At 63.8% G+C, this 57,671-nt stretch carries 39 protein-coding genes (1 of these 39 running past the window's edge); 10 read left to right on the top strand and 29 right to left on the bottom strand.

Features of this window, described 5'->3' with window-relative positions; genetic code table 11:
- Positions 1-406 precede the first annotated feature (406 nt).
- The 3 genes from AACH06_RS14685 (at position 407) to AACH06_RS14695 (ending at position 16,180) form a co-directional block, all read left to right on the top strand.
- Positions 407-5,965: a beta strand repeat-containing protein gene (locus AACH06_RS14685; RefSeq protein WP_341426486.1), complete on the top strand. Its 5,559-nt coding sequence runs from the start codon at positions 407-409 to the stop codon at positions 5,963-5,965.
- Positions 5,962-10,491, top strand: a complete 4,530-nt coding sequence (locus AACH06_RS14690; protein WP_341426487.1) for a beta strand repeat-containing protein — start codon at positions 5,962-5,964, stop codon at positions 10,489-10,491. Before AACH06_RS14685 ends, AACH06_RS14690 begins: the two co-directional genes overlap by 4 nt.
- Positions 10,492-10,732: 241 nt before the next feature.
- Positions 10,733-16,180, top strand: a complete 5,448-nt coding sequence (locus AACH06_RS14695) for a beta strand repeat-containing protein (protein WP_341426488.1) — start codon at positions 10,733-10,735, stop codon at positions 16,178-16,180.
- A gap of 33 nt (positions 16,181-16,213) precedes the next feature.
- Here the strand turns inward: AACH06_RS14695 and AACH06_RS14700 are convergent, their stop codons facing one another.
- Both AACH06_RS14700 and AACH06_RS14705 read right to left on the bottom strand, forming a co-directional pair.
- Positions 16,214-17,551 carry an HlyD family type I secretion periplasmic adaptor subunit gene (locus tag AACH06_RS14700; protein WP_341426489.1) on the bottom strand — a complete coding sequence of 446 codons (1,338 nt, stop codon included), beginning with the start codon at positions 17,549-17,551 and terminating at the stop codon, positions 16,214-16,216.
- The gene (locus AACH06_RS14705; RefSeq protein ID WP_341426490.1) at positions 17,548-19,305 is read right to left on the bottom strand and encodes a type I secretion system permease/ATPase; all 1,758 of its coding nucleotides are present in this window, start codon (positions 19,303-19,305) and stop codon (positions 17,548-17,550) included. The genes AACH06_RS14700 and AACH06_RS14705 overlap by 4 nt, the downstream gene beginning before the upstream one ends.
- Before the next feature lie 271 nt (positions 19,306-19,576).
- Here AACH06_RS14705 and AACH06_RS14710 point away from each other — a divergent pair, with 271 nt between their 5' ends.
- Genes AACH06_RS14710 through AACH06_RS14720 form a run of 3 tightly spaced genes read left to right on the top strand, consistent with a single transcriptional unit; the run spans position 19,577 to position 21,734 of the window.
- On the top strand, positions 19,577-20,161 hold the full coding sequence (locus tag AACH06_RS14710) for a cysteine hydrolase family protein (RefSeq protein WP_341426491.1): 585 nt from the start codon (positions 19,577-19,579) through the stop codon (positions 20,159-20,161).
- The gene (locus AACH06_RS14715) at positions 20,158-20,763 is read left to right on the top strand and encodes a DJ-1/PfpI family protein (protein WP_341426492.1); all 606 of its coding nucleotides are present in this window, start codon (positions 20,158-20,160) and stop codon (positions 20,761-20,763) included. Before AACH06_RS14710 ends, AACH06_RS14715 begins: the two co-directional genes overlap by 4 nt.
- The gene (locus tag AACH06_RS14720) at positions 20,760-21,734 is read left to right on the top strand and encodes a GlxA family transcriptional regulator (protein ID WP_341426493.1); all 975 of its coding nucleotides are present in this window, start codon (positions 20,760-20,762) and stop codon (positions 21,732-21,734) included. The genes AACH06_RS14715 and AACH06_RS14720 overlap by 4 nt, the downstream gene beginning before the upstream one ends.
- 3 nt (positions 21,735-21,737) lie before the next feature.
- Here AACH06_RS14720 and AACH06_RS14725 read toward each other — a convergent pair whose 3' ends face one another.
- Genes AACH06_RS14725 through tal form a run of 3 tightly spaced genes read right to left on the bottom strand, consistent with a single transcriptional unit; the run spans position 21,738 to position 24,950 of the window.
- Complete coding sequence (locus AACH06_RS14725) at positions 21,738-22,403, bottom strand: HAD family hydrolase (RefSeq protein WP_341426494.1); 666 nt, start codon at positions 22,401-22,403, stop codon at positions 21,738-21,740.
- The gene (gene pgi / locus AACH06_RS14730; protein WP_341426495.1) at positions 22,400-24,001 is read right to left on the bottom strand and encodes a glucose-6-phosphate isomerase; all 1,602 of its coding nucleotides are present in this window, start codon (positions 23,999-24,001) and stop codon (positions 22,400-22,402) included. The genes AACH06_RS14725 and pgi overlap by 4 nt, the downstream gene beginning before the upstream one ends.
- Positions 23,994-24,950 carry a transaldolase gene (gene tal / locus AACH06_RS14735; RefSeq protein ID WP_341426496.1) on the bottom strand — a complete coding sequence of 319 codons (957 nt, stop codon included), beginning with the start codon at positions 24,948-24,950 and terminating at the stop codon, positions 23,994-23,996. Before tal ends, pgi begins: the two co-directional genes overlap by 8 nt.
- A gap of 233 nt (positions 24,951-25,183) precedes the next feature.
- Here tal and zwf point away from each other — a divergent pair, with 233 nt between their 5' ends.
- Positions 25,184-26,629, top strand: coding sequence for a glucose-6-phosphate dehydrogenase (zwf, locus tag AACH06_RS14740; protein ID WP_341426497.1), 1,446 nt, complete (start codon positions 25,184-25,186; stop codon positions 26,627-26,629).
- A 39-nt stretch (positions 26,630-26,668) separates the two neighbouring features.
- On the top strand, positions 26,669-27,541 hold the full coding sequence (locus AACH06_RS14745; RefSeq protein ID WP_341426706.1) for a MurR/RpiR family transcriptional regulator: 873 nt from the start codon (positions 26,669-26,671) through the stop codon (positions 27,539-27,541).
- Between the two features lie 75 nt (positions 27,542-27,616).
- On the opposite strand, the gene AACH06_RS14750 is transcribed toward AACH06_RS14745, so the two are convergent.
- The 18 genes from AACH06_RS14750 to AACH06_RS14835 all read right to left on the bottom strand — a co-directional run bounded on the left by AACH06_RS14750 (position 27,617) and on the right by AACH06_RS14835 (position 48,674).
- A complete protein-coding gene (locus AACH06_RS14750; protein WP_341426499.1) occupies positions 27,617-27,907 on the bottom strand; it encodes an STAS domain-containing protein in 291 nt (96 codons plus the stop codon).
- Between the two features lie 5 nt (positions 27,908-27,912).
- The gene (locus AACH06_RS14755) at positions 27,913-28,542 is read right to left on the bottom strand and encodes an MlaC/ttg2D family ABC transporter substrate-binding protein (RefSeq protein WP_341426500.1); all 630 of its coding nucleotides are present in this window, start codon (positions 28,540-28,542) and stop codon (positions 27,913-27,915) included.
- Between the two features lie 142 nt (positions 28,543-28,684).
- Positions 28,685-29,485, bottom strand: a complete 801-nt coding sequence (locus AACH06_RS14760; RefSeq protein ID WP_341426501.1) for an MlaA family lipoprotein — start codon at positions 29,483-29,485, stop codon at positions 28,685-28,687.
- Between the two features lie 80 nt (positions 29,486-29,565).
- Positions 29,566-30,048, bottom strand: a complete 483-nt coding sequence (gene mlaD, locus AACH06_RS14765; protein ID WP_341426502.1) for an outer membrane lipid asymmetry maintenance protein MlaD — start codon at positions 30,046-30,048, stop codon at positions 29,566-29,568.
- 11 nt (positions 30,049-30,059) lie between these two features.
- Complete coding sequence (mlaE, locus tag AACH06_RS14770) at positions 30,060-30,839, bottom strand: lipid asymmetry maintenance ABC transporter permease subunit MlaE (RefSeq protein ID WP_341426503.1); 780 nt, start codon at positions 30,837-30,839, stop codon at positions 30,060-30,062.
- Entirely contained in the window at positions 30,836-31,657 is an 822-nt protein-coding gene (locus AACH06_RS14775) for an ABC transporter ATP-binding protein (protein WP_341426707.1), read from the bottom strand. The genes mlaE and AACH06_RS14775 overlap by 4 nt, the downstream gene beginning before the upstream one ends.
- 129 nt (positions 31,658-31,786) lie before the next feature.
- Complete coding sequence (locus AACH06_RS14780) at positions 31,787-33,253, bottom strand: glutamate synthase subunit beta (protein ID WP_341426504.1); 1,467 nt, start codon at positions 33,251-33,253, stop codon at positions 31,787-31,789.
- A 30-nt stretch (positions 33,254-33,283) separates the two neighbouring features.
- Positions 33,284-38,089 carry a glutamate synthase-related protein gene (locus AACH06_RS14785; protein ID WP_341426505.1) on the bottom strand — a complete coding sequence of 1,602 codons (4,806 nt, stop codon included), beginning with the start codon at positions 38,087-38,089 and terminating at the stop codon, positions 33,284-33,286.
- A 134-nt stretch (positions 38,090-38,223) separates the two neighbouring features.
- Positions 38,224-38,916, bottom strand: a complete 693-nt coding sequence (locus tag AACH06_RS14790) for a transposase (RefSeq protein WP_341426506.1) — start codon at positions 38,914-38,916, stop codon at positions 38,224-38,226.
- Positions 38,917-39,008: 92 nt separating this feature from the next.
- Positions 39,009-40,178, bottom strand: a complete 1,170-nt coding sequence (locus AACH06_RS14795; RefSeq protein WP_423222035.1) for a deoxyguanosinetriphosphate triphosphohydrolase — start codon at positions 40,176-40,178, stop codon at positions 39,009-39,011.
- Between the two features lie 26 nt (positions 40,179-40,204).
- Complete coding sequence (gene aroB / locus AACH06_RS14800) at positions 40,205-41,326, bottom strand: 3-dehydroquinate synthase (RefSeq protein ID WP_341426508.1); 1,122 nt, start codon at positions 41,324-41,326, stop codon at positions 40,205-40,207.
- Positions 41,327-41,407: 81 nt separating this feature from the next.
- Complete coding sequence (locus AACH06_RS14805) at positions 41,408-41,938, bottom strand: shikimate kinase (RefSeq protein WP_341426509.1); 531 nt, start codon at positions 41,936-41,938, stop codon at positions 41,408-41,410.
- A 12-nt stretch (positions 41,939-41,950) separates the two neighbouring features.
- Positions 41,951-43,483, bottom strand: a complete 1,533-nt coding sequence (locus AACH06_RS14810) for an Ig-like domain-containing protein (RefSeq protein WP_341426510.1) — start codon at positions 43,481-43,483, stop codon at positions 41,951-41,953.
- A 50-nt stretch (positions 43,484-43,533) separates the two neighbouring features.
- A complete protein-coding gene (locus AACH06_RS14815; RefSeq protein ID WP_341426511.1) occupies positions 43,534-45,753 on the bottom strand; it encodes a type IV pilus secretin PilQ in 2,220 nt (739 codons plus the stop codon).
- Positions 45,750-46,280 (bottom strand): pilus assembly protein PilP, encoded by a 531-nt coding sequence (locus AACH06_RS14820; RefSeq protein ID WP_341426512.1) that lies wholly within the window; start codon positions 46,278-46,280, stop codon positions 45,750-45,752. The genes AACH06_RS14815 and AACH06_RS14820 overlap by 4 nt, the downstream gene beginning before the upstream one ends.
- On the bottom strand, positions 46,277-46,978 hold the full coding sequence (locus AACH06_RS14825) for a type IV pilus inner membrane component PilO (protein WP_341426513.1): 702 nt from the start codon (positions 46,976-46,978) through the stop codon (positions 46,277-46,279). The genes AACH06_RS14820 and AACH06_RS14825 overlap by 4 nt, the downstream gene beginning before the upstream one ends.
- 8 nt (positions 46,979-46,986) lie before the next feature.
- Complete coding sequence (locus tag AACH06_RS14830) at positions 46,987-47,640, bottom strand: PilN domain-containing protein (RefSeq protein WP_341426514.1); 654 nt, start codon at positions 47,638-47,640, stop codon at positions 46,987-46,989.
- A complete protein-coding gene (locus AACH06_RS14835; protein ID WP_341426515.1) occupies positions 47,637-48,674 on the bottom strand; it encodes a pilus assembly protein PilM in 1,038 nt (345 codons plus the stop codon). The genes AACH06_RS14830 and AACH06_RS14835 overlap by 4 nt, the downstream gene beginning before the upstream one ends.
- Positions 48,675-49,013: 339 nt before the next feature.
- On the opposite strand from AACH06_RS14835, the gene AACH06_RS14840 reads away from it, so the two are divergent.
- On the top strand, positions 49,014-51,380 hold the full coding sequence (locus tag AACH06_RS14840; protein ID WP_423222036.1) for a penicillin-binding protein 1A: 2,367 nt from the start codon (positions 49,014-49,016) through the stop codon (positions 51,378-51,380).
- 109 nt (positions 51,381-51,489) lie between these two features.
- On the opposite strand, the gene cyaY is transcribed toward AACH06_RS14840, so the two are convergent.
- Positions 51,490-51,852: an iron donor protein CyaY gene (gene cyaY / locus AACH06_RS14845; protein WP_341426516.1), complete on the bottom strand. Its 363-nt coding sequence runs from the start codon at positions 51,850-51,852 to the stop codon at positions 51,490-51,492.
- A gap of 260 nt (positions 51,853-52,112) precedes the next feature.
- On the opposite strand from cyaY, the gene lysA reads away from it, so the two are divergent.
- The gene (gene lysA, locus AACH06_RS14850) at positions 52,113-53,381 is read left to right on the top strand and encodes a diaminopimelate decarboxylase (RefSeq protein WP_341426517.1); all 1,269 of its coding nucleotides are present in this window, start codon (positions 52,113-52,115) and stop codon (positions 53,379-53,381) included.
- Between the two features lie 20 nt (positions 53,382-53,401).
- On the opposite strand, the gene AACH06_RS14855 is transcribed toward lysA, so the two are convergent.
- The 5 genes from AACH06_RS14855 to AACH06_RS14875 all read right to left on the bottom strand — a co-directional run.
- Positions 53,402-54,424 (bottom strand): ABC transporter ATP-binding protein, encoded by a 1,023-nt coding sequence (locus AACH06_RS14855; RefSeq protein ID WP_423222040.1) that lies wholly within the window; start codon positions 54,422-54,424, stop codon positions 53,402-53,404.
- Positions 54,391-55,371, bottom strand: coding sequence for an ABC transporter ATP-binding protein (locus AACH06_RS14860; RefSeq protein ID WP_341426519.1), 981 nt, complete (start codon positions 55,369-55,371; stop codon positions 54,391-54,393). Before AACH06_RS14860 ends, AACH06_RS14855 begins: the two co-directional genes overlap by 34 nt.
- Complete coding sequence (locus AACH06_RS14865; protein ID WP_341426520.1) at positions 55,368-56,312, bottom strand: ABC transporter permease; 945 nt, start codon at positions 56,310-56,312, stop codon at positions 55,368-55,370. Before AACH06_RS14865 ends, AACH06_RS14860 begins: the two co-directional genes overlap by 4 nt.
- 14 nt (positions 56,313-56,326) lie before the next feature.
- Positions 56,327-57,307, bottom strand: a complete 981-nt coding sequence (locus tag AACH06_RS14870) for an ABC transporter permease (protein WP_341426521.1) — start codon at positions 57,305-57,307, stop codon at positions 56,327-56,329.
- A 252-nt stretch (positions 57,308-57,559) separates the two neighbouring features.
- Positions 57,560-57,671 carry the final stretch of a porin gene (locus tag AACH06_RS14875; protein ID WP_341426522.1) on the bottom strand. The gene runs 833 nt beyond the window's last position, so only the last 112 of its 945 coding nucleotides appear in the window; the start codon falls outside the window, past its right edge — the gene reads right to left on this strand; the stop codon is at positions 57,560-57,562.

The following is a 57,671-nucleotide window of genomic DNA, read 5'->3' on the forward strand; positions in this document are numbered from 1 at the left end:
CTACCTGTTCAAGTCGGGCAACGCCGATTCGATCGTTAGCGCCAACGAACTGACGTTGATGACCACGCTCGACAACACCGCCTCCACCAGCCTGCCTGACTACATTTTCGGCGCCTGATACCTCGGGCGGCCGACCTCCGAAGGGCAATTCGGCTCCACCTGGAAGGGCGTCACGATCTGGCGAAGCCATAACGCCAAATGCTTGGCAGCGGCTGAATGAATCACGTAGCCAAGGTACCCCGCCCATTGCTAGACTGGCGGGTGATTGGCGCCGCCCCTTCGTGGCGAGCTGCCGGCACATGAGGGAGCGGATCGAGCAGTCAGCGAACACTCGCAGCAGTTCACCACCTGCCTTGAGCGAGCCGCGCCGCCCGGGGGCATCGCCGATGTCCAACTTGGCGCAGCGATGACCATCTACCTCTATTCCGCCATTGCCGACGGCAACAGCATTTCCTTCGACCCAGACGTCGACGTCCTCAGCATCGATACCGGCAGCTTCTCGGCGGCCGACTTCACGCTGACCGTGCTGCCCGACGGTGCAGGCGTCCAATGGTCGAATGGCAGCAAGACGTTCACGCTGGCCAGCGTGAACCTTGCAGAGCTGAACCAGGACAACGTGCAGTTCAGCGACGGCTCCTTGCTGGTCAACAGTTGCAGCGCCAACGGATTCGCGACGGACCTGAGCGGGAGTAGCCACGACGACCTGTTGCTCGGGTTCCACGCGGCCCAGGGCATAGACCGTATCTCCGAAACCGTCACTGGCAGTGCGGGTGATCGACAATCACTGTCGCCCGACGTGTCGTCCACCGGTCGCTATGTCGTCTTCTCGAGCGACAGCACAACCATTGCCGGAGGTGACAGCAACAGCATCTACGACATCTTCCTCAAGGACCTGCAGACTGGCTCGCTCTACCGAGTCTCCACCACGTCGACCGGCAAGCCGGCGGGGCCTGGCGACTGGGGAACAGGCAGCCTCGCTCCCTCGGTTTCGTCCAACGGGCGCTACGTGGCCTTTGAAAGCTCGGCGACCGATCTGGTGACCGCAGACACCAACCAGACCAACGACATTTTCCTCAAAGACAGGCAGACCGGAACGCTCACGCGTGTCTCGACATCGAGCTCAGGAACGCAGTCATCCGGTGGAGGCTCCTATGGTGCCAGCCTCTCTGCCGACGGTCACGTGGTCGCCTTCGAGAGCGACGCCTTGAACCTGGTCAGCGGCGATGCCAACGATGCCCGGGACATCTTCGTCAAGAACGCCCAGACCGGCGCGGTCACCCTCGCATCCAGCACCAGCGCTGGCGTTCAGGGAAATGGCTGGAGCACCGCCGCGGTCCTGTCGGGGGACGGCCAATTCGTCCTGTTTAAGAGCTGGTCGACGAACCTCGTCGAAAACGACACGAACGGGAAGCCTGACTGGTTCGTCAAGAACGTGACCACGGACGATATCGTCTGTGTCAACGAGGGGTTCTCGCTGCCCGACTATTCGACCGCGGTCATGTCAGAGGATGGCCACCACGTGGTGTTCCGCAGCGACGACACGGTGCTGAACGACGGCCAGGACGGCATCGGCGGTGTTTACTTGAAGAACCTGCAGACTGGCGAATTGAGCCGCGTCATCGCAGCAGGCGGCTACAACGAAGTCACGGCCGTCTCGGATGGTGGCCGCTTCGTCGTCTTCACAACCTCGCAATCACTGGTGGAGACAGACACTAACGGGTACTTGGACGTGTATGTCGAGGACATGCTGACCGGCAGGGTGGCTCGCGTGTCGGTCGGGGCGCACGGTGAGCAGGCGATGGAGAACAGCTTCGGCGCCAGCATCTCGGCCGATGGCACGACGATCTCGTTCTGCAGCGATGACTCCGACCTGGTGGGACAGCCCGATTCGTCGTGGACGCAGGTCTTCGCTGTCGACAACCCCCTGGCAGGATGGACGCTGCGCGGTCGCGGGGGCGACGACGTCTATCGCGTCGATCGCCAGGACCTCATCATCGAAGCGGCAGACGAAGGAACCGACAGCGTGCAGTCGTCGGTCAGCTTCGTGCTCTCGGACAACGTCGAGCGCCTGCTGCTGACCGGCAGTGCAGCGATCGATGGCCAGGGGAACAGCCAAGACAACCAGATCACCGGAAACACGGCAACCAACAAGATCTCCGGCGGAGCCGGCAACGACACCCTGGACGGCGGCGCAGGCATTGACACGGCGAGCTACCAGGAAGCCACGTCGGCCGTCACGGTCAGCCTGGCCGTGACAACGGCGCAGGTCACCGGGGGTGCCGGCACCGACCGACTCGTCAGCTTCGAGAACCTCACCGGCAGCGCCCATGCCGACCGGCTCACCGGCTCGGCGACGGCCAACGTGCTCGACGGAAAGGCCGGCGCCGACACCCTGACCGGAGGCGCCGGCAACGACACGTACGTCTTGGACAACCTGGGCGACTTGGTGGTCGAGTGGGTGGGTGGTGGCATCGACACCATCGAGTCTTTGGTCAGCTTCACGCTGGCCGGCCAGGTCGAGCAACTCGTGTTGCTGGGAACGGCGGACATCGACGGCATCGGCAACACCCTGGCCAACACGATCACCGGCAACAACTCGAACAATATCCTCGATGGCGGAGCGGGCGCGGACACCCTGATCGGTGGCTGGGGAGAGGACACCTACGTGGTGGACAACGCCGGCGACGTTCTTGTGGAGACGCACAACGACAATTTCAGCGACACGGTCGAATCATCGGTTTCCTGGACGCTGGAAGAGAGCTTCGAGAAACTGACCCTGACCGGCTCGGCCGCCATCAACGGCACCGGCAATTCGGCATCGAACGTCATCACGGGCAATGACGCCGCCAACGTCCTCAGCGGTGGCAGCAACGTCTTTGCGGACAACGACCAGCTGATCGGCAGAGGCGGCAACGACACCTACTACGTCGATTTTTTCCTCGACTCCACCGTCGAGGTCGCCGACGGCGGCGTCGACACCGTGGTGGCCGTCGGGACGGGTTGGGTCCTGCAGGCCGAGACCGAGAACCTGATCCTGCAGGGCGCCGATGCCCTCAATGGCACCGGCAACGCCAAGGACAACATGCTGACCGGCAACTCGGGGGACAACGTCCTCAATGGGGCCGCCGGTGCGGACACGATGGTGGGCGGCGCAGGCTACGACATCTACGTCGTGGACAACGCCAGCGACGTGACGACTGAGACTGCAGACGGCAGCGTTTCGGACGACGTCGAGGCATCGGTATCCTGGACCTTGTCGAACTACATCGAGAACCTGCGCTTGACCGGCTCGGCGGCCATCAATGGCACCGGCAACGTCCTGGACAACTTCATCTCGGGGAACGCCGCGGCGAATGTCCTCAACGGTGCAGGTGGCGCCGACGTGATGCTGGGCGGCGCAGGTAACGACACCTATGTCGCCGACAACACCGACGACCGTGCCGTCGAGGAGGTCAATGCGGGCGTCGATCTCGTTCAATCGTCAGCCAGCTACACCTTGCCTGCCCACGTCGAGAACCTGATCTTGACAGGTGCCTCGGCTGTCTCGGGCACGGGCAACACGCAGGCGAACTCGATCATCGGCAATGCAGCGTCGAATCTGCTCGATGGCGGCGCAGGTGTGGACACCCTCACCGGCGCGGGCGGCAACGACATCTATGTCGTCGACAACACGGGCGACAAGACCATTGAGCTGGCTGGCGGCGGCACGGACCGGGTCCAGGCCTCCATCAGCGTCACGCTTCAAGCCGAGATCGAGAACCTCACCCTGACCGGAGCATCGGCCATCAACGGTACCGGCAACGCGCTGAACAACGTCCTCGCCGGCAACGTCGCCGCCAACGTGCTCACGGGCGGTGCCGGCAACGACACCTACGTCGTCGACAATTTCGGCGACAAAACCATTGAGCTCGATGGTGGCGGCACCGACCTCGTGCAATCGTCGATCAGCCACACGCTGCAGGCCGAGGTCGAGAAGCTCACACTGACCGGCTCCGCGGCCATCAATGGCACCGGCAATGCGATGGATAACACCATCGCCGGCAACTCGGCCCCCAACGTGCTTAGCGGAGGTGCCGGCGCCGACTCGATGACCGGCGGCAGCGGCAACGACACCTACGTCGTCGACAATGCCGGCGACCAGACCATCGAGCTCGCCGCCGGCGGCGTCGACCTCGTGCAGACCACCATTACCTGGACGCTGGCGGCCAACATAGAAAGCCTCACGCTCACTGGTTCGGCGGCCCTCCACGGCACCGGCAATGCGCTGGCCAATGCCATCCACGGCAACTCCGGCGACAACGTCCTCGATGGAGCCGCAGGTGCCGACACGCTCATGGGAGGCGAAGGCAACGACACCTACGTCGTCGACAACACCAGCGATGATGTCGTCGAGACGGCCGGCGGGGGAGCAGACCTCGTGCTGGCCTCCGCCAGTTTCACGCTGCAGGCCGAGGTCGAAAAGCTGACCTTGACAGGTGTGTCTGCCATCGACGGCATCGGCAACGACGAGGACAACGTCATCGTCGGCAATGCCGCCGGCAATGTGCTCGATGGTGGGGCTGGGACCGACACGCTCACCGGTGGCGCCGGCAACGACGTCTACGTCGTCGACAACGTAGGTGACCGAACGGTCGAGGTAATCGGCGCCGGCACCGACCTTGTGCAGTCTTCGGTCAGCTTCACGCTGCAGGCAGAGGTCGAGAACCTGAAGCTCACCGGCACGGCCGCCATCAACGGCACGGGCAACGCGCTGGCCAACGTCATCACCGGCAACGCCGCCAACAACGTACTGAAGGGCGGAGCCGGTGCCGACACCATGACCGGAGGCACGGGCAGCGACACCTACGTGGTCGACAACTATGACGACAGGACCATTGAAGCCATCGGCGGTGGCATCGACCTCGTGCAGTCCTCCGTCAGTTTCACGCTGCAGGACTCGGTCGAGAACCTCACTCTGACCGGCACCTCCAACATTGATGGAACCGGCAATGCGCTGGCCAACATCCTCACGGGGAACTCCGCTGGCAACGTGCTGACCGGTGGCGCGGGCAACGACACCTATATCGTCGACAACACCGATGATAGGACCATCGAACTTGCTGGCGGCGGCACCGACCTCGTGCAGACCTCGATCAGCCTCACGCTGCAGGCTGAGGTCGAGAACCTCAGCTTGGTAGGCTCTTCGGCAATCAACGGCACCGGCAACACCCTGGTCAACACGATCGCCGGCAATATGGCGAGCAACGTGCTCAACGGCGGCGCGGGCGCCGACTCGATGGTCGGTGGCGCCGGCAACGACACCTATGTCGTCGACAACGCCGGCGACAAAATCGTAGAGGCTATCGGCGGAGGGATCGACCTCGTGCAATCCTCGGTCAGCTTCACGCTGCAGGACTTGGTCGAGAATCTCACGTTGACCGGCATATCCGCCATCAACGGCACCGGCAACGCCGTGGCTAACGTCATCACGGGCAATGCTGCGGACAACGTTCTCAGCGGCGGCGCGGGCCTCGACACGATGACCGGGGGCGCTGGCAACGACATCTTCGCCCTCACCTCGCCGCTCGGTTCCGACCTCATCACCGACTTCAACGGCGGCGCGGACAAGCTGAGCCTCAACCAGGCCAGCCTGCGAATCGGCGATGGCGACCGCCTGGTCGAAGGCGGTGTGCGCATCAGCGGCCCCAATGGGTTCAAAGCATCCGCCGAACTCGTCGTCTTCACCCATGACATCGTCGGCAGCATCACCGCCACCAGCGCCGCGGCCGCCATCGGCCATGCCGACAGCAACTACGCCGCCGGCGACACTCGCCTGTTCGTCGTCGACAACGGCGTCGACTCCGCCGTCTACCTGTTCAAGTCAGCTGACGCCAACGCCATCGTCAGCGCCAGCGAACTGACCTTACTCGCCACGCTCGACAACAACCACGCCACCGTGGTCACTGACTACCTATTCGGAGGGTGAGCGGCGCACCGCCATCTCGCCGACGAAGCTCCGCATTCAGCCCCCCCACCATGACGACCTTTTCTTTCTACAACTACGACGGCGACGAACTGGTCTTCGATCCCTCCGATGACGTCTTGATCGTGCAGTCCAACTCGGCCAGCCACCTTAGCCTGACCGAGCTACCCGACGGAAGCGGTGTCACCATCGTCGGGTCCTCGAAGAGCCTGACACTCCTGGGAGTGACGCTGGAGTCGTTGAATGAAGGCAACGTGGTCACCGACCTCACCAAGATCGTCAACGCCTACGTCGGCAACAGCTTCTCAAGCGACCTTACGGGTGGCGACTACGGGGACCAGCTCATCGGTGGCCCGGCCGATCGAGTGATCGAAGGCGTCAGCGTGTCGACCGGCGGCGATGGGTCGGGCATCTACACGGCCGCCCCGACGGTCTCGTCGGACAGCCGTTTCGTCGTCTTCGAGTCGAATGCCGTCCACCAGGCCGGTGACCCCGGCCCCAATGGCGTCCACGACATCTGGATGAAAAACCTGGACACCGGTGACGTCACGCGCGTCTCCGCTACGGCCGGCGGCGCCCCCGGCAACCAGACCAGTCAATCGGCCATCGTGACCGGCGACGGCCGCAGCGTGGTGTTTGAAAGCAATGCAACCAACCTCAAATCAGGCGACACCAACGGCGTCAGCGACATCTTCCTGAAGGACCTGGTCACCGGCGCAGTCACCCGTGTCTCGACTGGCACCGACGGCCATCAAGGCATAGGCGGCGCCTCCACTGGCGCTTCGGTGACCAACGACGGCCGATACGTGGCATTCGAGAGCCTGGCGACCAACCTAGTGACCGGCGACACCAATGCAGCGTCGGACGTCTTCGTCAAGGACACCTTGCTCGGCACGCTGACAATCGTGTCTTCGTCGAGCTCCGGGACCAAAGGCAACGCGGGCAGCTCCGGATTCGGCAGCCGAGATGCCAGCATCTCCGCCGACGGCAACTTCGTTGTCTTCACCAGTTGGTCCAGCAATCTGGTCACCGGCGACACGGACGGGAACTCGGACATCTTCGTCAAGAACCTCGCCACGGGTCAATTGACCTGCGTGAGCACCGATGCGCTCGACCTGCAAGTCGGCGGCGACTCGATGCACGCGAGCATCTCGGCTAACGGCCGCTATGTCGTCTTCGAGAGTTCTTCCACATTGCTGGACGATGGGCAAGACGGAGCTGGTGCGATCTACCTGCGGGACCTGTCGACCGGTCAGCTGACTCGTGTCAAGGGTGCCGGTACGACTGACCAGGCTGGCATTTCGATTTCCGGCGACGGCCGCTATGTCGCTTTCGTTGCCGCCGAATCGCTAGACGGGACAGACACCAACGCGCACCCCGACGTCTATGTCAAGGACATGCAGACCGGGAACGTCCGGCTGGTGTCGCAAAGCCACGCCGGTTTGGCAGGCAATGGTCAGAGCCTGGTACCGCAGCTTTCGCTGGACGGCAGTACCATCGTCTTCAGTACCGAGGCCTCGAACCTAGTTTCGGGCGATGTCAACCAGGCTGCCAGCACAATGGTGGTGACCAATCCGCTGTTCACCACCACGCTAGCCGGCGGCTGGGGCGACGATCTGTACATCGTCACGAGCGCTTCAGACCGGATCGTCGAAGTGGTGGAAACCGGCGGTGGCGGCTTCGGGGATGCAGTCGAGACCGCCATGAGCTATGTCCTGCCCGACAACGTCGAGATCCTGCGGCTCAAAGGAACGGCCAGCATCAACGGCACCGGCAACGCCGGCAACAACTCCCTGATGGGCAACTCGGCCGGCAACATACTCAGGGGCGAAGCAGGGTACGACCGTCTCGACGGAGGACTTGGCGCCGACACGATGATCGGCGGCGCTGACTCGGACTTCTACACAGTCGACAACGCTCGGGACGTGGTCACTGAAGCGGCGAACCAAGGCACCGACCTGGTGACCTCGTCGGTCAGCTACACGCTGGGCGCTGAGGTCGAGAACCTGACGCTCGCCGACGTCGTGACCGCGCTAAATGCCACGGGCAACGCGGCCAACAACACACTCAAGGGGAACTGGAAGGACAACATCCTGGACGGCAAGGGCGGCGCCGACACGATGGAAGGCGGCCCTGGTGACGACATCTACATCGTCGACAACGTCGGCGACAGCATCCTGGATGGCACCGACGATGGCATCGGCGGCGATTGGGGCACTGACGTGGTCAGATCGTCCGTCAGCTACACGCTAACGAACTACCTCGAAAACCTCACGCTCACCGGCTCGGCGGCCATTGACGGCGCCGGCAACGGCCTGAACAACACGATCACGGGAAACGCCGCCAGCAACTCGCTCAGCGGAGGAGAGGGCAACGACACCCTCAGTGGAGCGGCCGGCGCCGACGCGATGACCGGCGGCGCAGGTGACGACACCTACATCGTCGACGATGCGGGCGACAAAACCATCGAACTGGTCGGAGGAGGCACGGACGTCGTCCGATCGTCCCTCAGCCTGACGCTGCAGGCTTCGGTGGAAAATCTCACGCTGACGGGTGTCGGCGCCATCAACGCCACCGGCAACACCCTGGCCAACGTCCTCACCGGCAACACGGCGGGCAATGTGCTTAACGGAGGCACCGGCGCTGACTCGATGACCGGAAGTGCGGGCAACGACACCTACGTCGTCGACAACGCCGGAGACAAGACGATTGAAGTCGCCGGCGGCGGCATCGACCTTGTGCAGTCGTCGATCAGCCTCACGCTGCAGGCCGAGGTCGAGAACCTCACCCTGACCGGCACGTCGACGATCAACGGCACCGGCAACTCGCTGGCCAACGTCATCACTGGCAACCTGGCGAGCAACGTGCTCAACGGCGGCGCAGGTGCCGACTCGATGAGCGGCGGCGCGGGCAACGACACCTACGTCGTCGACAACCTCGGCGACAAGACCATCGAGGCCGCCGGCGGTGGTACCGACCTGGTCCAGTCATCGGCCAGCTTCACGCTCCAGGCCGAGGTCGAGAACCTCACCCTGACCGGGACGTCCGCCATCAGTGGCACCGGCAACGCCCTGGCCAACGCCATCGTCGGCAACGTGGCCGGCAACGTGCTCAACGGCGGGACGGGCGCCGACTCGATGACAGGCGGCTCGGGCAACGACACCTACATCGTCGACAACACCGGCGACAAGACCGTCGAGGTCGCCGGTGGCGGGATCGACCTCGTCCAGTCCTCCATCAGCTTCGCGCTGCAGTCCGAGATCGAGAACCTGACGTTGACGGGCACGGCTTCCATCAACGGCGTCGGAAACGCCTTGAACAACGTGCTCACCGGCAACGCTGCGGCCAACGTGCTGACGGGCGGTGCGGGCAACGACACCTATGTCGTCGACAACGCCAGCGACAAGACTGTCGAAGCCACAGGTGCCGGCATCGACCTCGTCAAGTCCTCCATTAGTTTCACCCTGCAAGCCTCGGTCGAAAACCTGACGCTGACGGGCAGCGCCGCGATCAACGGTACCGGCAACTCGCTGGACAACGCGATCGTCGGCAATGCCGGCAACAACGTGCTCGACGGCAGCACTGGTGCCGACTCGATGACCGGCGGTGCAGGGAATGACACCTATGTGGCTGACAACACTGGTGACAAAGCGATCGAGCAGACTTCTGGCGGCATCGACCTGGTTCAGTCTTCCGCCAGCTTCACGCTGCAAGACTCGATTGAGAACTTGACCCTCATCGGCTCGACCGCCATCAACGGCACCGGCAACGCCCTGGCCAACGCCATCGTCGGGAACGCCGCGAACAACGTGCTCAACGGTGACGCGGGCGCCGACGCGATGACCGGCGGTGCAGGGAATGACACTTACGTGGTCGACAACGCTGGCGACAAGACCCTCGAGGCTGTCGGTGGTGGTATCGATCTCGTGCAGACCTCCATCGACTTCACCCTGCAGGCGTCCGTCGAGAACCTCACCTTGACCGGTTCTGGCGAGATCGACGGCGCCGGCAATTCGCTAGACAACAAGCTGGTTGGCAACGGGGTTTCCAACGTCCTAGACGGCAAGGCCGGTTCCGACACGCTAACCGGCGGCGCTGGGGCCGACTTCTTCGTCTTCACCTCATCGCTCGGCTCCGACTTCATCACCGACTTCACCAGCGGCGTAGACAAGTTAGAGCTGAGCCAGGCCAGCCTGACCGTCGGCGATGGCGACTACTGGGTCGACGGCGGTGCTCGCATCAGCGGACCGGACGGATTCAACGCATCCGCCGAACTCGTCATCTTCACCCACGACATCGTCGGCAGCATCACCGCCACCAACGCTGCCGCCGCCATCGGTCACGCCAACAGCAACTACGCTGCCGGCGACACCCGGATTTTCGTCGTCGACAACGGCGACGACTCCGCCGTCTATCTGTTCAAGTCAGCGGACTCCAACGCCACCGTCAGCGCCAGCGAGCTGACCCTGCTCGCCACGCTCGATAACAACCACGCCACCGCGGTCACCGACTACTACTTGGGCGCGTGACTCGACCCGGATCCGACCTGTGGCAGCATTTCACCACAGGTCCTTGCACGCAATGAGCAATTTGCTGAGCCCGCGCCCCCTCCCAGCTGCATAGACTGGTGCTCTAGGCGCCAAATCGCCACGAAATCTACCGACGAACGGGGGTTGACTCGGCCCTGAGTGACAGCGTCGTCGGAGCCAGTGGAACGCGCCCAAGATCGACGGCCAGGCGTGAAGCCTGTGCCACGCCTGACTCCACGCCATGACCGTCTACCTCTACTCCACCATCGCCAACGGGCAGCAGATCGACTTCGATCCCGCCACCGACTTGCTCAGTTTCGACACCAGCGCCGTCTCGGCAGCCGATTTCGCGCTGGGCATGACTGCCGACGGTGCCGCGGTCACCTTCGAGGGTGGCTCGAAGAGCTTTGCGTTGACCGGTGTCTGGCCATCGTTGCTGAGCGAGGCCAATGTCACTTTCGCCGATGGCTCGGGTCTGCTGGGCGCCAGCCTCGCGAACAACTTCTCAAACGCGTTGACCGGAGGCACGCACAACGATGCGCTGTTCGGCAGCACGAAAACCGCCACCCAGGAAGTGGCCACCTCGCAGACCCCCCCTCGTGGGGGCATCTCGGCCTGGGGCGCGACGATCTCGGCTGACGGACGCTTCGTCTCGTTTGGCTCCAACGACCCGAAACTAGACGCCAACCTCCCAGCCGCCGACAACATGTATGTCAAGGACCTGCTGACCGGCCAGGTCACGCAGGTCTCGTCGACGTCTGCTGGTGCTCCCGGGAATCAGCCGACGACACTTGGCACCATCTCGGGCGACGGGCGATTTGCCGTCATAGAAACCGGAGCCACCAATCTTGATGCCGGCGACACGAACGGCACTGTCGACATCTACATTAAGGACATGCGAACCGGCGCGATCACCCGAGTGTCCACGGATTCGAATGGAAACGCTAGCAACGCTGGGTCCACGTCATCTTCCGTTTCCTACGATGGCCGCTATGTCGCTTTTGTAAGTACCGCTTCGAACTTGGTGGACAACGACGCCAACCCAAGCAGCGACGTCTTCGTAAAGGACGTGCTGACTGGAGTGACACGCCTGGCATCTGTCGACTCGAACGGTACCCAAGGCAACGCTGGCTGGTCGGGGCAGGGGAGCAGCAGCGCCACGATCTCGGCAGACGGCCAGCACGTGGCTTTCTCCAGCTGGTCGAACAACTTGGCGGGTGACACAGACAAGGAGATGGACATCTTCGTCAAGAACCTGCAAACCGGTGAACTCATAAACGTCACGGGCAATGGCGGCAGCGACTGGTTCGGCGACGCCAAGGTGGGCGGCATCTCGGCCGATGGGCGCTACGTGGTGTTCGAGACCGGCGAGCACATGCTCGACGACGACTGGAACGGCATGGGCGCGCTCTACTGGAAGGACCTGCAGACCGGGGAAGTCGTCCGCGTGAGCGCCGGATACGGGACCTACGACCAAGACGTGGCCGTCTCCGGTGATGGCCGCTATGTAGTCATGTCGACGATGCAGGCGCTGGTGTCCGGCGACACCAACCAGATCACCGACATTTACGTGCGCGACATGCAGACCGGGACGGTGACCCTGGTGTCGCAGACCGCGGGCGGCAAACTGTCCAACGGCAGCAGCGAAGAGGTCCACATCTCGCTTGACGGTAGCACGATAGTATTCACGACGTGGGCCAGCAATCTCGTCGCCGGGGACACCAACGGAACTAATGCCAGCGTCGTGGTATTCGCCAACCCGCTGTTCCGCATGACGCTGGATGGCGGGGCGGGCGACGACACCTATGTCATCGCGAACGCATCAGACGTCATCGTCGAGGCGGCCAACGGCGGAACCGACACGGTGCGGTCGTCGGTCAGCCTGCAATTGGTGAGCAACGTCGAGAACATCGAGCTGACCGGCCACGCCGCAATCAACGCGACAGGCAACCAGCTCGGCAATGCGCTCACGGGCAACGATGCTGCCAACGTTCTCAACGGCGGCCAGGGCGTCGACACGATGAGCGGCGGCGCTGGCAACGACACCTACGTCATCGATCGCCTCGCCGACGTGATTGTCGAATCAGCCGCGATGGGAGTGGACACGGTGCAATCCGCCTTCAGCTTGACGCTGCAGCCCGAGCTCGAAAACCTGGTGCTCACCGGCAGCGCCGACCTGAGCGGTGCCGGCAACACCCTGGCCAACTCGCTCACCGGCAACGCCGGCGCAAACGTGCTCGATGGCGGCGCGAGCGATGACACGCTCAACGGTGGCGCCGGAATCGACACCTTGACCGGCGGCTCCGGCAACGACATCTATGTGCTCTCGGACACGGCCGACACGGTCATCGAGTTGGCGGATGGCGGCATCGACACCCTTCAGGTGGCGTTCACCCACGTCCTACAGGCGAACATCGAGAACCTCACGCTGACCGGAACATCGGCCATCAACGGGACGGGCAACGCTGCGGCCAACTTGCTGGTTGGCAACCAAGCCGTGAACGTTCTCGGCGCGGGCGCAGGCAACGACACATTAGACGGTGGTAGTGGTGCCGACAAGATGACAGGCGGCACGGGCGACGACGTCTACTTCGTCGATAACGCATCGGACCAACTGGTCGAACTTGCGGGCGCTGGCACCGACACGGTGAACTCGTCCATCTCCTTCACGCTGCAGTCCGAATTCGAACGGCTGACTTTGACCGGCAGTGCGAACATCGACGGCACCGGCAATGCGCTGGCCAATGCCATCACGGGCAACGATGGCGAGAACATGCTCGACGGTGGCGCGGGTGCCGACACGCTGACGGGCCATGGCGGTAATGACGTTTACATCATCGACAACTCCGGCGATGTCGTGGTGGAGTCCGCCGACGATGGCTATGACCGGATCATGTCCACCGTCAGCGTGATGATGCAGGCACAGGTCGAAGACCTGGCGCTCGTTGGCGAGGCGGCCATCAATGGCACCGGCAACGCGCTGCGAAATTCCATCGCCGGAAACTCGGCATCAAATCTTCTCAATGGCGGTGCGGGCGAGGACACCTTGTGGGGCGGGTACGGCGGAGAAGCTGCAGACACCCTGATCGGCGGGACAGGCGACGACGAGTACCAGGTCAACAACAGTTCGGACCAGATCGTCGAGCTAGCCGGCGAAGGCACCGACGTGGTGTTTTCTGGCGCCAACTTCGTACTGCAGGCGAATGTCGAAAACCTGGAACTGATCTACAACACCGACATCAATGGCACGGGCAACGCCTTGGCCAACAGCTTGCGCGGCAATGCGGGCAACAATGTGCTCAATGGGGCAGCCGGTGCCGACACCATGACCGGTGCGGAGGGCAACGACACCTACGTCGTCGACAACGCAGGTGACCAAACGGTCGAGCTCGTCGGCGGCGGTACCGATCTCGTGCAGTCCTCAGTCACCCTCACGCTACAGGCCAGTGTGGAGAACCTGACGCTGACCGGCTCGTCGGCGATCAACGCCACCGGCAACACCCTGGCCAACGTCCTCACCGGCAACACGGCGGGCAATGTGCTTAACGGAGGCACCGGCGCTGACTCGATGACCGGAAGTGCGGGCAACGACACCTACGTCGTCGACAACGCCGGAGACAAGACGATTGAAGTCGCCGGCGGCGGCATCGACCTTGTGCAGTCGTCGATCAGCCTCACGCTGCAGGCCGAGGTCGAGAACCTCACCCTGACCGGCACGTCGACGATCAACGGCACCGGCAACTCGCTGGCCAACGTCATCACTGGCAACCTGGCGAGCAACGTGCTCAACGGCGGCGCAGGTGCCGACTCGATGAGCGGCGGCGCGGGCAACGACACCTACGTCGTCGACAACCTCGGCGACAAGACCATCGAGGCCGCCGGCGGTGGTACCGACCTGGTCCAGTCATCGGCCAGCTTCACGCTCCAGGCCGAGGTCGAGAACCTCACCCTGACCGGGACGTCCGCCATCAGTGGCACCGGCAACGCCCTGGCCAACGCCATCGTCGGCAACGTGGCCGGCAACGTGCTCAACGGCGGGACGGGCGCCGACTCGATGACAGGCGGCTCGGGCAACGACACCTACATCGTCGACAACACCGGCGACAAGACCGTCGAGGTCGCCGGTGGCGGGATCGACCTCGTCCAGTCCTCCATCAGCTTCGCGCTGCAGTCCGAGATCGAGAACCTGACGTTGACGGGCACGGCTTCCATCAACGGCGTCGGAAACGCCTTGAACAACGTGCTCACCGGCAACGCTGCGGCCAACGTGCTGACGGGCGGTGCGGGCAACGACACCTATGTCGTCGACAACGCCAGCGACAAGACTGTCGAAGCCACAGGTGCCGGCATCGACCTCGTCAAGTCCTCCATTAGTTTCACCCTGCAAGCCTCGGTCGAAAACCTGACGCTGACGGGCAGCGCCGCGATCAACGGTACCGGCAACTCGCTGGACAACGCGATCGTCGGCAATGCCGGCAACAACGTGCTCGACGGCAGCACTGGTGCCGACTCGATGACCGGCGGTGCAGGCGACGACACCTACGTCGTCGAAAACGCGAGGGACTTCATTTCGGAACAGGCAGGCGGCGGCACCGATCTTGTTCAGTCCTCCATCAACCTCGAATTGGCGGGCAATGTCGAGAACCTCACGCTGACGGGCCTTTCGGCGATCCATGGTCTGGGCAACGCGTTGGCCAACGCCATCATCGGCAATGCGGCCAACAACGTGCTCGACGGCAGCGCGGGAGCCGACTCATTGACCGGTGGCGCGGGCAATGACACCTACGTCGTCGACAACGCTGGCGACAAGACGATCGAGCAGGCCGCAGGCGGCATCGATCTCGTTGAATCCTCCGTCAGCCACACCCTACAGGCCGAGGTCGAGAAGCTGACCTTGACCGGCTTTTCAGCCATCAACGGAACCGGCAACACGTTGGCCAACACCATCGTCGGCAATTGGGCGGACAACCGGCTCGACGGCGTGGCAGGCGCCGACTCGATGACCGGCGCGGAGGGCAACGACACCTATGTCGTGGACAACAGCGGCGACAAGACCATCGAGCAGGCCCACGGCGGCACCGACCTCGTTCAGTCGTCAATCGGCTTTGCGCTGCAGGCCGAGGTCGAGAACCTCACGCTGACTGGCGGCGCGGCCATCAATGGCACCGGCAACGCGCTGGCCAATGCGATTGTCGGAAACGCGGCAAACAATGTGCTGGACGGAATGGCCGGCAACGACCGGCTCAGCGGCGGTGCTGGCGCCGACATCTTTGCCCTCACCTCCTCGCTCGGGTCAGACCTCATCACGGACTTCACCAGGGGCATCGACAAGCTGCGACTGAGTCAGGCGGCATTTGACGTCGGCGATGGCGACACCACGGTCGAGAACGCGGTTCTGATGAACGGCCCCAACGGTTTCAACACGTCGGCGGAGCTCATCGTCGTCGCCCACGACATCACAGGTGACATCACCGCGGCGAGCGCGGCAACGGCCATCGGCCACGCCAACAGCAACTACGCTGTCGGCGATACCCGAGTGTTCGTCGTCGACAACGGCAGCGACTCAGCCGTCTACCTCTTCAAGTCAGCAGACACCAACTCGACCGTCGGCGCGGGTGAGCTCACGCTGCTCGCCACGCTGGACGACACCGCCGCCACCGGTGTGTCGGAATACATCTTTGGTATCTGACGAGCGGTCAGGCGGGGCCTCCCCGGTAGAGACTCAATGCTCGCGAAAAGCGCGGCGAAAGTAGCCGCCCACCGGCTCGAGCAAGAAGGCCATCGGCGTGCGTTCGGTGGTCTTGATGTAGACCTCCGCTGCCATGCCCGGGCGCAGTCGCCCGAACACCCCACCAGCGTCGTCGCCAGCATCATCCGGCGTCACCTGCAGCAGCGCGCGCAGGTAGGGGGCGCCGCTACGCTCGTCCGTCAACGCATCGGCTGAGATCTCGATCACTCTTGCCGCGAGCAGGCGCTCGTAGCGCGATTCCGCCGTCAGCAGCTTGAGCTCCGCGGTCGTGCCGGTGCGCACCTCGGCAGCCACGTTCAGCGGCAAGTGCACCTCCACTTGCAGAGGCGCGTCGACTGGCACGATGTCGACGATGGGCTCGCGGGCACCGAGTGCGGAGCCCGCGGTGTTGACTCGCATATTCACCAAACGGCCAGACTCCGGAGCCACCACGGTCTGCCGGCTGCGATCATCGCTGCTCGAACGCAGGCGCTGCTCGGTGTCGGCAATGCGCGCGCCCACTTCGCGCAGTTCTTCGCTCGCCTGCTGCACCAGACCATCGCGCAGTCCGCGCACGCGCGCCTCCAGCGCACCCAGGCGTTGCTTCGCCTGTGCCAGCTCTGCCTCGTTGGCGAACTGGCGCGACTCGTATTCGCTCACGCCCCGCTGCATCGCCATCACACGGGCGCGGTTGACATACTGCTCTTGCTCGAGCTTCTGGTTCAGCGCCAGCTCTTCGCGCATCAAGGCCGCAGCACGGTTGGTGTTCTCCCGCTCCTTCAGACGAACCTCGATTTCGGTCCGGGTGTCCTGCGCCTGGCGACGCTCGCCTTCCAGCTGCGCGTTCAAGTTGGACTGCCGGGCAACGAACGCTGCCCGCTCCTTGGCCGCCTGTTCGGCAAAGCGCTTGACGTCGGCGAACTCGGCGGACAGCGCGGCGGGCACTTTCCAGGCGCTCTGGCCTGCCACTTCAGCCTCCAGGCGCGACTGGCGCAACCGATCGGCCGCCAACTGGGCCCGCAACAGGTCGACCGAAGCCTCGACGCGCACGTCCTCGAGCTCGATCAGCACGTCTCCCTGGCGCACGGTCTGGCCTTCGCGCACGAGAATCCTGGCGACCGTGCCACCATCACGGTGCGTGACCGTGCGCCGGTTCGCTTCGACTTTGACGATGCCTTGTGCAACAACGCCACCGGAGATCGGGGCCCAGACGGCCCACGCCGTAAAGATCGCGAACCATGCTCCGATGATCCACAGCCCCCGGCGAGCCACATTCCGCAGGCGCTGATCCAGCAAGTCGACCGGCGTGGTGACGCTCATCGTGGTTGTCATGCCCGGCCTCCACGCGTTTGAGTGTCTTCACCGGTGGGCATTGGCTGGCTTGCCTGTGGCAGTTCCGGATCAGCCACCATGTCGGCCCCGCCCCCACGCCGGACCGCAGTCCTCTCGATCGCGCCGTCACGCAATACCAGGACCCGGTCGGCGACCGAGAGCAACCGGCGCCGCTGGGTGACCGCCACCACCGTCGCGCCGCGCGCGCGCAGCCGCTGGAGCGCCGCCATCAACGCTTCTTCGCCGTCCGCATCGAGACTGGCATCCGGCTCGTCCAGTACCACCAGAGCCGGTTCACCGAAAAGCGCCCGCGCCAGTGCTACGCGCTGGCGCTGGCCGCCGGAAAGCAAGCGCCCGCCCTCGCCGACCGGCGTGTCATAACCCTGTGGGAAACGCAGGATCAGCTCGTGGGCGCCCGCGGCCTGCGCGGCCGCCACGACCTGCGAAGATTCGGCCGACGTGAACCGGGCGATGTTCTCCGCCACGGTGCCGGCGAACAATTCGACATCCTGAGGCAGATAGCCCAGTGCCGCGCCGAGGGCACGAGGGTCGTACTGCCGGATGTCGGCCCCATCGAGACGCACGGTGCCTCCACTGGCCTTGAGTACACCGACGAGCAGGCGGGCCAGCGTGGTCTTGCCTGCGCCGCTGCCCCCCACCACGGCCACCAGTTCGCCGGGTTCGGCCTTGAAACTCACCTGACGCAGCAACACGCGCCCACTTTGCGGCGCAGCATGGCTGAGTGATTCGACGTCGAGCCGGCCGGTCGGCATCGGCAGAGACGTTGAAACCTGGCCTTCGACGGGTCGGTCCAGCAGCGCTTGCAGGCGACGATGTGCCAAGCGCGCCTCGACCAACGACTGCCAACCGCCGATCAGTTGTTCGACCGGTGCCAACGCACGGCCCAGGATGATGGTGGTGGCGATCATCACGCCAGGTGTGGCGCCTTCACGGATGACCAACCAGGCGCCCGCACTGAGCATCAGCACCTGCACACCCTGGCGGGCCGTGCGCGAGATGGCTGCCAACTTGCCGCTGAGCGATGTTGCGGCCAGCGTCGCCTCCTGCACGCTGATCGACTGAGCAGCCCAACGCTGTGTCATCGCCTCGCCCATGCCCAGCGCAGTGACAACCTCGGCGTTCTGCATGCAGCGGTCGGCCCAGCGCGCCGTGGCACGAGACGCGTCCTGGATCTGTGCCAGCCCCTGTCGAACGAGGCGATTGTTGGCCCACGTGAGGGCCAGCAGGATCAGAGCCGCCAACGTCGCCAGAACTCCCAGTCGGGGATCGAAGAACGCAATGATCACCAGGTAGACGATGGCCCACGGCGTGTCGAAAAGCGCGACCACACCGGGCCCCGACAGGAACGTGCGCAGGCTGCTCAGGTCCTTCAGGCCATCAGCGAGTTCAACACTGGACTGCCGCGCATTGGCCACGATCAGTTGCCCGAGCAGGCCCGGGCCATAGCGGCGTTCCAGCGACATGCCCAGCATCGTCAGCAGCCGCGTTCGAATCTGGTCCATCGCGCCAAAAACCGCCAGGCTGAATCCCGCCAGCAGGAGCAGCATCACCAGTGTTTCGACACTGCGCGTGACGAGGACCCGGTCGTAGACCTGCAACATGAACAACGACGGTGTCAGCAGGGCCAGATTGATGACCAAGCTGAACCCGAGCGCCCATTTCAGGTGCGGGCGAACGAAGCGTTGCAGGCTGGATTCGGCCTCCGGCAAGGCAGAACGGGCGGGAGCTGACATCGGGTTGCAGGGGGCTGCGACAAAGCCGCGCAGTCCGTTCTGAGGAACCTGAAATTGTCGCAAAACGGGCCCCCGACGACTGTCAAATTGCGGCGACGTAATCCACATGATCTTTGAATCGGTGTCGCGACACCGGGCCGCCCGGGCGTTGCGCCACGCGTTTCCAACGATGATGTCCGGATTCGACCGCATCCGGTCCAACTCCGGTCTGGCACGCGGGCTTTTCCAAGTCAATCATGACGTCCTCTGCCACTGATTCTGATTGATCATCATGTCCATTTCCGACCGCCCCAGCACCGCCCTCCTGCTCATCGACGTGCAGGAATCGTTTCGTGTACGGCCCTACTGGAGTGATTCGGAGGCGCCGGCCTTCTTCGAGCGCACCAACCGGCTCATCGCCGGTGCCGCCGCAGCGGGCATTCCGATCGTGCAGGTGTTCCACGTCGACGCACCGAACAGCGCCGACAACCCGTTTTCCCACGCCAGCGGCCTGATCCGTCCGATGGCTGAGTTGCTGCCGTTCGACGCGGCGCTGGTGGTCGAGAAGCACCGGCACAGCGCGCTGGTCGGGTCGGGCTTGCCCGTGTGGCTGCACAGCCAAGGCATCCGGCGCCTGATCGTGGCGGGCATCCGTACGGAGCAGTGCTGCGAAACCACCACCCGTCATGCCAGCGACGAGGGCTGGGAGGTGGACTACGTGACCGAAGCCACCCTCACCTTCGACATGACGACGCCCACGGGCCACACGCTGACGGCAGCGCAGATTCGCGAGCGGACGGAGACGGTGCTGGCCGGGCGCTTTGCCACCATCTGCACGGTCGAACAGGCGTTGCAGCGGGCGACGAACGCCGCATGAAGACCACCCGGCTGCTGTTGATGATGTTCGACGAGGTCGAGTTGCTCGATTTCGCCGGCCCCTACGAAGTTTTCACCACCGCCAACCGAATGGCGGCGCGCCGCTGGCCCGACGCGGCGGCGCCGTTCGAGCTGACGACCGCGTCGCCCCACGGGCTGACAGTCAGGGCCCGCGCCGGTCTGATGCTGCAGCCGGACACCGCTTTGGCATCCGCCCCGCCGGCCGATGTGCTGCTGGTCCCTGGCGGCGTGGTCGATCAACTGCTCGGCGATGCCTCATTGCTGGCGGAGATTCGACGCCGCTCGCACGAAGCGCAGATCTCGGCATCGATTTGCACCGGCGCCTTTGTGCTGGCGGCAGCGGGCATCTTGCGTGACGGCAAGGCAACCACCCACTGGGAAGATGCGGCCGATCTGGCGCATCGCCACCCTGCACTGCAGGTCGTCACCGATCGCCGCTGGGTGGACAGCGGTCGCGTGGTCACCTCGGCAGGCATCGCCGCCGGCATCGACATGAGCTTGCACCTCGTGGCACGCTGCGTCGACATGGAGTTGGCGCAGCGAACCGCCCGGCAACTCGACGTGCCCTGGATCGCCGCATGAACGGCCCGGTGGACGTGCTGTTCGTCATGCTGCCGGACAGCTTGTTGCTCGACGTCGGGGGCCCGGCGGAAGCATTTCGCCTCGCCAACGCCCAGTTGGCCAAACGGGGCCTGCCACCCGCTTTCCGGATGCGCTTCGTCGGCCCCGAGCACAGCACGCCGTCCTCGGTCGGGCTGACGTTGTCGGGCATCGAGCCTCTTCCTGAGCGGTTGGAGGTGCCGAGCTGGGTGGTGCTGGTCGGCCGTCCAGGCGACGCGGTACAGGTGGTGCGCCGCAGCACGCCCTGGCTGGCTGCACGACATTGGCTGGCCCAAGTCGTCGCACCGAGCCTGTCTGAGCCGGGATCGGCGTGCCGCCTGCTCACTGTCTGCTCTGGCGCATTGCTGGCGGCCGATGCCGGTTTGCTGGCGCACCGTCAGGTCACGACGCACCATGAGTTGCTGGACGAGTTGGTAGCCTTGGCGCCGGCGGCGAAGGTGGTGGCCAATCGCGTGTTCGTCGAGGATGGTGCGATCGCCAGCAGTGCTGGTGTGACGGCGGGCATCGATCTCGCGCTGCACCTGATCTCGCAGACCTTGGGCGAAGCGCTGGCCTCCGCGGTGGCGCAGGTGATGGTGGTTTTTCACCGGCGCGGCGCCGATGACCCTGAGCAATCACCGCTGCTCGCGGGCCGCAGCCACCTGCACCCGGCAGTTCATGCCGTTCAGACAGCGGTTCTGGAAGCGCCCGGCGAAGATTGGTCGCTGGAGCGCATGGCCAGCCTGGCCCACGTGACCCCTCGCCATCTCTCGCGCCTGTTTCGCGAACATGCGGGCATCACACCACGCGAGCACGTCGAGCAGGTGCGACTGGCCCTGGCCCAAGAAGCGCAGCGCGCCGGCCTGCAGACCAAGCAGGCCGTGTCGCTCGCCGGGTTTCGCTCGGATCGGCAGTGGCGGCGCGCGCGCAACCGCGCATCGCCGCCCAACTGAGCCTCAGTCTTGCAGCGACAGCAATCGACGCTCGATCAGCTCGCGTTCCAGCTCATCGTGCCCAACGAACTGCACGGCGTTCCAACCCAATGTGCGGGCGGCCTCGACGTTAGGCCCGTGATCGTCGATGAACAGCAACTGGTGCGCCGGCAGGCCGAATTGGTCGAGCGCATGGTCGAAAATGGCCGCGGCCGGCTTGTTCACTTTGGCGCGTGACGAGAACACGCCGCCATCGAACCACGCCATGAAGTGATGCGAGCGCTCCAGATGCTCGGCAAACGGTAGAGGCATGTTCGACAGGAAGTACAGCCGCCGCCCGGCCGCCTTCAGGCGCTGCAAGAGCGCCACCGTGCCGGGCAAGGGCAGCAGCGACAGCGGCGCCTCGTCCACCACGGCCTGCACCTCTGATTCGGCCAAACCCGTCCGTTGGGCAATGCGTCTGACCAGCGTGGGCACGTCGACGTGCCCGCTGTCGAAGTCGCCCCAGTCGCCCTGGTAACTCTGGAACACCTGCGCCACCCAGTGCGCGGCGGCGTCGGCGCTGCCTACGCGGTGCGGCAGGATGCGAGCAAGCAAGGCCTCGGGCTGCCAGTCAAAGACGACGCGGCCGAAATCGAAGACGACGGCCAAGTCGCCAGGTAAAGCGGGCGAGTCGATGGCGCTCGTCATCCAGCCCTCAACATCGCCAGCAGGCCCGCGGTGGATGCATCCAGCCCGGCCGCATCGCCCGACGCGAAGCGCGGCAGCAACTGGTTGCACAGGGCCTTGCCCAGCTCCACACCCCATTGGTCGAAGCTGTTGATGCCCCAGATGGCGCCGCTGGTGAACACCCGGTGTTCGTAGAGCGCGATCAGCGCTCCGAAAGAACGCGGGTTCAGGGCCGACAGCAGCAAGGTGGTGCTCGGGCGGTTGCCGGGGAAGCTGCGGTGCTTGGCGAGCACATCGCGGTCCAAGGTCGGCGATGCCGTGGGGGCTCTCTCGGTGGCCGCTTCGGCGGCCGTCTTGCCCAGCATGAGGGCCTGGCTTTGCGCGAGGCAGTTGGCCAACAGCTTGGTATGCAAGTCGCCGTGGCCGTGGCTGGGGGTTTTCACCGCGATGAATTCGACCGGCACCACGTCCGTGCCCTGGTGCAGCATCTGGAAATAGGCATGCTGGCCGTTGGTGCCGGGCTCGCCCCAGACGACGGGGCTGGTGCCGTAGGGCAGCGTGTGGCCGTCAACGTCCACCCCCTTGCCGTTGGACTCCATCTCGAGTTGCTGCAAGTACGCTGGCAGACGGGACAAGCCCTGGTGATACGGCGCCACCGAGCGGCTGGTGAAGCCGTGAAAGTTGCGGTACCAGACATCCAGCAATCCCAACTGAACCGGCAAGTTCTGCGCGAGCGGGGCGCCAGCGAAATGCTCGTCCATGGCGCGGGCACCGGCCAGGAAGGCGCGGAAGGGGTCGGCGCCGATGGCGATCGCCAATGGCAGCCCGATGGCGCTCCACAGTGAGTAGCGCCCGCCGACCCAGTCCCAGAAGCCGAAGGTGTCGCGAATGCCGAACTCTGCCGCGGCCTTCAGGTTGGTGGTGACGCCGACGAAGTGGCGCGCCGTGTCCTGCCCGCCGTGGGCAACAAACCATTCGCGGGCCACCTGTGCGTTGGCCATCGTCTCCTGGGTGGTGAAGGTTTTCGAGGCAATGATGAACAGCGTGCGCTCGGGCTTCAGGCCCTGGAGGACGGGCGTGATGTCATGGCCATCGACGTTCGAGACAAAGTGCAAGCGCAAGCCCGGGTGGCAGAACGGCTGCAACGCGATGGCAGCCATGCGCGGGCCCAAGTCCGACCCACCGATGCCGATGTTGACGATGTCGGTGTAGGTGGTGCCAGCCTGTGCACGGACGCTATCAGCATAGGCCAGCATGCGATCCAGGACGTCGTGCACTTCGGCGCTGTGCGCGCCCGCACCGCGCGGCGCGCGCAGCGCGGTGTGCAACACCGCCCGGCCCTCGGTCGTATTGATCGGCTCGCCCGCGAGCATGCGGTCGCGGCGCTGGGGCAGCTGACATGCCTCGGCCAACTCGGTGAGCAGGCGACGGGTGACTTCGTCCCATCGGTTCTTCGACAGGTCGGCGAAGACCTCGGGCGCCTGCAGCGTGAAGCGCTCGAACCGGCGAGGATCGTCAGCGAACGCCGTTCGCAAATCCAGGTCGCGGCCATGGGCCTCGAAGTGGCCCCGCAGCGCCGTCCACGCGACGGTGTGGTCGCATCGTGGTGCGTCAGCCATGGCTGGCCTCCTGGATCAGTTTGTCGAGCTTGGCGGCATCGGCCGCGAAAAGGCGGATGCCTTCTGCCAGCTTCTCGGTGGCCATCGCGTCTTCGTTGAGGGCGAAGCGGAAGCTTGCCTCGTTGTAGATGACCGGGTGCAGGTCCAGCAGCCTCGCGTCCGCGGCGTCCAGGGCCGGCGACAACGGCGCCTCGCTGCCTTGCAACTGGGCGAGCAGATCGGGGCTGATGGTCAGCAGGTCGCAGCCCGCCAGGGCGAGGATCTGCCCGGTGTTGCGGAAGCTGGCGCCCATCACCTCGGTGGCGATGTCGAACTTCTTGTAGTGGTTGAAGATCTGGGTGACCGACTTGACGCCGGGGTCGTTGGCGCCGGCCATCGCGGCCTCGTCCCAGGCGGCGCCCGCCTGCTTCTTGTACCAGTCGTAGATGCGGCCGACGAAGGGGCTGATAAGCTTCACGTTGGCCTCGCCGCACGCCACCGCCTGGCAGAAGCTGAACAGCAGCGTCAGGTTGCAGTGGATGCCCTCGCGCTCCAACACGCGGGCGGCCTGAATGCCTTCCCAGGTGGAGGCGATTTTGATCAGCACCCGGTCGCGGCCGATGCCCGCCGCCTCGTACAGCCCCATCAGGTGATGGGCTCGGGCGATGGTGGCCGCCGTGTCGAACGACAGGCGCGCGTCCACTTCCGTCGACACCCGGCCGGGCACCACTTTCAGGATCTCCAGACCGAAGCGCACCAGCACCTGATCCACCACTTCCGGCAGCGGCAGCTGGCGATGTGCCGCCACAGTCTCCTTCAGCAGCGGGGCATAGTCCGGCTGCTGCACTGCCTTGAGAATGAGCGAGGGGTTGGTGGTGGCGTCGCGCGGCGCGTACTGCGCCAACTGCTTGAAGTTGCCGGTATCGGCCACGACGGTGGTGTAGGCCTTGAGTTGGTCGAGCTGGTTCATGGTGAAGAGCCGCCCGGGCGGGCGCTTGTGCGGGACAACCCGGATTAGAACGCCGATGGCGCCAACACCGGTTACGGTGGGGTTACGGAAACGATGTCTCCATGTCCGGCCCGAGGCGCGCCATCGCCGGCCCGCGCGCGCTTGCCTCGGAACCCACGGGGGCTGAGGTCAATTGACCGACCGAAGAAACTCATGCATCATTCAGCGTGTAACTTTGTTTCACCTCGCTGACCATGTCCTTCGACCTCGTTTTCTTCGGCGGCACGGGCGACCTCACCTGGCGCAAGCTGATGCCCGCGTTGTTCCAGGCTTTCCGCCATGGCAAGCTGCCCGCCGGGGGCCGCATTCTGGCCGTGGCCCGCGATGAGCGCAGCGACGCCGACTATCGCCAGTTCATTCGCGAGCGATTTGTCGATGTCGACAGTTCCAAACGGCCGAGCGACGACGAGTTCGACCGCTTCGCCTCCATGTTGCACTACCGTCGCATGGACCTGTCCCAGCCCACCGACTACGCCGGGCTGAAGAGCTGGCTCGACGAGCGCGGCGCGGACACGGTGGTGCTGTACCTAGCCACCAGCCCCCATCTGTTCCCCGTGATCTGCGAGCAACTGGGGTCGGCCGGGCTCAATGGCCCGAAGGTGCGCGTGGTGCTGGAGAAGCCGCTCGGGCATGACTTGAGCAGTGCGCAAGAGATCAACCGCGTGGTGCGGTCTGTCTTCAGCGAACAGCAGGCCTTCCGCATCGACCACTACCTCGGCAAGCCTTCGGTGCAGAACCTGATGGCGCTTCGCTTCGGCAACGCACTGTTCGAACCGCTGTGGAACCGGCAGAGCATCGCCAACATCCAGATCACGCTGGCCGAGTCGCTGGGCGTGGGCACGCGCGGCGATTTCTACGACCGCACCGGCGCCTTGCGCGACATGATCCAGAACCACGCGCTTCAGTTGCTGACGATGATCGCGATGGAGCCCCCGTCGACCAACGACGCCGACGCGATCCGCGACGAGAAGTTGAAGGTGTTGAAGTCGCTGCGACCTTTCACGCCGGCGAGCGTCGCGCGTGATGTGCTTCGGGGCCAGTACAAGGCAGGCACCGTGGAAGGCAAGGCCGTGCCGGGCTACCTGGACGAGGTGAAGGTGCCCGCAGGAAGCACCTGCGAGACGTTCGTGGCGCTGCGCACCGAGGTGCAGAACTGGCGTTGGGCCGGCGTGCCGTTCTACCTGCGCACCGGCAAGCGCCTGGCTGCGCGGGATGCGCAGATCGTCGTCAACTTCCGCGAGGTGCCACACCCGATCTTTCCGGGGACGCCACGGGCGAACAAGCTGGTCATCAAGCTGCAGCCGGAGGACGGGCTGGAACTGCACCTGCTGGCCGCCAAGGGCGCCGGCCAGGGCGATGCGCTGAGCCCGGTTTCGCTGGATCTCGACTTCGACAAGGCCTTCCCCACCGACCGCGTCGGCGCCTACGAACGCCTGCTGCTCGATGCGATCGCGGGCCGGCTGAACCTGTTTGTGCGCAGCGATGAGCAAGAGCAGGCCTGGCGTTGGGTGGAGCCCATCCTTGACAGCTGGGCCCAGGATGCGAGCGACCTGAAGACCTACGCGGCGGGAAGCTGGGGGCCGCCCGCGGCCAGCGCAATGGTGGCCCGAGACGGCTTCGCGTGGGCCGAAGAGCAGTGACCACCCGCACCAACGTTTGCGATGGCCACCGAAACCACCATGCTTGACCGCATCCGCGCGTCCATTCCAGCCTTGCCTCCCGCCGAGCAGCGGGTCGCCAAGCTCGTGCTCAGCGACCCTCGTGGTTTTGCTTCGATGCCCGTGGGCGAGCTGGCCGAGCGCTCCCATGTCAGCAAGCCCACGGTGGTGCGCTTTTGCCGCAGCGTAGGCTATGACGGGCTCGCGGACTTCAAGTTGAAGCTGGCCGGCACGGTGAACGAGGGCGTGCCCTTCGTGCACCGAGCGGTGGACGAGGACGACAAGCCGGGCGACATCATCGTCAAGGTCATCGACAACGCGGTGAGCGCGCTGCTGAAGTACCGCAACGACGCCGCAGGGCACGCGTTCGAGCGCGCGATGACGGCGATGGCCGAAACTGCGCGTCAGAACGCCCGCATCGAGTTCTACGGCGTCGGCAACTCGGGCATCGTGGCGCAGGACGCCCAGCACAAGTTTTTCCGGCTGGGTGTCAACGCGGTGGCCATGAGCGACGGACACGTCCAGGTGATGAGCGCCACGATGCTCAAGCCGGTGGACTGCGCGGTGGTGATCAGCAACTCCGGGCGCAGCCAGGATTTGTTGGGGGTGGCCGAGATCGCTCTTCGCAAAGGGGCCACCCTGATCGTGATCACCGCCAGCGGCTCACCATTGGCCCAACTGGCGCAGGGGGCCGGCCAAATCCTGTTGGCGGCGGACCATCCAGAAGACTACGACCGCTACAGCCCAATGGTGTCGCGCATGCTGCACTTGATGGTGGTCGACATCCTGACGACCGGCGTCGCACTGCGCTTGGGACAGGGCCTGCGCCCCGTCTTGCAAGAGATCAAACGCAATCTGCGCACGCGGCGCTATGCCCCCACTGCGTCCGACTGATCGGACGGCTCCATCAAGCAAAAGCGGCCCGTCTGGGCCGCTTTTCTTTTGGGGGGACTGCGACGGTTCGGCGAATCAGCCGCCGATACCCAGCAGCTCAGCGACGCCGTACAACTTGGCCAAGTCGACCAGCTTGGGCGGCGCGTTGCGGATCTCGAACGCCCGCTGCCGCCCTTCGGCCAGACGCCGGCATTGCAGCAGCACCGCGAGCGATGCCGAATCGACCTGCGCCAATGAACCGGCATCTATCGTCACCGTGGGATCGACAGAAGCCTCGATCGCCGGGCCCAGTGACGCCAGCGCGCTGCGCGCATCACGCAGCGTCAAGGCTGCGGGCAAGGTCAAGGCGGACGAAGCCTGCGTCATGGTGCTCAGCTCTTGGCCGCGGCCTTGTTCTTCTCGGCCAGCTTGGTGATCAACCCATCGATTCCGACAGAGCCGATTTCCTGGGCAAAGCTGCTCTTGTACTGCTCGACCAGCCAGACACCCAGCACGTTCACGTCGTAGATCTTCCAGCCGTTGTCGGTCTTCTCGAGCCGGTAGTCGAGCTGGATCGGCTCGCCCTTGCCTTTGATCTCGGTACGCACGACCACTTCGGTGTCGTCGGCACCGGCGCGATACGGCTTCATCTGCACCGTCTGATCACGCACCTGGGTCAATGCGCCGGCATAAGTGCGCACCAGCAAGGTCTTGAACTCGGTCTGCAGGCGCTGCTGCTGGTCCGGCGTCGCGGTCTTCCAGGGGCGGCCGACGGCAGCGGCCGTCATGCGCTGGAAATTGACGTTGGGCATCACCTTGGTGTCGACCAAGGTGATGATCTTCGAGACATCGCCACCCTGGATCGCCTTGTCGGCTTTCAAGGTGTCGATCACTTCGGTCGACACCTGTTTGATCAGGGCATCGGGGGGCGTGACATCAGCACGCGCCGCGAACGGGCCGACCAGGGCGGCAGAGGCCACAGCGGCCAGGGCAACGCGGCGGGTCAGTGAAAAGGCGAACATTCGGGTTCCTTCCATGTAGAGGCCCCAGCCAAGAGGCCGAAGCCGACTCATTCAACGCGGCACGCGGCCCGGCGGTTCACAGCAGCAGGTGACAATTTGCAGCGAGCGAACACTCACTTGCCCGCACATCCATCAAGTTGGGCTATTCCTCGTCGTCGGGTGAGGGTGGTGGGTTGCCGTCGTAGACCTGATTCTGGCGTCGGGCCAAGTAGGCATCGCGCAAGAAGCTGTACTTGTCGAGCGCCACGTCATCGAGCACCCGCGATGCACCCAGCAGCCCTGCCCGGGTGCTGACCACCTGCAGCAGCGTCGCGCTCAACACCTTGGCTCGGGTGTCGTCGATCAACGATGTCGCGCTGGCCTGCATGTCCACCGGCAGTGCCGCTGTGTCACGCAATGTGGAAGGCCCCAGCACTGGCAACACGACGTAAGGCCCCGAGGGCACACCCCAGCGACCCAAGGTTTGTCCGAAATCTTCAGGCTGCTTCTCCAGCCCGATCTCTGTACCGATGTCCAAAAGGCCACCGAAACCCAGGACACTGTTGGTGGCCACGCGCATGCCCATCTGCAACGAGCTTTCGAACTTGCCCTGCAAGATGTGGTTCACGGTAGACCAGGCGTCGGCCACATTGCCGAACACGTTGTCCACCAGGTTGCGCACGTACTCGGGCACCACATCCTTATAGGCCTGAGCCACGGGCTTGAGCACCGCCGTGTCGATCGCATCGTTGAACGAGAAGACCTTGCGGTTCCAGCCCTCGAGAGGATCCTTCTTGTTGCGGGGCAGGGGCTTCGCGGCCGGCTCGTCCTCTGCCGCAGCGGCGCCGGACGCGGCCGCGGCTGCCTCTGCCGCAGCGGCGACCATGCCTGCGCCACCGGCCACCATCACTGCCGGCACATCGATGTCCGCGGCAGAGTCTGGCGCACCGGTCGCGCCCTCCACGGAAAGGGCCGTCTCATCCGCGAACGCCCCTGCGTGGATTGTGAGGCCAGCCGCCAGACAGACGGCCCATGCCTGGCGCTTCATTTCTTGTCCCCGCCTTCGGCGCCGGCATCGCCGGCTTTGCTCAGCAACACCTGACCAATCAGGTTCTCGAGCACGATCGCAGATTGGGTCTGCTTGATCAGGTCGCCCGCGGCGAAGTTCTTGTCATCGGCGCCTGGGTCGATGCCGATGTATTGGTCGCCCAACAGGCCCGAAGTGAGGATCTTGGCGGTCGAATCCTTGGGAAATTCAACGCCCTTGTTCAACTCCATCGTCACCAACCCCTGATAGGTCTTCAGGTCGAGGCCGATCTTCGTGACCCGCCCCACGACCACACCCGCGGACCGAACCGGTGCGCGGGGCTTGAGACCACCAATGTTGTCGAAACGAGCCTGCAAGGTGTAGGTCTCGCCAGCGCTGAACGAGGCCAGGTTGGCGGCCTTCAGAGCAAGAAAGACCACCGCCGCCAAGCCCAGAAGAACGAACAGACCAACCAGTGTTTCGATGCTTTTCTTTGCCATCGTTGATTTCCTTAACGCGCCGAGAACATCAGCGCCGTGAGGATGAAGTCCACGCCCAGCACCGCCAACGACGAGATGACGACCGTGCGGGTGGTGGCGTAGGCCACGCCTTCCGGCGTGGCTTCAGTGACGTAGCCTTGGTAGAGCGCCACCGACGTGCAGATCAGGCCGAACACCGAGCTCTTGATCACGCCGTTGCCGACATCGCGCCAGACATCGACGCCGCCTTGCTGAATCGACCAGAAGTTGCCCGGATCGACACCAATCAACCCCACGGCGACCAGCCATGCCCCAAGAATGCCGATGGCCGAGAACATGGCCGCCAGCAGCGGCATCGATATGGCACCCGCGAGGAACCGCGGCGCCAAGACACGCTGACGCGGGTCGATGGCCATCAATTCGAGCGCGGCGATCTGCTCACCCGCCTTCATCAGGCCGATCTCGGCCGTCAACGACGTGCCGGCACGACCCGCGAAAAGCAAGGCAGTGACGACCGGCCCCAACTCACGCACCAGCGACAAATTGACCACCAGCCCCAAAGACTCTGCCGCACCATAGGTGGCGAGCGCGTAGTACATCTGCAAAGCGAGTACAAAGCCCACGGCCATCCCCGAGGCCAGGATGATCACCAGCGACCGGTTGCCGATGGCGTGGATCTGCACGACGACCAGACTGAATCGGCGCAACGAGGCGGGAAGAGCCCGCAGCAGATCGGCCAGAAACATGGCGGCGCGGCCCCAGCCAGCCACCACCCGAAGGGCCCATGCCCCGATGGAGGACAGCCAGTTCATGCCTTGCCTCGCAAGCCGTAGTCGCCCGCCATGTCGGGCGCCGGGTAGTGGAACTTGACCGGGCCATCGGGTTCACCGCGAACAAATTGCCGCACTTCGGCATCGGTGCTGGCCATCAGCTCGGCCGGTGTGCCTTGCGCCACGATTCGCCCGCCTGTGGCGAGCAGCACCACCCAATCGCTGATCGCCATGCACTCGGGCACGTCGTGCGAAATGAGCAAGGTGGTGGCCCCCGTGATGTCGTTCAGCGTCCGGATCAACTTGGCCGCCACGCCCATCGAAATCAGATCGAGCCCCGCAAAGGGCTCGTCGTACATGATCAGCTCGGGGTCGAGCGCGATCGCCCGCGCCAGCGCAATGCGGCGCGCCATGCCGCCCGACACTTCGCTGATCTTCAGTTGCGCCGCGCCACGCAGACCCACCGCGTTCAGCTTCATCAGCACGATGTCGTGGATGAGCTCTTCGGGCAGATCGGTCATCTCCCGCAGGGGAAACGCCACGTTGTCGTAGACCGACAGGTCGGTGAACAACGCGCCGAACTGGAACAGCATGCCCAGGCGTCGGCGCAAGCGGTAGAGCTGGGTGCGGTCTTGAACGTTGACAACTTCGCCATCGAACACGACGCGGCCCTTGCTGGCGGCGTGAACGCCACCAATCAGCCGCAGCAGCGTGGTCTTGCCGCATCCTGAGCCGCCAAGCACGGCCGTGACCTTGCCGCGCATGAAGCGCAGGCTGATGTCGTTCAGGATCGTCCGGCTGGCGTCATATCCAAACGTGACGTGATCGATCTCAATGAAGGCGTCGCTCATCTCGGGCAGGGATTTCCCGAGGGATTGTCGCACGGGCCTCTCGGCGGGCCGGCTGGGCCACAGGGCTTTGCCAGCCGCCACGTACGGACACGTCGCAGCAACACGACAGGCCGGGCCGGCCTGTGCTAGCGCGCCAGTTCAGCGGGGCAGGCTCGAGACGCCCATCAGGAACTCATCCACCGCGCGGGCCGCTTGCCTGCCTTCTCGGATGGCCCAGACGACCAGCGACTGGCCGCGTCGCATGTCGCCCGCTGCGAACACTTTCTCAACGTTGGTCTTGTAGCCCTGTGCGGTGTCGGTCCCTGCCTTGGCATTACCGCGCATGTCCAGCTCGACGCCAAAGGCCTGCACCACAGGCGCGACGGGACTGATGAAGCCCATCGCCAACAGCGCCAGGTCGGCCTTGAGCAGTTGCTCGGAGCCCGGCACCTCGGTCATCTTGCCGTTCTTCCATTCAACGCGAACCGTCTTCAGCCCGGTGAGCTTGCCCTTCTCACCAACGAACTCCTTGGTGGCAATCGCGAACTCGCGCTGGCAACCTTCCTCGTGGCTCGACGAACTGCGCAGCTTGTAGGGCCAGTAAGGCCAGGTCAGCGGCTTGTCTTCATGCTCCGGCGGCATCGGCATCAGCTCGAACTGGGTGACGCTGGCCGCTCCGTGCCGATTGCTGGTGCCAACGCAGTCGCTGCCGGTGTCGCCACCGCCGATGACGATCACATGTTTGCCATCGGCACGGATCTGGCCCTTGAGCTTGTCGCCTGCATTGACCTTGTTCTGCTGCGGCAGGAACTCCATCGCGAAATGGACGCCATCCAGGTCTCGCCCCGGGACCGGCAGGTCGCGACTCTGCTCGGCACCGCCACACAGCAGCACGGCGTCGAATTCGGCCTTCAACTCTTCGGGTGATACGGTGGACTTGGCCCAGTTGGTGACCTTCGAGCCCTTGGGCAACTCACCCACCATCACCCCGGTGCGGAAGACCACGCCCTCGGCCTCCATCTGCGCCACCCGGCGGTCGATGTGGCTCTTTTCCATCTTGAAGTCGGGAATGCCGTAGCGCAGCAGTCCACCGACCCGATCGTTCTTCTCGAACACGGTCACCGAATGCCCGGCACGAGCCAGTTGCTGGGCCGCCGCCATGCCTGCCGGGCCAGAGCCGACCACGGCCACCTTCTTGCCGGTCTTGTGCGACGGGGGCTGCGGCACCACCCAGCCTTGCTCCCACGCCTTGTCGATGATCGCGTGCTCGATGGACTTGATGCCGACGGCATCGTCGTTGACATTGAGCGTGCACGCGGCCTCGCAGGGCGCGGGGCAGATGCGGCCGGTGAACTCAGGGAAGTTGTTGGTGCTGTGCAGCACCGTGATCGCGTTTTTCCAGTCGCCCCGGTAAACCAAGTCGTTGAAGTCCGGAATCACGTTGTTGACGGGGCAACCGTTGTTGCAGAAGGGCGTGCCGCAGTCCATGCAGCGGGCACCTTGCACCTTGGCTTGCTCTGCCGCCAGGCCGATGACGAATTCCTTGTAGTGCTTCAGCCGCTGAGGGACGGGCGCATAGCCCTCTTCGATGCGCTCGTATTCGAGGAAGCCGGTGACTTTTCCCATGATGTGCTCTGTGCTACTTGCCGCTGCGGCTTATTTGGAGGTGAGCGACTTGCCACTCTTCGCGGCGTTCTTCTTGACGGCTGCTTTGCCGATGGCCTCGATCGTTTCGCGGGCGGCGTGGATCTCCCCCAGCGCCCGCTTGTATTCGGTGGGGAACACCTTGACGAACTTGGCCCGCGAGTCCGCCCAGTGGTCAAGAACCTCGCGTGCGCGCAGCGATCCAGTCCACTTGTGGTGGTCTTCGATGAGCTTCTTCAGCAAGGCTTCATCCGTCTGCTGCCGATGCCAGATGGCCGGATCCACCGTGTCCTCCTGCTCTTGCGTGGTGAGGACGCGCTCGAGCGACACCATCGCGGTGTTGCACCGCTTGGCAAACTGGCCATCTTCATCAAACACGTAGGCGACACCACCGGACATGCCCGCGGCAAAGTTGCGCCCGGTCTTGCCCAGCACCACCACCGTGCCGCCGGTCATGTATTCGCAACCATGGTCACCGGTGCCTTCGACCACCGCCGTGGCACCGGACAAGCGAACCGCAAAGCGTTCGCCCGCCACGCCCCGGAAGAACGCTTCACCACTGGTGGCACCGTAGAGCGCGGTGTTCCCGACGATGATGTTGCCGGTTGCGTCGCCCCGAAAGTCGATGCTCGGCCGCACGACCACGCGGCCGCCAGACAAGCCTTTGCCGGTGTAGTCGTTGGCCTCGCCAATGAGGTAGAGCGTGATGCCCTGCGCCAGGAACGCGGCAAAGCTCTGCCCCCCGGTGCCCTCCATCTGGATGAACACCGTGTGATCCGGCAGCCCCTGCGGATGACGTCGAATCAACTCGCCCGAGAGCATCGCGCCGACCGAGCGATTGACGTTGCGTGCATCCTCCATGAACTGGATCTTTTCGCCCGTCTCCAGCGCATCGCTGCACTTCTTGATCAGCTTGCGATCCAGAGATTTGTCGAGCCCGTGGTCCTGCTCTTCGACGTGGAAGCGCGCCACGTCGGCCGGCACCTGCGGCCGGTGGAAGATGCGGCTGAAATCGAGGCCCTTGGCCTTCCAGTGGCTGATGACCTTGCGGGTGTCGAGCAGGTCGGCGCGGCCGATCAGTTCGTCGAACTTCCGAATGCCCAGTTGCGCCATGATTTGACGCGCTTCTTCCGCCACGAAGAAGAAGTAGTTGACGACGTGCTCCGGCTTGCCGGCGAACTTCTGCCGCAGCACCGGGTCTTGCGTGGCCACCCCGACCGGACAGGTGTTCAGGTGGCACTTGCGCATCATGATGCAGCCTTCGACGACCAACGGCGCCGTGGCGAATCCGAACTCGTCCGCCCCCAGCAATGCGCCGATGACCACATCGCGGCCCGTCTTCATCTGTCCGTCGGCCTGCACCCGCACACGACCGCGCAAACGATTGAGCACCAGGGTCTGCTGCGTTTCGGCGAGGCCCAGTTCCCACGGCGTGCCCGCGTGCTTGATGCTCGACCAGGGCGAGGCACCGGTGCCGCCATCGTGGCCGGCGATCACCAGGTGATCCGCCTTGCACTTGGTCACCCCTGCAGCGATGGTGCCGACGCCGACCTCTGACACCAGCTTCACGCTGATCGATGCGCGTGGATTGGCGTTCTTCAGGTCGTGGATGAGCTGCGCCAGGTCTTCGATCGAATAGATGTCGTGGTGCGGCGGCGGGCTGATGAGGCCGACGCCAGGCACCGAGTAGCGCAGGAAGCCGATGTAGTCGGAGACCTTGCCGCCCGGCAGTTGTCCGCCCTCGCCCGGCTTGGCGCCCTGAGCCATCTTGATCTGGATCTGGTCGGCCGAGACAAGGTATTCGGTGGTCACGCCGAATCGCCCTGAAGCGACCTGCTTGATCTTGGAGCGCAGGCTGTCGCCTTCTTTCAACTCGTAGTCTGATTCGACCACGCCAGCGCCGATGACATCGGACACCTTGGTGCCGGCCGTGATGGGGATGCCCTTGAGCTCATTGCGGTAGCGCGCCGGATCTTCGCCGCCCTCGCCGGTATTGCTCTTGCCGCCGATGCGGTTCATGGCGATGGCGAGCGTCGTGTGAGCTTCAGTGGAAATCGAGCCCAGCGACATGGCACCGGTGGCAAAGCGCTTGACGATCTCGGCCGCGGGCTCAACCTCGTCCACCGAGATGGCCTGGGCCGGATCGAACTTGAATTCGAACAGGCCTCGCAAGGTCAGATGCCGCTTGCTCTGGTCGTTGATGATCTGCGCGTACTCTTTGTAAGTGTCGAACTTGCCCGAGCGCGTGCTGTGCTGCAACTTCGCGATGGCGTCCGGCGTCCACATGTGCTCCTCGCCACGTGTGCGCCAGGCATATTCGCCACCGGCATCCAGCATCTCGGCCAACAGGGGGTCCTCGCCAAAGGCCGCGCGGTGGTTGCGCAGCGCCTCTTCGGCGACCTCGAACACCCCAATGCCTTCGACCTGCGTGGCGGTGCCGCGGAAGTACTTGCCCACCATGTCCTTGTTCAGGCCGATCGCCTCGAACAGTTGCGCGCCGCAGTAGGACATGTAGGTGGACACGCCCATCTTCGACATGATCTTGGACAGGCCCTTGCCGATCGCCTTGACGTAGTTGTAAATGGCCTTGTCGGCCGACAACTCGCCCGGCAGCTCATGGTGCATCGCGGCCAGCGTTTCCATGGCCAGGTACGGGTGCACCGCTTCGGCACCGTAGCCTGCCAGCACCGCGAAGTGGTGCACCTCGCGCGCCGAGCCGGTTTCGACCACCAGGCCAGCGGTGGTGCGAAGACCTTCGCGCACCAGATGATGGTGAATGGCCGACAGCGCGAGCAGCGCGGGAATCGCGATATTGCCGCGGTCCATCCGGCGATCGGTGATGATCAGGATGTTGTGGCCGCTCTTGATGGCATCGACGCTTTCTGCGCACAGCGAAGCGAGCTTGGCCTCGATACCTGCCTTGCCCCACGAAAGCGGGTACGTGATATGCACTTCATAGGGCTTGAACTTGCCGCCGGTGGCGCCTTCGATGTTGCGCAGGCGGGCCATGCCGGCGAAGTCCAGCACAGGCTGAGCCACCTCCAAGCGCATGGGCGGGTTGACCGCATTGATGTCGAGCAGGTTGGGCTTGGGCCCGATGAAGCTGTTCAGGCTCATCACGATGGCCTCGCGGATCGGATCGATCGGCGGGTTGGTGACTTGCGCGAACAGCTGCTTGAAGTAGTTGTAGAGAGGCTTGTTCTTGTCCGACAGCACGGCCAGCGGTGAGTCGTTGCCCATCGAGCCGATGCCTTCTTCGCCGGCCGTGGCCATCGGCGCCAACAGGAACTTGATGTCCTCTTGGGTGTAGCCGAATGCCTGTTGGCGGTCCAGCAGGCTCTCAGTGAAGGCCTGTGCCGGGGCGTCGCCAGCGGGAATGGAATCGAGCCTGACTCGGACGTTGTCGATCCACTGGCGGTACGGGCGCGAGCTGGCAAACTGGTTCTTCAGCTCTTCGTCGTCCACGATGCGACCTTGTTCCAGGTCGATCAGGAACATCTTGCCGGGCTGCAAACGCCACTTCTTGACAATGCGGTTCTCCGGAATCGGGAGCACCCCCGACTCGGAAGCCATCACCACCAGGTCATCGTTGGTCACGATGTAGCGCGCAGGCCGAAGGCCATTGCGGTCCAGGGTGGCGCCGATCTGCTTGCCGTCGGTGAACACCATGGCCGCGGGGCCGTCCCAGGGCTCCATCATCGAGGCGTGGTACTCGTAGAACGCGCGGCGGCGCGCGTCCATCATCTCGTGCTGCTCCCACGCCTCGGGGATCATCATCATGGCGGCGTGGGCAAGGGGATAGCCGCTCATCGTGAGCAACTCAAGCGCGTTGTCGAAGGTGGCGGTGTCGGATTGGCCCTCGAAGCTGATCGGGTAGAGCTTCTTGAGATCGTCGCCCAGCACCGGCGACTTCATCACCCCTTCACGAGCGCGCATCCAGTTGAAGTTGCCCTTGACGGTATTGATTTCGCCGTTGTGGGCGACCATCCGATAGGGGTGCGCCAGGGGCCATTCGGGGAAGGTGTTGGTCGAGAAGCGTTGGTGCACCAGCGCCAAGGCGGACACCGTGCGCGGATCCGCGAGATCTTTGAAGTATTGCCCGACCTGATTGGCCAGCAGCAATCCCTTGTAGATGATCGTGCGGCAGCTCATGCTGGGCACGTAGTACTCACGGCTGTGCGTGAGCTTCAGCGCCTGGATGGCTGCCGAGGCCGTCTTGCGGATGACGTAGAGCTTGCGTTCCAGCGCGTCAGGCACGATGACGTCCGCACCGCGGCCGATGAACACTTGCCGGATCACAGGCTCAGTGAGGCGCACCGTGGGCGACATGGGCATGTCCTGGTCCACCGGTACATCGCGCCAACCCAACAGCACCTGGCCCTCGGCCTTGATCGCACGCTCCAACTCTTGCTGGCATGCCAACCGCGAGGCGTGTTCCTTGGGCAGGAAGATCATGCCCACGCCGTATTCACCTGGCGGAGGCAGCGCAACGCCCTGGGCCGCCATCTCGGCTCTGAAGAAGTCGTCTGGAATCTGGATCAGGATCCCGGCCCCATCACCCATCAATTTGTCTGCACCTACGGCGCCACGGTGGTCGAGGTTTTCCAGGATCTTCAGGCCTTGCGCCACGATGGCGTGGTCCTTCTGGCCTTTGATGTGGGCGACGAAGCCCACGCCGCAGGCGTCCTTCTCACGGCTGGGGTCGTACAAGCCCTGCGCCGTGAGGCTCTCGATCTCTTCACGTGTGGCGCTCTGCTGCGGCCAGCCCGCAGGTGCTGCAGATGGCGGGGCGGGGTTCTTCGGCGTGGCCTGAGACATGGCAACGCTCCTCGACGTTGACTAGGGAAGACGCGAGGTTAAGAGAAAGACCCGGCAGCGGCAAGCCTTTTTAAATGGGGTCGGAGTGTCTTAATGATGCAACGTCTGTCAGCTGCGATTTAATTGGGGACAGGTCAGTCCGCCGACTTCCTTGGGCGACCGCGCGGGCGCGCAACCAAACTGTGGCCCGCGATCTTCTCCACCTCGCGCAGGTAGGCCGAATTGCCCCACGGCCGACCACTCGTCAGCGCGGCCAGGATTTCAAGCGCCTCCTGTCCACCGATTCCCGCCTCGAGGTACTGTCGGTACGCCGCCTCCCGCTCAAAAGGCGTGTTGCCCAAGCGCCAATACGCTGGGGGCTCCGTGATAGATGAATCGCGTGTAGCCCCGAGATGGTGCGCGAGGCTGCTCCACGTGTAGTCAAGCAAGCCAGGGGCCAGTCCCACCCTGTTCGGATTCAGTTCGATGAAGCGCATGCACCGCAGCACATGGTCGTCACCACCCACCATGTGCGCCCGATAGCGCCCCTCCCACAAGGTGCCGGTTCTTTCGTGGCGAGCATTGAACGCCGCCACATAGCGCCGGCCCATGCTTTGCATCGATCGGCCGATGCCTTCGGCGCTGCCTGGCGTCGCCAACAGGTGCAGGTGGTTCGGCATCAACACGAAAGCGTGCAGCGCGACGCCATGTTCCTTGAAGGCGCCAACGACGTGCGACATCAACAGCCGTCGATCATCGTCGTCGACCGCAATCAGTTCACGGTTGTGCCCGCGGACAAGCAGGTGGTGGACGTGGTTGGGGAAAGAGGTTCGAGCTTGACGGGCCATGCTATTTATCGACTCCGACCCTATTTTAGAGTTCAGAATAACTTAGGCGATTCAACCTTGACCGCCCGGCGGTCGCTCGAAACGGCGCGGCCTCAGTCGAGAAAAACGCGACGTCCCGTCAAGCGGTGGTGTTCGCGCAGGGCGTAGCGGTCGGTCATGCCAGCAATGTAGTCGGCCAACGCCCGCATCGGATTCGCCTTCTGCGCAGGGTCGCCGGGGAGCTCATTCGGGTTTCGGCTGTAGAAGTCGAAGAGCTCGACGATCACCGTCTTGGCGGTGTCGGTGGTGGCCATCACCTGCGGATGACGGTAGAGCGCACGAAAGAGGAATCGTTTGAGGGTTGCGCTCTCGCGTTTCATGTCCTCGCTGAAACACACCAACGGCGGCATCCGCCGGGCCATATCCGCGCTGTCTGGCGCATGGGTGGCGAGCTGCTGCCGGGTCGCGCGGATCACGTCATAGACCTGCTCCGACAGCATTCTTCGGATGATCTCGGCCAGCAGGCGACGCGGATGATTCGCCACGGCCGGATGGTCCGCAAGCGTCTGCTCTCGGAATCGCTCAAACAAGGGAACCTCGCGCAGCATGTCCAAGGTCAGGAGACCCGATCGAACCCCATCGTCGATGTCATGCGCGTTGTAGGCGATTTCGTCCGCCAAGTTCGTCAGCTGCGCCTCCAGGCTGGGCTGTTCGCCAGCCACAAACCTTCGTCCCACCCCGTTCGGCTCGTCACGCTCCCATTCCTGAGCCAGGCTCAACGGGCATCGCTTCAAGATGCCTTCGCGGGTTTCGAAGCAGAGGTTCAGGCCGTCCCACTCCGGATAGCGCTGCTCCAGCTTGTCGACGACTCGCAGACTCTGCAGGTTGTGCTCGAAGCCGCCATACGGTTTCATGCAGCCGTCCAGCGCGTCTTGTCCCGCATGCCCGAACGGAGTATGACCGAGGTCGTGGGCCAGGGCGATCGCCTCGACGAGGTCCTCATTCAGCCCCAGACTGTGCGCCATGGACCGCCCGAGCTGCGCGACTTCCAGCGAATGTGTCAGACGCGTTCTGAACAGGTCGCCTTCGTGATTCAGGAACACCTGGGTCTTGTAAACCAGCCGCCTGAACGCCGAGCAGTGCACGATGCGATCTCGGTCCCGCTGAAAATCCGTCCTCGTGGGGGCGGAGGGCTCATGCCACCTCCGCCCTTTGGACTCCGCCGCGCGCGAGCCCCACGGAGCGACCGCGTCATCACGCACGAAGGTGGGAGCGGTTTCCATCACGCGCCGGTCATTGATCCTTCTGCTCAGTCGCAGTGCGCGTTGATCGAGGCGGCCACCATGTCGTCCGGCGCGCTTCGCACCACAGCGGTTCCGATACCCGCGATCAGCACAAAGCGGATGTCTCCGTCCTCGGCTTTTTTGTCAACGCGCATGTGTCGGAGGTATTCGGATGCTTCCAGCCGGGGGCCGCGCGTGGGCAACCCAGCGCGCTCAATCAATCTGGCGAGGCGATCGACGAGCCCCGCGGTGGCCAGACCCAGGCGCTCCGACAAGTCTGCGGCCATCACCATGCCTGCCGCCACGGCCTCTCCGTGCAGCCAAGCACCGAACCCGAGCCCCGCTTCAATGGCGTGACCGAAGGTGTGGCCAAAGTTGAGGATCGCTCGAAGCCCACTCTCGCGCTCGTCGCTGCCAACCACCTGCGCCTTGATTTCACAAGAACGGCGAACGACGAATCGCAGCAGATCGGGATCGCGCTGCCGCAGTCCATCGATGTTTTGTTCCAGCCAGGCCAGGAAGTTCGGATCTGCAATCGGGCCGTACTTGATCACCTCAGCCAAGCCGGCACTGAGCTCACGATCACTCAGCGTTGCCAAGGTACTGGTATCGCAAAGCACTCGGGCGGGCTGGTAGAACGCACCGATCATGTTCTTGCCCAGCGGATGGTTGATCGCCGTCTTGCCGCCGACCGAAGAATCCACCTGAGCCAACAGCGTGGTCGGCACCTGGACGAATGGAGTACCGCGCATGTAGCACGCGGCAGCGAAGCCCGTCATGTCGCCGATGACACCACCACCCAGGGCAAACAACACGGTCTTGCGGTCGCAACCCCGCTCCAGGAGCGCATCGAACACCCGCTGAAGCGTCGGCCAGTCTTTGTAAGTCTCACCGTCCGGCAGGGTCACCAGGTGCACCTCGCGATACAGGGTGGCCAATCGCTCGGTCAACCGCTCTGCATACAACGGGGCGACGGTCTCATTCGTCACGATGAGTGCGTGCCGAGAGGCAGGCAGCCCCATCCAATGGCTAGCGTCCGACAGCAAGCCGTTGCCAATGACAATATCGTAGGAACGCGCTCCGAGTTCGACCCCGACACGTTCGGCAGCCCCCGTCACCGTAGGCTGATTCAGATCCAGCACAGTCATGAAGTGCAGTTTACGCGTGACGTGGTCGCGGTCACGGCACAAACCGACGCCAAGGCCTTGGCCCCGCGGGGCGCCGCACCTTCAAGCCTTTCGGCTACTCAGACCCGCCATTTCCAACTGCATGCTGAGCAAATTGACCAGGGTTGGAACCGATGTTCGACCCGTGTCGATCACAAAGGTCGCCACCTCACGATAGAGCGGGTCCCGCTGACGAAACAGTTCCTTCAGCCGCTTGAGAGGATCCACCCCCTGCAGCAAGGGCCGCTGTGTGTCGTGCCTCAGGCGCCGAGCCAGCTCCTCAGGCGTCGCGCGAAGGTAGACGACTTGGTTCCCCGGCCGTGTGATGGCCACGCGATTCGCTTCACGAAGCACCGCGCCGCCGCCGGTGGCCAATACCACTTGACCGGGCGCCGAGAGTCGCTCCACGGCACGCTGCTCAACATCGCGGAAAGCTTCCTCGCCGTACCTGTCGAAATAGCCACGAATGGTGCCGCCGATCTCTGCTTCGATCTCAGCGTCTGAATCGACGAAGCGCCAACCCAGATTCCTACAAAGCTGACGCCCGGCTGTGGATTTCCCACAGCCGGGCATGCCGACCAAAACAATGGTCACACGGGTATGCCGTCAGCGCGGATACTGAATATCGAAACGCTGAGGATGGACTATTCCACCCGGAGTTTCAAACTGCAGTCCGACAACCCCGAGCATGGCAAGCGTCCCTCCCGGCGCGCAGATCGGTGACAAATCCGTGCTGGTGGCATCCACCTCCAAGGTGAAAAGCGTCGGAGAGAAATCCAGCGAATCAGCCACTGGCGTACCAGAGGTTACACGCGCCGTCAGGTCACTGGAGGTGTACGACACTCGTACGACCGTGCCAGCCGTTACCGACAGTCCGGTCGCCTCGTCACGCAAGTAAAGCTCGAAAGTCTTCTTGCACGACGATGCCCCGAGGCTCAGAACGGTAGGCGGCGTCCCAGTCGGCGTCAAGGCACTGACGAATGCGCCACCACTGCCACCAGCCATGTTGATCTGAATGGAGTCCGACAGTACCGTATCCGTCCCGACGTTGACGGTGGCAATAACCGTGGCTACACCGTCGCCTCTCGGATCTTGAACGCGAAATTCAACGGAACAGCTGCCGTTCACAGTCAAACAGCCTCCAAGATCGGACGACGCGATACCGCCATAGTCGGTTGTGAAGGACACGGCAACGCCATCCGGAACAGGGTTGCCATTCTCATCACGAACGTAGGCCGAGATATCAGTCTTGTCGCCCGTGATACGCCCGTCCAAGTTGTACTTCGCAGCAACGATTTCGAAGCCTCCCGGCATCGCGACTCCGTTGCTCACCACCAAGGTGTCGGATTGACCGCTCACAACCACACCATCGCTTGTGGTGGCACTCGCAGTCACCACGACGCTTGTGGGCACCGTGCCTGAATGAACGGTCGTCGTGACCAACCCATCCAGATCGCTGGTGGCGCTGGGAATGTTGAGCGTCACTTTGTCCTCGGGGTTGACCGAGAAGCTAACCGTGGCGCCTTTGATGGGGGCGTTGCTTGCGTCCACCACCTTGAAGGTCAAGGTCGCTGATTCCGACCGCCCATTGCCCCCAGCCCCCTTGATGACGATTGCCTGTCCCGCGGGCACGACACTCACGAAATTGACTGCACTCGGCTCCGCAATCTCTACTTGGCCGCCTGCCGTGATCGAAATCGACTTGGAAGATGAGTAGGCATCTCCGCCGACGGTAGCTTCAGCATTCACCGTTGTAGCCCCTGACGATCCCGTCACCTGAGCCGAAATATCCAACGTGGCATAACCGTCAGAATCGGTGAGCGCCGTGCCGGTAGACGGAGCGAATTTGAGCAAAGTGGCGTCGGACTCGGTGAATGACACCAGTGCGCCCTCCACGGGGCTTCCAGTGTCATCGACGACACGAGCGACCGCCTGAACGGTTTCCGTACTGGTCATCGAAGCGGTCGATGCACCGGCACGCTGTACGTCTATGGAAATGGCGTAGGTTGTCGTTTCGCCGCCCGTTCCACCGCCGTTACAGAGCGTGCAATCGCCCGGGTCCCCGCCCCCTCCGCCGCACGCCGACAACACTGCACCCGTCGCCAGGGCGACCACCAAGTTTTTAATCCAATGAATCATCTACATAGTCTCCACGCCGATCGCCACCCGGCGCCGATGGACAGTGTGCATCAGCGCGCCGACACCCGGTCGTTAACGACCTTCGGCGTGAGGAAGATCAGCAACTCGGTACGGTTGTTCAACTTCACACGCGATTTGAACAAGTTGCCCAAATAAGGAATGTCTCCAAGGAAAGGAACCTTGTTAATGTCCTCACGTTCATTTTGGGTGAAGATGCCACCAATCACCACAGTGCCTCCGTTCTCCACGAGAACCTGAGTCTTCACGTGCTTGGTGTTGATGGCGGGCCCCGCCACCGTCGCTTCGCCTCGACTATCCTTGGCGACGTCGACGTCGAGAATCACGTTGCCTTCTGGCGTGATCTGCGGGGTCACTTCTAGTTTCAACGCAGCCGAGCGGAACTGTACGGAGGTAGCCCCGCTGGAGGACGCCACCCAGTAGGGAATCTGTTCGCCCTGCTCAATGATCGCCTTGACTTGATCGGCCGTGATGACGCGAGGGCTCGAAACAATCTTGCCCTTGCCCTCGGCCTCCAACGCCGACAGTTCCAAGTTTAGGAAGCGGTTCGCCGTGGAACTGAACAAGGACAAGGCGAAGGTAGCCGCCGACGATGTGCTGATGGTCGACGTGCTGGCCGGTAGATTGACGAACTGGGAATCCGGCATGTAACTTGTATCGGTGTTCGGCGTCTGCAGCGTCTGCACCCCAGTATTAGAGTAATTACCGCCGATCGAGACGTAGTTGTTCCCACCCAACGAGTAGCCGGGGATACCACCGCGAAGCCCCCGCAGATCGGTCGCACCCAACTTCACGCCCAGCGATCGGCCAAACTTGTCGTCTGCCTCAACGATCCGAGCCTCAATCAGCACTTGACGGACCGGGATGTCAATCTTCGCGATCATCACCGCCACTTCTTCAAGCTTAGAGGGGATGTCGGACACAAAGAGCTGATTCGTGCGCCCTTCCGCAAGCACCGTACCCCGGGGGGAAAGGATGCGAATGCTACTGCTGCCACCGGAACTACCCCCTCCGGCATTGAGCGTAACGACCTTTCCGTCTGACCCAACCATCTGCCCCAAGAGCGATCGAGCGATGTCTTCCGCCTTGGTGTAATTCAGTTGGAACGACTGGGTCCGCACCGGCTCCAGTTCCGCAACCTTTTTCTTCGCCTCCAGGTCGACTTGCTCCTTGGCGGCGAGTTCATCCTTGGGTGCGATCCAGAGGACGTTCCCAGACTTGCGCATGCCCAGCCCCTTGGCTTGCAGAATGATGTCGAGAGCATGGTCCCAGGGCACATCCTTCAAGCGCAGCGTGACGTTGCCGGTCACCGTGTCGCTGGTGACAACGTTGAAGTTGGTGAAGTCGGCAATGACCTGCAGGAGCGAGCGAACTTCGATGTTCTGGAAGTTCAGCGAGAGCTTTTCGCCCTGGTACCCCGGGCCTTGCGTGACCTTGTTCGGGTCCAGCTTGACCGGGCGCACTTCGAGAACGAACTGGGTATCGGTCTGATAAGCACTGTGCTCCCAGGCGCCTCTCGGCTCAACCACCATGCGGACGCGGTCGCCGCTCTGCACGGTCGAAATGCCTTGCACCGGCGTACCGAAGTCCGACACATCCAGGCGGCGGCGCAGCGCTTCCGGCAAGGTCGACTTCAGGAACTCCACCACCAGGTTCTGCCCCTGTTGCTTCAGATCGACCCCAATTTGGGTGCTGGCCAAGCCCACAATCACCCGGCCGGCGCCGTCCGGGCCACGGCGGAAGTCGATGTCACGCAGCGGCAATTGCTCTGCGTTCTGGCTGCTGGCGAAATGAACTGGCGTATTGGGCTGTGCACCGCCGGTGGCGGCGGATGCCACCGCCGAAGCGCCGTCCAGCATGATGAGCAGTGACTTGCCTTGGACTTCGGTGCGGTAGTTGCTGGGCTGTTTCAGGCTCAGCACCAAGCGCGTACGGTCACCCGAGTTGGCGATATTGACGCTGCGGACGTTGGCAGAGTTGATTTCCACCGCCGACTTGCCGACGCCGTTGGCGACATTGGGCAAGTCGATGGCCACACGCGGTGGCGCCTGGATGGCGAAACCCGCGGGGGCGCTCGCCAGGGGCTCCGAAAGCTCGACGCGAATCACCTCTCCGCCCGCCTGCTGGTTGCTGCTGATCGAACGGATCAGGTTCTGCGCCCAAGTCAAGCCAGGCGTTGCCAGGCCCAGGGCCAACAGCAGCCCACCCACAGTCCAACTGCGCATCTTGCGTGACTCCAACTTGTATTTCATTGCGCCTTCTCCTGAAGCTGGAGGGTCGTGGTGCGCTCGATCCATTCGCCCGCCGCGTCCTGCACGAGTTCGCGCAGCAACAGTTCCGTTTCGCCGATCTTGGTGATCTGCCCGTAGTTCTGACCGATGTACTCACCCACCTTCACGTAGTGGAGCAGGCGATCCACCTCGATCAGCGCGTGGGGTTTGCCTTGGCGCGTCACCGTACCAACCATCTTCATGGCGTCGATCGGGTAGGCCTCCAGCGGCTCTTTGCGTCGGCGCAGTTGCGCCGCCAGCATCGCATTCGACTGGCTGCTGTCGATCTTCGTACCTGCCGTCACCTTTTGCGAGCTGAAAGGCTCAATGCCGGTGATCGAGGCGTAAGGTTGGGGAACGAACTTCTTCGGTGCAGGAATCGGCTCGACGTTGGGCTTCACTTCCCGACGTTGCGTTTCCATCCATTGATTCAGTTCGTCGGTGTTGGCACCGCAAGCGGTCAGGCTCAACACCGAGCTGAGGACCGTCCAAACTCCCAGGCGCCTCATGTCTTCTTGCCCTTCTGCTTCGACTTGGCGGCAGCCGCGGCACGCTTGACTTCGGCCACTTCTGCCGCGTCCAGGTAGCGGTACGTCCTCGCCGTGGCCTCCATCACCAAGTTGCCCGAATTGTCCTTCGGTGGCGGCGCGATGGTGAGGTTATGAAGCGTCACGATCCGCGACAGATTGGCGACATCGGCCACGAAGGAACCAATGTCGTGATAGCGGCCCGATACCTTGACGGCAATCGGCAACTCCGCGTAGTAGTCCTTGATCACCACTTGGCCAGGCCGGAACAGCTCAAACTGCAGTCCGCGCCCGATACCTGCCTGGTTGATGTCCGACAGCAACGCGTCCATCTCCGCCTTGCCAGGCAACTGCTTCTCGAGCTGGGTGACGTATTCCTGGACCTGCTCTTTCTGCTTCTTCAACTCATTCAAGTTGACAGCCTGAGCCAGCTTGGATCGGTAATCGTCCTTGAGCCTGGGTTCTTTGTCGCGTGCAGCTTGCAGCGCCTTGTCAGCATCGCTGAGAACGACGAACCACCCCAGCGCCACGACGGCGATGGTGACGCCGATGCAAGTCGCAATCTTGGGCAGGATGGGCCATTGACCCGGCTCCTTCGGGTTGAGATCGCGGAACTGCGCGGCGCCTCGGCTCAGCGCGGCGCCGATGTCAATGGAGTTCTTGGATTTGCTGGTCGCCATCATGCGCCTCACGAAGCCTTGGCGGTTTTGCCGGCCGGGGCGCTGGCCGGGTTCGCCGCGCCGGTCGACGCACCGCTGGCGCCACTGGCCGCGCCGGCGGCCCCTTGCGGACGTTTGATCGACACGCGCATCGAGAAATCAAACAGGCGCCGGGCGTCACGATCTTTACCCAAAGTGACAGCTTTGATCTCCACCAGCTCAGGCTTCTCAAGCCAAGGCGAGTTGTAGGCCGTGTTGCGAAGCATCTCGGACACCCGCTCGTTCGTCTGCGACATGCCGCCAACCGTGACGACGTTGCCGTTCTGCTTGACAGATGTCAGGTAGATACCTTCGGGTGTCTGCTTGACGAGTTCATCCAGAAGATAGACGGGGACGTTGCGGTCGGTCTGGAGGTCTTCAACCGCCTTCTGGCGAGCGCGCAGCGCCTCGATCTCGGCGCGCAGCGCGGCGATGTCCTTGATCTGCTCGTCGAGTTTCTTGATTTCGTCCGCGAGGAACCGATTGCGCGATTCCTGGAACGAAGTCATCTGCTGAAGGATGCCGAACCAGAGGATGGTCAAGCCGACGCCAACGATGGCCGCCAAGCCGAGCGCGGAGAAGAACGCGCGCTTGCGTTCCTGCCGCCGCGCTTCGCGGTGGGGGAGAAGGTTGATCAGGATCACTGCACGAACCTCCGCATCGCCAGGCCACACGCCGTCAAGTAAGACGGGGCCTCGCGGCGCAACTTGGCCTCGCGAACCGCCGAGCCGAGCTTCATGCTTTCAAACGGATTGACCACCTTCGAGGCAAAGCCGGTGACGTCCTTCACTCGCTCACGCAGGCCGGGCATCGCAGCGGTGCCGCCAGCGAGCATCACGTAGTGAACCTTGTGATGCGGCGTGCTGGTGAAGAAGTACTGCAGCGCCCGCCCGATTTCGTGAGCCAGGCTGTCAACAAACGGGGTCAACAAGGTGGATTCGTAGTCTTCGGGCAGTTCGCCGCTGATCTTCTTCTGCTCGGCCTCTTCGTACGAAAAACCGTACTGGCGCGAGATGAGTTGGGTCAGTTGCGATCCGCCGAACGATTGGTCGCGGTCGTACAGCATTTCTTCTTCGCGAAGCACCTTCAAGCTGGTGGTGTCCGCGCCGATCTCGAACAGCGCCACCAGCGAGTCCTTGCCCTGGTCGGGCAATGCATTGATCAGGCGCCCCATCGCCAGACGCGACGCATGGGATTCGATGTCCAGCACCAGCGGCGTCAGCCCGGCCGCTTCCGCCAGGCCCTGACGGTCCTGCACGCGGTCCTTGCGGGAGGCCGCAATCAGCACGTCGACGTCACCCACCGAGTTGGCGTTCGGGCCGATGACGCAGAAGTCGAGACTCACCTCGTCGAGCGAGAACGGGATGTACTGGTGGGCTTCAGACTCCACCTGCAGTTCCATCTCGTCTTCGCGCAAACCGGCAGGCAGCACGATCTTCTTGGTGATGACCGCCGACTGCGGCATGGCCATCACCACGTGGCGGGTCTTGGTCCCGCTGCGGCTGACGACCCGGCGCACGGCGTCGGCCACCTCATCGAACTTTTCGATCTGACCGTCGACGATCCAGCCTTTTTCAAAAGGCTCACTGGCCAAACGCTCCAGAACCAGTTCTCCGGAAGTGGACTGAGACAGCTCAACCAACTTGACGCTGGAAGAGCTGATATCGAGGCCAATCATCTGCGGATGCTTTTGGCCCAACAGGCGATCAAGAAAACCCACGAGTCAAAGCTCCAGCGGCGCCACAGCAGGACGCAAAGTTAACAAAGCACTTCAATCCTAGCAGCAAGAGTGTTGAGAAACAAAGGAAAACAGCCCGGCAAAACCCGCCTCCCGTTGCGATTCGCACACGTGTTTCGACCTTATCACCGGGGTTCAGGCAAGGGTTTTCACCAGCGTCTGTGACAAGCCGTTTATGCCGGCAAGCAGGTGTGTGCCGATCGCTTGATCCAAAGCGGTCATATAGGCGGTTTGGATATGTCGTGATTTCTATAATCCCTTCGCCTTCGCAGGAGCCCCATGAGCGACGACGACCGCGCCGAATCCAACCCCACGCCGCCCAAATACAACGCCACCTCGCAGCCGTGGTGGTCGGCCGTCTTGAAGCTCGTCATGGGCGCCGTCGGCCTCGTCGGGGCAGGCGTGCTGGTGATCCTGATCTGCGCCGGCATCGGCTTGGCCGTCGCCTACCCGAACCTCCCGGAGCTCGATTCAGTCACCGACTACCGCCCCCGCCTGCCGCTGCGCGTCACCTCTGCCGAGGGGGACCTGCTGGGCGAGTACGGCGATGAGCGGCGCACGTTCACGCCCATTGGACAGATCCCGAAGGTCATGCAGGATGCTGTGCTGGCGATTGAGGATGCGCGCTTCTATCAGCACAGTGGCGTTGATTACATCGGGGTGATCCGTGCCGGCCTGGCGCAGTTCGGCTCGGTGGGCAGCCAGGGGGCGTCCACCATCACGATGCAGGTCGCGCGCAACTTCTATCTGTCGACTGAAAAGTCCCTCACGCGCAAGCTCTATGAGATCTTGCTAGCGCTGAAGATTGAAAGCCAGCTCAGCAAGGACCAGATCCTGGAGCTGTACATGAACCAGATCTACCTGGGGCAGCGGGCCTACGGGTTCGCCGCCGCCAGCGACATCTACTTCGGCAAGCCGATGAAGGATCTGACGGTTGCCGAGGCCGCGATGCTCGCCGGCTTGCCAAAAGCGCCTTCGGCCTACAACCCGATTGCCAATCCCAGACGCGCCACGATTCGGCAGCAGTACATCATCGATCGGATGCTGGAGAACGGCTTCATCACCGCCGAGCAACATGCCGCTGCCAAGGCCCAGGAGCTGAAGTACCGGGTGCCCACTGACTTGCCGGTGCACGCCGAGTACGTGGCCGAACTGGCCCGGCAGATGATCTACACCCAGTATGGCGCCGACGCCTACACGCGCGGGTTGACGGTGCAACTCACCGTCCGCGCCAATGACCAGATGGTGGCCTATCGGGCGCTGCGAAAGGGCCTGATGGACTATGAGCGTCGTCAGGTCTACCGCGGTCCGGAGGCCTACGTCGACCTGCCCGCCGACCCCAAAGCAGTCGACGCGCGGGTCGCTGAGGCTCTCGCCGATCACCCGGACAATGACGAGTTGAAAGCCGCCGTGGTGCTGGAGGCTGGGCCCAAGAAAGTGGTGGCGGTGCTGCAATCCGGCGAATCGATCACGGTCACCGGCGAAGGCCTCAAGCCCGTCACATCGGGCCTCGCGGCCAATGCCGACGCCAAGCGGCAGATACGCCGTGGCGCGGTGGTGCGAGCCATCAAGAACGCCAAGGGCGAATGGACACTGACCCAGCAGCCCGAGGTCGAGGGTGCCTTTGTCTCAATCGAGCCCACCTCCGGCGCCATCCGCGCCATGGTCGGCGGCTTCGATTTCGGCAAGAACAAGTTCAACCACGTCACCCAGGCATGGCGCCAACCAGGCTCCAGCTTCAAGCCTTTCATCTACTCATCCGCATTGGAAAAAGGCTTCACGCCGGCGACCGTGGTCAATGACGCGCCGCTGTTCTTCGATGCGGGCTCCACCGGCAGCCAGCCTTGGGAACCCAAGAACTACGACGGCACCTTCGACGGCCCCATCCCGCTGAGGCGGGCGTTGGCCAAGTCCAAGAACATGGTGTCCATCCGGGTGCTTCAAGCCGTCGGTGTCGACTACGCACGCGACTGGGTCACCCGCTTCGGCTTCGATCGAGACAAGCATGAGCCCTATCTGACCATGGCGCTCGGAGCCGGCTCCGTCACCCCCATGCAGATGGCCACCGCCTACAGCGTCTTCGCCAACGGTGGCTACCGAGTGAGCCCGGTGTTGATCGCCAAGATCACCGACGCCCGCGGCAAAGTTCTTCACCAAGTCGATCTCAAGGGCCCCGACCCTTCTCAGCGCGTGATCGACGCCCGCAACGCCTTCGTCATGACCAGCTTGATGCAGGAAGTGACGCGCTCAGGCACGGCAGCGCGTGCCCAGGCCACGCTGAAACGCCCTGACATCTATGGCAAGACGGGCACCACCAACGATTCGATGGACGCCTGGTTCGCGGGCTATCAGCCCACGCTCGCTGCCATCGTGTGGATCGGATACGACACCCCTCGCAAGCTGGGCGATCGCGAAACCGGCGGAGGACTCTCGCTGCCCGTCTGGATCGAGTACATGAGCCAGGCGCTCAAGGGCGTGCCCGTGAGCGAGGCCCCGGCCCCGGAAGGCGTGGTGAATGTGGGCGGCGAGTGGTACTACGACGAATTCAGCCCAGGCCAGGGAATCTCCACACTCGGCACGGAAGAGCACGCCCCCGAGTCTCCGACCGAGGACGAGAAAAAGGGCATCCTCGATCTCTTCCGATAAAGCGCTGGGCGGTGCCGGGGCGGGCGCCGACGCCGCCTCGCGCATGCCTTTTCAGGCGGCCTGCCTGGCGCGACAGTCCCGCTGCGCGATGCGCCTCGGCTGAATCGACTCAGCCGTTCACCGCAGGGGGTGCGAATGTCAACGCAACCCCCGCTTGAGCGCTCGCCTGCTCCGACAATCGCTGGAAGAACTCGACGCCGTCCTTGGTGTCCAGCCATTGGCCCGATGGCTGCAGCCGGAAATGGAAGCCGCCAGCCTTGGCTGCGAGCCACAACTCGTGCAATGGCGGCTGCGTGTTGATGATCAGCTTGCTGCCATTGGGCAACGCCAATTCAAGCAATCCGCCGGTGCGGTGGCTGTCGATGTCGATCACGTCTTCATCAAGCCAGCGGTCGATGCGAGCCTCGATGGAGGCAAGCGCGGCGCTCGCATGCTTGAGATACTCGGCATCGGTGAAGTCAGAAGCAGTCATGGTCGTCGGTACACTTCGCGGCATGCCGTACCGCGACGCATCCAGTGTAGTGGCGCCCATCGAGCGCCTCGCGGCCAGGGTCTTGCTGGCCCTTGCTCTCGGCCCGATTCTGCTGGCACCGCTGGCAGGTTGCGGCCAACGCGGCCCGCTGGTCCTGCCAAAAGCATCGCCGACCGCCGCCGCCCCCTCGCCAGCCGCCAGCGCGGCGTCCTCTGCCCACTGATCACCGTGGACCGCCCTGACGGGGCGGCCTTTGTCCGATGAGTCTCCCCGGCCACCCGTTCCTGCACCAACGCGACGACCAACTCTGGCTCGAAGGCCACGCTCTGGCGGACCTCGCTCGACAATTCGGCACGCCGCTCTATGCCTATTCGCGGCAGGCGATGCGGGCCGCTGCCGCCGGCTACCAACGCGCCCTGGCGGGCAGACCTCATCTGGTCTGCTATGCGATGAAGGCGAACTCGAGTCTGGCTGTGCTGCAGACGTTCGCTGAAGCAGGCTGCGGCTTCGATATCGTCTCCGGCGGCGAACTGCTGCGCGTGCTGGCCGCCGGCGGCCGTGCGGATCGCATCGTTTTTTCCGGCGTGGGAAAGACCCCGCAGGAAATGCGCCTGGCGCTCGACGCTGGCGTGCGCTGCTTCAACGTCGAAAGCGAGCCTGAACTGCAGGCCTTGTCCGATGTCGCCTCGGCGATGGGGCGGCGCGCTCCCATCAGCTTGCGCGTCAACCCGGATGTGGACGCCGGCACGCACCCCTACATCTCGACCGGCCTCAAGGGCAACAAGTTCGGTGTTGCACACGATCGCGCACTGGAGGTCTATCGCCGCGCCCAGGCGCTGCCGGGCATCGACGTTCACGGGATCGATTGCCACATTGGCTCCCAGATCACCTCCGCCAGCCCGTACCTCGATGCCCTTGATCGCCTGCTCGACTTGGTGGAGTCGCTGGCCGCGCACGGCATCGATCTGCGGCACATCGACTTAGGCGGCGGCTTGGGCATTACCTACACCGACGAAGAGCCGCCCAGCGCGGAAGAGTTGGTCCGTCAGATGCTGGCGCGCATCGATGCGCGTGGCCATGGACACCGCGAAGTGCTCGTCGAGCCGGGGCGGTCGATGGTGGGCAACGCCGGGGTCTTGTTGACGCAGGCGCTGTACCTGAAGCCCGGCGAATCGAAGAACTTCTGCATCGTCGACGCGGCCATGAACGATCTGATGCGACCGGCCATGTACCAGGCGTGGATGCGAATCGAACCCTGCCTGCGAAGAGCCGGCCCGACCGAGACCTGGGACGTGGTCGGTCCTGTCTGCGAATCGGGCGATTGGCTGGGCCGCGATCGGGCCTTCGCGGTGCAGCAAGGCGACTACCTCGCGGTGCTGTCCGCGGGCGCTTACGGCATGACGATGGCCAGCAACTACAACACCCGCCCACGCGCCGCCGAGGTGATGGTCGACGGCGACACGGTGCACCTGATCCGCGAGCGGGAAACGGCCCAGAGCCTGTTCGCAGGCGAGAGGCTGATCGGCTGACACCTCACGGCCAACGCGGCCTAGATCCGCCCCTCCTCGACCGCATGGCAGGCGATGTGGACGCCGCCCAGGCTCTGCCAAACGGGTCGCTCTTGGCTGCACCGAGCATTAGCGTGCGGGCAGCGCGGATGAAACGCACACCCACTCGGCGGATTCAGCGGGTTGGGCACCTCCCCCTGCACGGGCGTTCGGGCCTTGCCGCTCATGTGCAGGTCCGGGATGGCGTCCAACAACATGCGCGTGTACGGATGCCTGGGGCTCCTGAACAAGACCGCCTTGGGCGCCAGCTCAACCAACCGACCGAGGTACATCACCCCCACATCGTCACTCACGTGGCGCACCACGGCCAGATTGTGGGAAATGAACAGATAGGTCAGGCCCCGTTCCCGCTGCAGATCCTTCATCAGGTTCAGGACCTGGGCCTGTACCGACACATCCAGCGCCGAGGTAGGCTCGTCACACACCAGGAACTCTGGCCGCGTCGCCAATGCACGTGCGATCGAGATGCGCTGCCGCTGCCCACCCGAGAACTGGTGCGGGAACCGCCCTGCATCCGCGGGGGAGAGGCCGACGGCACGCAACAACGCTTCGACCTGCTCTTTCACCTCGGCAGGAGCCTGCGCCAAGCCATGCTCACGCAAGGGTTCGGCCACGATGTCCGACACACGCCAGCGCGGATTGAGGCTGGCATACGGATCCTGGAAGATCATCTGCATGCGGCGATGCAAGGTACGCGCATGGCGTGACGCCCATACCGCCGCGGTGGCTTCCCCATCAAACCGCACCTGACCACGGGTGGGCGACTGCAGGCCCACCAACAACCTGGCCACCGTGCTCTTGCCGCAACCCGACTCACCCACCAACGCCAAGGTGCGGCCGGCCGGGATGGAAAAGCTGACACCGTCCACGGCGTGGACCCATCGCCGGGGCTGGCGCTCAAGCCACCGGTTCAACCAGGGTGCCGACACGTCGAACACCTTGCCCAGGTCTTGCACCTCGACCAGCGCCTTCACTGCGGCCCCCCCGCGCGGTGCAACCAACAGGCCGCTCGGGTGGCGCCTGCGTCCGTGAGCTCAGGGCGCTCCTGGGTGCAACGCGGCATCACGTCGTTGCAGCGCGGGTTGAAAGCACATCCTGGCGGAATCGCGTTGAGTCGGGGCATCGCACCATCGATTTGCGCCAAGCGTTCGCGATCCTCATCCATGGTCGGAATCGATCTCATCAGCCCTCGCGTGTAGGGATGCGCCGGTTGATGGATCACCTGCTGCACCGGTCCGATTTCAATCACCCGGCCCGCGTACATCACGGCCACCCTGTCGCAGGCCTCGGCGATCACGCCCATGTCGTGCGTCACCAGCATCACGGCGGCGCCATGCTCCTGCGCCAATCGTCGGAGCAACGAAATGATCTGCGCCTGGATCGACACGTCCAGTGCGGTCGTCGGCTCGTCGGCCACGATCAACCGGGGCTCTGCCGCCAGTGCGAGGGCGATCACCACCCGCTGCCGCATCCCCCCGGAGAACTGATGCGGATACTGGTCGATGCGCGCCTCGGGCGCCGGGATGCCGGTCTGGCGCAGTAGATCGATGGCTCGCGCACGCGCTTGTTCACGAGAAAGAGGCAGGTGGGTCTGGATGGTTTCGATCAGCTGCCGCCCCACCGTGTAGAGCGGGTTCAGCGATGTCAACGGATCCTGGAAGATCGCGCCAATCTGGCGCCCCCGGATGCGCCGCAGCTCATGTGCGGGCAGGTTGTCGATGCGGCGTCCTTCCAGGCGAATCTCTCCGCCCGCGATGCGCCCCGGTGGCTCGAGCAATCCGATGATGGCCGCCCCCGTCAAAGACTTGCCCGCCCCAGATTCGCCCACGACACCCAGGATCTCGCCAGGCGCAATCGAGAAGCTGACCTCGTCGAGCGCCAACAGCGTGCCCCTTCGAGTGGGGAATTCGACCCGGAGCCGATCGACTTCCAACAGGTTCGGTCCGGTCATTGCAGCCGCGGATTGAGGGCGTCACGCAACCAGTCGCCCAGCAAGTTGACCGACAGGGCCATGACCATCAACACGGCCCCAGGAAATACGGTGATCCACCACATGCCCGAGTACAGGTTGTCATTGCCGATGCGCACGAGGGTACCCAGCGAAGGGCTGGTCGGGGGCACCCCCACGCCGAGGAACGACAACGTTGCTTCGATGATGACGGCCGCCGCGATGTCGATCGTGGCCAGCACGAGCACCGGCCCGGTGACGTTGGGCAGCACATGGCGCCACATGATCCGCCACGAGGGAACCCCAATCACCCGGGCAGCCTGCACATACTCCTTGTGGCGCTCGACAAGCGTCGAGCCTCGCACCGTGCGGGCATATTTCACCCAGCCGGTGAGCGCGATCGCGAGGATGAGGACGGTGAACGCGAGCGCATCGTGCGCGTGAGGAAACAGCGCACGCCCCACGCCGTCGATCAACAGCGCAATCAGGATGGCGGGAAAGGACAGCATCACATCGCACACGCGCATGATGAAGGCGTCCACCACGCCGCCCACGAAACCTGACAGCAGGCCGAGCGCCACCCCCAGCACCATCGACAACGCCACCGCAGCGGCGCCGACGAACAAGGAGATTCGGGTGCCGTAGATCAAGGCCGAAAGAATGTCCCGCCCCTGGTCATCGGTGCCCAGCAGAAACTTGGCGCGACCGTCCTCCAGCCAAGCCGGCGGAAGCTGGGCATCGGCCAGTTCGACGGTGGACAGATCGAAGGGGTTATGCGGCGCCACCCACGGCGCAAACAACGCGCAGCCCATGAAGATCAACACGCAGAACAACGACGTCTGGGCCACCGCCGAGCGTCGGAATTGGTACCAGAGGTCGCTCGCCAGGAATCTGCGCCACGCGTTCGGCGGAACGGGATCCGGCTTGATGTCGGCAGCTTGCATCGGGGTCGACATCCTCAGTGCCCCCCCGCCCGATCGAACTGCAGTCGGGGATCAACCGCGAAGTAAAGCAAGTCAACGACCAGATTGATCACCACGAATATGAGTGAAATGAGGCAAAGGTAAGCCGCCATCACCGGGATGTCCGCGAACTGAACCGCCTGGATGAACAACAGGCCCATGCCGGGCCACTGGAACACGGTCTCGGTGATGATCGCGAAGGCGATCAGTCCACCGAGCTGAAGGCCCGTGATGGTCATGACGGGCACCAAGGTGTTCTTCAGCGCGTGTCCAAAGTACACCGTCCGATTGGTGAGGCCGCGTGCGCGTGCAAACTTGATGTAGTCGGTCCGAAGGACCTCCAGCATCTCGGCACGAACCAACCGCATGATCAAGGTGAGTTGGAAGATCGACAGCGTGACGGCAGGCAGCAGCAGATGTCGCCATCCGTCCACGGTGAGCAGGCCGGTCGCCCAGGGGCCGAGTTGGGTCAGATCACCGCGCCCGAAACTCGGGAGCCAGTTCAACGTGACGGCGAAGAGCAGGATCAGCAGGATGCCGATCAGGAACGTGGGCAGCGAGACGCCGATCAGTGAGAAGGCCATCAGCGCCTGGGCCAGCCATGTGCCCCGCCGCAACGCCGCGATGACACCCATTGGTATGCCAACACACACCGCAATGAGGGCGGCCACCAGGGACAGTTCCAGCGTCGCCGGGAATCGTTCGGCGATCAGGGTGGACACCTTGCGGCCCTGCCGGAGGCTGAGCCCGAACTCGCCGTGCATGGCGTTCCCGATGAACCGCGCGAACTGCACCACGGAGGATTGATCGAGGCCCAAGTCGGCTCGCAACTGCGCCCGCTGCTCTGCCGTCGCTTCCTGGCCCATCAGATTGGTCACCGGATCACCCACATACTGAAACAGCATGAAGGAAATCAGTGCCACCGCCAGCATCACGATCACGGCTTGGGCCAGGCGGCGAATGATGAAGGCGAGCATGCTGGGTGGTGGGCTTCGCAAACGGCGTGCCCGCCACCTGGATCAATAGAGCGGGCGCGTCGAGGAACGCTGGATCAGCAGCTCGACCGGCGCAGTGTAGCGAGGAGACCAACGTCGCCGAGCCCGCATTTGTCCGGAGCGGGCACTGGAAGACCGCAGAGACGACGCTGGCGATGCGCAAGCACCCACGAAAAAGCCGCCCGAAGGCGGCTTGTTTGATCTGACTCGTTCCGCGCTACGCGCGGCCGAAGATCAGAAGTTGTGCTGGATGCCCAGGTCGTAGCCTGTCTTGTTGTCCAGGTTGGCGGTCGCGCTGCCACCAATCTTGGTCGCGTCGGCGAACACCTTGGTGCGCTTGGACAGG

The sequence above is a fragment of the Ideonella lacteola genome (assembly GCF_038066555.1).
Taxonomy (GTDB): domain Bacteria; phylum Pseudomonadota; class Gammaproteobacteria; order Burkholderiales; family Burkholderiaceae_C; genus Ideonella; species Ideonella lacteola.

Bases quoted from the DNA above. Each gene is read 5' to 3' on its own strand.
- AACH06_RS14685 (WP_341426486.1), top strand. From the start codon at position 407: ATGACCATCTACCTCTATTCCGCCATTGCCGACGGCAACAGCATTTCC.
- AACH06_RS14695 (WP_341426488.1), top strand. From the start codon at position 10,733: ATGACCGTCTACCTCTACTCCACCATCGCCAACGGGCAGCAGATCGAC.
- AACH06_RS14700 (WP_341426489.1), bottom strand. From the start codon at position 17,551: ATGACAACCACGATGAGCGTCACCACGCCGGTCGACTTGCTGGATCAG.
- AACH06_RS14705 (WP_341426490.1), bottom strand. From the start codon at position 19,305: ATGTCAGCTCCCGCCCGTTCTGCCTTGCCGGAGGCCGAATCCAGCCTG.
- AACH06_RS14710 (WP_341426491.1), top strand. From the start codon at position 19,577: ATGTCCATTTCCGACCGCCCCAGCACCGCCCTCCTGCTCATCGACGTG.
- AACH06_RS14715 (WP_341426492.1), top strand. From the start codon at position 20,158: ATGAAGACCACCCGGCTGCTGTTGATGATGTTCGACGAGGTCGAGTTG.
- AACH06_RS14720 (WP_341426493.1), top strand. From the start codon at position 20,760: ATGAACGGCCCGGTGGACGTGCTGTTCGTCATGCTGCCGGACAGCTTG.
- AACH06_RS14725 (WP_341426494.1), bottom strand. From the start codon at position 22,403: ATGACGAGCGCCATCGACTCGCCCGCTTTACCTGGCGACTTGGCCGTC.
- pgi (WP_341426495.1), bottom strand. From the start codon at position 24,001: ATGGCTGACGCACCACGATGCGACCACACCGTCGCGTGGACGGCGCTG.
- tal (WP_341426496.1), bottom strand. From the start codon at position 24,950: ATGAACCAGCTCGACCAACTCAAGGCCTACACCACCGTCGTGGCCGAT.
- zwf (WP_341426497.1), top strand. From the start codon at position 25,184: ATGTCCTTCGACCTCGTTTTCTTCGGCGGCACGGGCGACCTCACCTGG.
- AACH06_RS14745 (WP_341426706.1), top strand. From the start codon at position 26,669: ATGCTTGACCGCATCCGCGCGTCCATTCCAGCCTTGCCTCCCGCCGAG.
- AACH06_RS14750 (WP_341426499.1), bottom strand. From the start codon at position 27,907: ATGACGCAGGCTTCGTCCGCCTTGACCTTGCCCGCAGCCTTGACGCTG.
- AACH06_RS14755 (WP_341426500.1), bottom strand. From the start codon at position 28,542: ATGTTCGCCTTTTCACTGACCCGCCGCGTTGCCCTGGCCGCTGTGGCC.
- mlaD (WP_341426502.1), bottom strand. From the start codon at position 30,048: ATGGCAAAGAAAAGCATCGAAACACTGGTTGGTCTGTTCGTTCTTCTG.
- mlaE (WP_341426503.1), bottom strand. From the start codon at position 30,839: ATGAACTGGCTGTCCTCCATCGGGGCATGGGCCCTTCGGGTGGTGGCT.
- AACH06_RS14780 (WP_341426504.1), bottom strand. From the start codon at position 33,253: ATGGGAAAAGTCACCGGCTTCCTCGAATACGAGCGCATCGAAGAGGGC.
- AACH06_RS14785 (WP_341426505.1), bottom strand. From the start codon at position 38,089: ATGTCTCAGGCCACGCCGAAGAACCCCGCCCCGCCATCTGCAGCACCT.
- AACH06_RS14790 (WP_341426506.1), bottom strand. From the start codon at position 38,916: ATGGCCCGTCAAGCTCGAACCTCTTTCCCCAACCACGTCCACCACCTG.
- AACH06_RS14795 (WP_423222035.1), bottom strand. From the start codon at position 40,178: ATGGAAACCGCTCCCACCTTCGTGCGTGATGACGCGGTCGCTCCGTGG.
- aroB (WP_341426508.1), bottom strand. From the start codon at position 41,326: ATGACTGTGCTGGATCTGAATCAGCCTACGGTGACGGGGGCTGCCGAA.
- AACH06_RS14810 (WP_341426510.1), bottom strand. From the start codon at position 43,483: ATGATTCATTGGATTAAAAACTTGGTGGTCGCCCTGGCGACGGGTGCA.
- AACH06_RS14815 (WP_341426511.1), bottom strand. From the start codon at position 45,753: ATGAAATACAAGTTGGAGTCACGCAAGATGCGCAGTTGGACTGTGGGT.
- AACH06_RS14820 (WP_341426512.1), bottom strand. From the start codon at position 46,280: ATGAGGCGCCTGGGAGTTTGGACGGTCCTCAGCTCGGTGTTGAGCCTG.
- AACH06_RS14825 (WP_341426513.1), bottom strand. From the start codon at position 46,978: ATGGCGACCAGCAAATCCAAGAACTCCATTGACATCGGCGCCGCGCTG.
- AACH06_RS14835 (WP_341426515.1), bottom strand. From the start codon at position 48,674: ATGATTGGCCTCGATATCAGCTCTTCCAGCGTCAAGTTGGTTGAGCTG.
- AACH06_RS14840 (WP_423222036.1), top strand. From the start codon at position 49,014: ATGAGCGACGACGACCGCGCCGAATCCAACCCCACGCCGCCCAAATAC.
- cyaY (WP_341426516.1), bottom strand. From the start codon at position 51,852: ATGACTGCTTCTGACTTCACCGATGCCGAGTATCTCAAGCATGCGAGC.
- lysA (WP_341426517.1), top strand. From the start codon at position 52,113: ATGAGTCTCCCCGGCCACCCGTTCCTGCACCAACGCGACGACCAACTC.
- AACH06_RS14860 (WP_341426519.1), bottom strand. From the start codon at position 55,371: ATGACCGGACCGAACCTGTTGGAAGTCGATCGGCTCCGGGTCGAATTC.
- AACH06_RS14865 (WP_341426520.1), bottom strand. From the start codon at position 56,312: ATGCAAGCTGCCGACATCAAGCCGGATCCCGTTCCGCCGAACGCGTGG.
- AACH06_RS14870 (WP_341426521.1), bottom strand. From the start codon at position 57,307: ATGCTCGCCTTCATCATTCGCCGCCTGGCCCAAGCCGTGATCGTGATG.